Genomic DNA, 57,185 nt, shown 5'->3' with positions numbered 1-57,185 from the left:
CGGCAGCACTCAGTTGACCACTGACGGCCGGGTGCAATTGTCGCCACCAGAGGCTGGCCATGCCGCTGTAATCCGGCACATTGGCCCCAGTCGGCGCCCAGCGCCGTGCCGCCGGGCTGCGGTAGAACTCGACTAGGCCACCCAGCTTGGGCGCGGCGGCCAGCAGCGCCGGCGACTGCAGGTCCGAGTGGCGGATCGGCGTCAGGCCCACCAGGGTCTTGCGCAACGACACCGATTTCGACACCACGAACTGCGCATACAACCAGGCGGCCTGGCGCTGACGCAGCGGCGTAGCCTTGAGCAGGGTCCAGGCGCCGACATCCTGGTAGCCGGACTTCATCCCCTCACGCCAGTAGGCCCCACGCGGCGAAGGCGCAACCCGCCAGCGCGGCTCGCCCTGTTCATCCAGCATCGGCGAATCGGCGCGGGTGTAATCGGCGGTAAAGGCGGTGTACCAGAAAATCTGCTGGGCCACCTGCCCACGTGCGGCGACATTACCGGCCTGGGTGAAACTCATCTGCTGCGCCTCGGGCGGCGCGTAGCGTTTCAGCCAGTCGATGTATTGCTGCACGGCATACACCGCCGCCGGGCTGTCCAGCGCCCCGCCGCGCGCCATGCTGGCCCCAGCCGGGCGGCAATCCTCGACGCGAATACCCCAGTCATCCACCGGCAAGCCATTGGGCAGGCCCACATCCGCGACGCCGGCCATGCCCAGCCAGGCATCCGACAGGCGCCAGCCAAGCGAAGGGTCGAAACCGCCGTAATCCATATGGCCATACACACGTTGGCCATCGAGCTCGCGCACCTGCTCGCTGAAAAACGCGGCAATGTCCTCGTAGGCGCTCCAGTTCTGCGGCACATCCAGCTCATAGCCGTAGCGCTGGCGAAAGGCCTGGCGCAGCTCTGGCCGGGCGAACCAGTCCTGGCGATACCAATAGAGGTTGGCGAATTGCTGATCCGGCAGCTGATAGAGCTTGCCATCCGGCGCGGTGACGAAGGGCAGGCCGATAAAGTCCGCCAGGTCGAGGCTGGGCAGCGTCACGCTGGCCCCATCGCCGGCGATAAAGTCCGACAGCACCAGCACCTGGTTGTCGCGAAAGTGCTGGCCGAGCAGGTCGCTGTCGCTGATATAGGCGTCATACAGGGCCAGGCCGGTCTGCTGCTGGGTGCGCAGTTTGTTGACCACGTCGTCCTCGCCGCTGACCTCGTGGATCACCCGGATACCGGTGAGCTGGCTGAACAGCGGGGCCAGCACATTGGCCTCATACCAGTGGGTCGGAATGTGCTCGGCGATCACCCGCACCTGCACCCCCTGAAACGGCCGGGATGCCTCGACAAACCACTGCAGTTCGGCCTCTTGCGCACTCGGGCTGAGCGAGCTGGGCTGCAACTCGCGCAGGGCCTCATGCATCCCCGGTGCGGCGTAAACGGCAGCGCTGCAGAACCAGACAAGCCAGATCAGCACACGCATAACACCCCCTTGTTGTTGTGCCCTTCACTCTAGTGCACGGCCGGCCGTTAGGCGTACCGGCGACGCTGAAAAACCCGGGGCCTAGACTTACGTCCAATGGCCAGCAGCGCCATGCCGAACGAACATGCAGACTCTGAGAGCTGTAGAGCGCGCATATGAGCCCAGCGGACGCATTCGCCCAGGCCGGCAAGACCGCGGTGTTGCAGAACATCCACGGCACCATGGCGTTTCTGCAGAAATTCCCGCCGTTCAATCAAATGGACACGGCGCACCTGGCCTACCTGGTGGAGAACTGCCAGCTGCGCTTCTACAGCGCCGGCGAGACCATCATCAAGCCCAGCGATGGCCCGGTAGAGCACTTCTTTATCGTCAAACAGGGCCGCGTGCATGGCGAGCGGCCACACTCGGCGCGGCGCGGCACAGAAACCACCTTCGAGATCACCAGCGGCGAATGCTTCCCGCTGGCCGCGCTGATCGGCGAACGCGCCACCCGCACCGAACACCTGGCCGGTGAAGACACCTTCTGCCTGCTGCTGAACAAACCGGCGTTTATCAAGCTGTTCGCCCTCTCCAACCCGCTGCGCGACTTCGCCCTGCGCGGGGTCAGCAGCCTGCTCGATCAGGTCAACCAGCAGGTGCAGATGCGCGCGGTGGAAACCCTCGGCGCGCAGTATTCGCTGGACACTCGCCTGGGCCAGCTGGCGATGCGCCAGCCGATCAGCTGCGCACCGCAGACCCCGCTGCGCGATGCAGTCAAGCTGATGCACGAGCAGCAGGTCGGCAGCATCGTTATCGTCGATCCGGCCCTCAAGCCGCTGGGTATCTTTACCCTGCGCGACCTGCGCCGAGTGGTGGCCGCGGGCGGCGCGCTGGAACAGTCGATTGCCGAGCTGATGACCCAGGCACCCTTTTACCTGCCACCAGATGCCAGCGCCTTCGATGCGGCGATCGCCATGACCGAGCGGCATATCGCCCACGTCTGCCTGGTCGAACACGACCGCCTGTGCGGAGTGATTTCCGAGCGCGACCTGTTCAGCCTGCAACGGGTCGACCTGGTGCACCTGGCCCGTACCATTCGCCACGCCGGTCGGGTGGAAACCCTGGCGGCGCTGCGCAGCGACATTCGCCAGTTGGTCGACAGCATGCTGGCCCACGGTGCCAGTTCGACCCAGATCACCCACCTGATCACCCTGCTCAACGACCACTGCGTGTGTCGGGTGATCGAGCTGACCCTGGAAGACCTCGGTGACCCCGGCGTGCCCTTTACCTGGCTGTGTTTCGGCAGCGAGGGCCGCCGCGAGCAGACCCTGCACACCGATCAGGACAACGGCATTCTGTTCGACGCGCGCGACGCGGCCGAGGCCGCAGCCATCCGCGCACGCCTGCTGCCGCTGGCCCAGGAGATCAACCTGCGCCTGGCGCAATGCGGCTTCAGCCTGTGCAAGGGGCAGATCATGGCGGGCAACCCGGAGCTGTGCCTGTCGCGGCAGGAATGGGCCAAGCGCTTTAGCAGCTTCGTCTTCGAAGCCAGCCCTGAGAACCTGCTGAGTTCCAGCATCTACTTCGACCTGCGTGCGGTGTGGGGCGACAGCCACGGCTGCGAACAACTGCGCGCCGGGCTGCTTAGCCAGGTCGCCGATAATCGCCTGTTCCAGCGCATGCTGGCCGAGAACGCACTGCGCCAGCGCCCGCCGGTCGGGCTTTTCCGCGATTTCGTGGTGGCGCGCAAGGGCCGCGAGAAGGACACTCTGGACCTCAAGGTGCAGGGCCTGACGCCCTTCGTCGATGGCGCGCGCCTGCTCGCCCTGGCCCATGGCATCAGCGCCGTCGGCACCCTGGAACGCCTGCAGGCGCTGAGTCAGCTTGGTGTGATCGACGCTCAGGATGGCGCGGCCTACGCCGAGGCCTACCACTACATTCAGCAGGCGCGCCTGCAACAGCACCAGCTGCAAGCGCGCGGCGGCCTGCCCTATGCCAACCGGGTCGATCCCGACAGCCTCAATCATCTGGACCGGCGCATCCTGCGTGAATCCTTCCGCCAGGCGCAGCGCCTGCAGAGCAGCCTGGCCCTGAGGTATCAGTTATGAGCACCTTCGCCTGGCTGACCGGCCGTGGCCCGGCCCTGAGCCACAGCCAACTGCAGCGTCGCCGCCAGCTGCCAAGCGCCGCCGCCCTCAGCGAACAGCCGCTGAGCCGGCAACGTGTGGTGGTGCTGGACCTGGAAACCAGCGGCCTGGACATGAGGCGCGACCAGGTGCTGTCGATCGGTGCCGTGGTGATCGACAACGGCGCGATCGACCTTGGCCAGCAGTTCGAATGCACCCTGCAGCGTGAAGGCCATCAGGCCAGCGCCAGCACCCTGATCCACGGCATCGCCCCCAGTGCGATTGCCAACGGCGTCGAGCCGGCCGAAGCCTTGCTGGGCTTTATGCAGTTTCTCGGCGACAGCCCGCTGCTGGCCTGCCACGCCGGCTTCGACCAGCGCATGCTGGCCCGCGCACTCAAGCAGAGCCTGGGCTATCGCCTGCAGCATGCGTTCTTCGATGTCGCCGAACTGGCCCCGCTGCTCTGCCCGGAGGCCGCCATCCGCAACGGCGGCCTGGATCAATGGACCGACTACTTCGGCCTGCAGGTGCAGGAGCGCCACCACGCCAGCGCCGACGCCCTGGTCACCGCCGAGCTGGCGCTAATCCTGTTCAGCAAGGCGCGCCGGCAGCACCTCGACAGCCTGTATGCCATCGACCAACGCCTGCACGGCTGGCGACGTCGGCAGCAGGCGCACTCGCTGTAACCGGCGCAGCGCAACCCCTGTAGCACCCCGCCATTCGCCACTTTCTAGCCCAGGCCACGACGCACCGCCCATCGTCAGAGCGCACGGGTGGATTGCGGCGCATAGGGGCAGCCTGCCATCATATGCGAATAATTCTCGATTTGTTTCCTATCCACTCTTGCGAGGTCCGCGTGTCGGCCGGCGACTCCACCCACCAGCAACTTGTCAGCCTGTTCTATCGCGACCACCGCGATTGGCTGCTCGGCTGGCTGCGCAAAAGCCTGTACAGCCCGGAGCGCGCCGAAGACCTCAGCCAGGACACCTTCGTCCGCCTGCTCGGGCGCAGCGATCTGGATCAGGCCCGCGAACCCCGCGCGCTGCTGACCACCATCGCCAAGGGCCTGCTGATCGACCATTTCCGTCGCAGCGCCCTGGAGCGCGCCTACCTCGACGAACTCGGCCAACTGCCGCACGCCGTGCAGCCGAGCGCCGAGGAGCAGGCGCTGGCCCTGGACGCACTGCGAGAAATCGACCGCCTGCTCGGCCAGCTGTCGAGCAATGCCCGCGCGGCGTTCCTGCATAACCGCCTGGACGGCATGGGCCACGCGGAAATCGCCGAGCGCCTCGGCGTTTCGGTATCGCGCGTGCGCCAATACCTGGCCCAGGGCCTACGCCAGTGCTACATCGCCCTGTATGGGCAACCGTTATGAGCGCGGTATCGGCCAAGGTGCTGGATGCGGCCATCGAGTGGCAGCTGTGCCTCGACTCCGGAGCGGTCGGCGCCGAACAGCAGCACGCCTTCACCGAATGGCTGGCGGCACACCCCGAACATGCGCGGGTCTGGCAGCAACTCAACGGCCTCGACATCCGCCTCGCCTCCGCCGCCGCCCAGCCGGCACGCCAAGCATTGCTGCACAGTGCCCGCCGCAGTGGCGCACGGCGGTTCGCCGCTACCGCCCTGAGCCTGCTGCTGGCCGGCGGCGTGCTGCTCGGCCTGCTGGCGCAACAGCGGCCACTCGGCGACTACCTGGCCGATGCGCACACCGCGCGCGGCGAGCAGCGCGAACTGCAACTCAGTGACCGCAGCCGGGTGCGCCTGAACAGCGCCAGCGCCCTGGACATCAACTTCAGCGCCAGCGAGCGGCAGTTGCACCTGCGCAGTGGCGAAATCCTGGTGCAGACCGCCCCAGGCGACCCACGACCATTAGTCGTGGTCACCGAGCAAGGTCGCCTGCGCGCGCTCGGCACGCGCTTCCTGGTGCGCCGCGAAGGCGACAACACACGCCTGACGGTGCTGCAGTCGGCCGTGGCCGCCCACCCGGTAGAGGGTGCCAGCGAGCGCATTATCCAGGCCGGCGAGCAGGTGCTGATGCAGCGCCAGCACCTCGGCCAGGCCCAACCCGCCCCGCTGGGTGCCGAGGCCTGGAGCCACGGCATGCTGGTGGCCGACAACCTGCGTCTGGATGAACTGCTCGACGCGCTGGGTGAATACCGCAGCGGCTACCTGGGGCTCGACCCGAGCCTGGCCGAACTGCGCATCAGCGGCAGCTTCCCGCTGCATGACAGCGACACCGCCCTGGCCGCCCTACCGCCGAGCCTGCCGGTGCGTATCGAGCAGCTCGGCCCCTGGTGGACGCGGGTCGTACCCGCCGCGCAGTAAGCGTTGAATGGCGGAGCGACAGCCCTGCAGAAAATATTTTCAACCGGCCCTGTCACTTTTGCATTCTGCTTCGGCATCAGGTCATTGAGATACATTCCCGCTTAGGAGAGTTTCGTAATGACCCGCGCCCTGCCCCTGTTCCGCCCCGGTCTGCTGGCTGCTGCAATCACCCTCGCCAGCGTCTGCCCTATGGCCATGGCCGACACTTACAAACTGCCTGCCGCGCCACTGGCCAGCACCCTGACGCAGATCGCCAGCCAGGCCGGCATCGCCCTGAGCATCGACCCCAGCCTGACCGCCAACAAGCAATCGGCCCCGGTCGAAGGTGACTACAGCCCCCTCAGCGCCCTTAACCAGGCCCTGCGTGGCAGCGGCCTGCAACTGCAGCAGAACAGCGCTGGCAGCTACAGCCTGGCTCCGGCCGCGCAGGACGCCATGACTCTGCCGAGCACCAGCATCAACGCCAGCCAACTAGTGGATGGCGGTGCCGAAGTCGGCTACCGCAATGAAGCCGTGCAGAACGTCGGCGCGCTCGGCGGCATGAGCCTGCAGGACACGCCCTACTCGGTCAGCGTGGTGTCCAAGGAGCTGCTGCAGAATATCCAGGCCACCTCCACCGATGACGTGTTCAAGCTCAGCCCGGCCACCCAGTTCACCTCGCCGACCAGCGCCGGCTACGCCAGCGCCGTGAGCATGCGTGGCTTCAGCGGGGCCGGCAACCTGAGCATCGCCAACGATGGCCTGCGTTTCAGCACCGGCTACGACGGCGGCAACTACATCGAAGAGATGCAGCAGCTGGAAATCCTCACCGGTCTCAGCGGCTTTCTCTACGGCCCGGCCAATCCCGGCGGCCTGGTCAACTACGTGCTCAAGCGCCCGACCTACGAGCGCTACAACAGCGTGACCCTGGGTAATGCCGGTGGCGAGAACTACTACCTGCACGGTGACTTCGGCGGCCCGATCGACGACGCCGGGGTATTCGCCTACCGCGTCAACGTGCTGACCCAGGATGGCGAAACCGCCATCGACCTGCAGAAACGCCGCCGTGAAATGCTCAGCGTGGCGCTGGACTGGAACGTCAGCGACGACCTGCTGATCCAGTTCGATGCCTCGCACAAGAAGACCGAGAACCGCGGCCTGACCAGCTACTGGTATTTCGCCGACCAGGCCCGCCGCCCGGATGCCAAGGATCTCGACAACGACAAGTTGTACAGCCAGCGCTGGGCCTTCTCCGACAGCGAACATGATCGCATCGGCAGCCGCTTCAACTGGCGCCTGGACGACACCTTCACCCTGCGCGGCGCCCTGGCCTACAGCCAGTACACCGAGGAATACGCCTACACCGGCCCAACGGTTAACAGCCCGACGATGTGGGGCCCCGGAACGCCAGCAGGTCAGTACGAGCAGCCGCTGTATGCCTTTGCCCCGGTAGAAACCGAAGAAACCTCGGGCAACCTGTTTCTCGACGCAGAGTTCGCCACCGGCGGCATCCAGCACAAGACCACGCTGGGTTATCAGGGCAATGTCGCACGGGTGCGTAACTACACCGATGCCGGCGTCTACGGTCGCAACATCGGCATCAGCGTGCCCTTTAGCGAACAACCGCAGATCACCAAACCGGACTTTTCCGCCGACATCGGCCATGGCGACCAGCGCCTCGTTTCGCGCACCCAGTCAGACAACCTGCTGATCGGTGACGTGATCACCTTCAACGAGCAGTGGTCGAGCATCCTTGGCTTGACCCGCACCCGCATTGAGACCTGGAGCGCCGGGATCAATAACGCAGAGACGGAAAACTCTCCGAACGTCTCGCTGATCTACAAGCCACAACCCTGGCTGACCACCTATGCCAGCTATATCGAGGGTTTCCAGGCCGGCGGCCTGGCCCCCTGGAATGCCGTCAACGTCAACGAAACCATGGCTCCGCTGATCAGCGAGCAGTATGAAGTGGGCGTCAAGGCTACCGTCGGCGAAACCCTGCTGACCCTGGCCCTGTTCAATATCGACAAGCCCAATGCCTATATCAATGGTGCCGGCTACTACGTGCAGGAAGGTCGCCAGGAGAACAACGGCCTGGAGTTCGGCATCACCGGCAAGGTGCTGCCTGAGCTGACTCTGGTCGGTGGCGTGACCCTGCTTGACCCGCAGGTGAAAGATTCCGGCGCTGCCGCCAGCGAAGGGCAGAAGCCGACCAACGTCGCCTCCCAGCTGGCCAAGCTGTATGCCGAGTACGACATCAACGCCGTACCGGGCTTTGCCCTGACCGGTGGCACTTACTACACCGGCAAGCAGTACAGCGACGAGGCCAACCAGCACAGCCTGCCGTCCTTCACCACCTTCGATGCCGGCGCACGCTACCGCGCACAGCTGAGCAGCGACAACACCCTGACCCTGCGCACCAACGTCAGCAACCTGGCGAACAAGGAATACTGGCTGAGCAGCTACTACCTGGGCGCCCCGCGCACCCTGACCTTCTCCGCTCAGCTGGAATTCTGATCACAGCGCAGCACACCTACGCCGCCATATAGGGCGGCGTAGGCATTTCTGGATACGCCGATGAAAAGCACCACCATCCGCCGCTGGTCCACCGTGCATACCTGGACCAGCCTGATCTGCACCCTGTTTCTGTTGATGCTGGCCCTCACCGGGCTGCCATTGATCTTCCACCACGAGCTGGAACACCTGCTCGGTGAAGCGCCTGAGCTGCGTGAAATGCCGGCGAACACGCCGCACCTGACCCTGCAGCAACTGGTCGAAGCCGCCGAGCGCCATCGCCAGGGCGAGGTGATCCAGTACCTGGGCTACGACGAGGATGAACGCAATGGCGTGGTGGCGATTACCGCCGCCACCGCCGGTACCGAACCAAACTCCTCGCACACCTTTATGCTCGATGCCCGCAGTGGCGAAGCCGTGGCGATGCCGGCGGCTAACGGCGGCATCCTGATGGTCATCCTGCGTTTGCATGTGGATATGTTCGCCGAGCTGCCGGGCAAGCTGCTGCTGGCCTTTATGGGCCTGCTGTTTGTGGTCGCAATCATTTCCGGCGTGGTGCTCTACGCGCCGTTTATGCGCCGCCTGAAATTCGCCGAAGTGCGCCGGGAGAAATCCACCCGCACGCGCTGGCTCGACCTGCACAACCTGATCGGCATCGTCACCCTGACCTGGGCGCTGGTGGTGGGCGTGACCGGGGTGATCAGCGCCTGCGCCGACCTGCTGATCAGCGCCTGGCGCACCGAATCCCTCGCCGCGATGGTCGAACCGTACCGAGATGCGCCGCCGCTGACCCAGCGGGCACCGGCCAACCAGGTGCTGAATATCGCCGCCAAGGCCACGCCGGGTATGCAGCCGGACTTTATCGCCTTCCCCGGCACACGTTTCTCCAGCGAGCATCACTACAGCGTGTTTATGAAGGGCAATACCCACCTCACCGCGCACCTGTGGACGCCGGTGCTGATCGATGCGCGCAGTCTGGAGGTCACCGCCATCGGCCAGCGGCCCTGGTATATGGACGCGCTGTCGATGTCGCAGCCGCTGCATTTCGGCGACTACGGCGGCATGCCGATGAAAGTGCTCTGGGCGCTGCTGGATGTGCTGACCATCATCGTGCTCGGCAGCGGCCTGTACCTCTGGTGGGTACGCCGGCGCACCCCGGCCTCATCGCGTGAACGCGCGGAGGCGACAGCATGAACTGGCGTCAAGCGACCTTCCGCCTGCCGCTGCTGATCGGCCTGCTTAGCGCTATCGGCCTGCTCAGCGCCCTGCTCGGCGATGGCGGTTGGGATGCCATCGCCTGGCTTGGTCTAGGTCTGCCGGCCGCACTCGGCTGCTGGCCATTGTTGCGCCGCTAAGCCGCGCAACAGCTTCCTTCGACCCGCCCTGGCCGCGCAATGCGCCGGGACGTGGGGCCTACGACCTTGGTCTAGAACGCCCGTGCTTACGACTAAGGTCGTCTGTCACTCCTGGATGGTGGGCCTAGAGTAGGCTCACCACCCCAACGTCGGAGGACAACAATAATGCACGACGACAGCTACGCGCGGATTCAAGCGAATCCGCGCTTCCAGGCACTGGTCGCCAAGCGCGAACGCTTTGCCTGGACACTCTCAGCCATCATGCTCGGCCTGTACGTGGCCTTTATCCTGCTGATCGCCTTCGAGCCGCAATTGCTCGGCACGCGCATCAGTGCCGATTCACCGATTACCTGGGGTATTCCCATGGGCGTCGGTCTGATCCTCTCGGCCTTCGTGCTGACCGGTATCTACGTCAAACGCGCCAACGGCGAGTTCGACACCCTCAACCAGGCCGTCCTCGACGAGGTGCAGAAATGATCGCGCGCATTCTCACTGCCATCGGCCTGATGGCGCTGGCCCCCGCACTCTGGGCCGCCGGTGCACTGGAAGGCGATGTTCAACGCCAGCCGCTGAACACCTCGGCCATCGTGATGTTCCTCGCCTTCGTTGGCGCGACGCTGTACATCACCTACTGGGCGTCCAAGCGCAACACCTCGACGTCCGACTTCTACACCGCCGGCGGCAGCATCACCGGCTTCCAGAACGGCCTGGCGATTGCCGGTGACTACATGTCGGCGGCCTCGTTCCTGGGTATTTCCGCGCTGGTGTTCACCAGCGGCTATGACGGCCTGATCTACTCGATCGGCTTCCTGGTCGGCTGGCCGGTGATCCTGTTCCTGATCGCCGAACGCCTGCGCAACCTCGGCAAGTACACCTTCGCCGACGTCGCCTCCTACCGCCTCGGCCAGACGCAGATCCGCACCCTGTCCGCCAGCGGCTCGCTGGTGGTGGTGGCGTTCTACCTGATCGCGCAGATGGTCGGTGCCGGCAAGCTGATTCAGCTGCTGTTCGGCCTCGACTACCATATCGCAGTGATCCTGGTCGGCATCCTGATGGTGCTCTACGTGCTGTTCGGCGGCATGCTGGCGACCACCTGGGTACAGATCATCAAGGCCGTGCTGCTGCTCTCCGGCGCATCGTTTATGGCGCTGATGGTGATGAAACACGTCGACTTCGACTTCGCCCGGCTGTTCAGCGAAGCGATTGCCGTGCACCCCAAAGGCGAGGCGATCATGAGCCCCGGCGGCCTAGTGAAAGACCCGATCTCGGCGATTTCCCTCGGTCTGGCGCTGATGTTCGGTACCGCTGGCCTGCCGCACATCCTCATGCGCTTCTTCACCGTTTCGGATGCCAAGGAAGCGCGCAAGTCGGTGTTCTACGCCACTGGTTTTATCGGCTACTTCTACATCCTGACCTTTATCATCGGCTTCGGCGCGATCCTGCTGGTCAGCACCAATCCGGCCTTCAAGGACGCCAGCGGCCTGCTGCTGGGTGGCAACAACATGGCCGCGGTACACCTGGCCAACGCCGTCGGCGGCAGCCTGTTCCTCGGCTTTATCTCGGCCGTGGCCTTCGCCACCATCCTCGCGGTGGTGGCCGGCCTGACCCTGGCCGGTGCTTCGGCGGTGTCGCATGACCTGTATGCCAGCGTGTTCAAGAAGGGCAAAGCCAACGAGAAAGATGAGCTGCGCGTCTCGAAGATCACCACCGTGGCACTCGGCGTCCTGGCCATCGGCCTGGGCATCGCGTTCGAGAAGCAGAACATCGCCTTTATGGTCGGCCTGGCCTTCTCCATCGCTGCCAGCTGTAACTTCCCGGTGCTGATCCTCAGCATGTACTGGAAGAACCTCACGACCCGTGGCGCGATGATCGGCGGCTGGATGGGACTGATCACTGCCGTGACCCTGATGATCCTCGGCCCAACCGTTTGGGTGCAGGTGCTGGGCAACGCGCAGGCGATCTTCCCTTACGAGTACCCAGCACTGTTCTCGATGGCCATTGCCTTCTCCGGTATCTGGTTCTTCTCGGTCACTGACAAATCTGTGGCGGCCGGCGATGCCCGCGCCCGCTTTATCCCACAGTTCGTACGCTCGCAAACTGGCCTGGGTGCCAGCGGTGCCAGCGCCCACTAAACAGGGGTGATGCAACACAAAAAGGGCAGCCTCAGGGCTGCCCTTTTTTATTGGACGCAGTACGTGGTTCACTCCAGGCAAGCGTTTCTAAGATCATCAACATTCGCCCCCACTTCAGGAGCCAACAATGTCCAACCCGAGCATGACCCTGTTCTACTCCGCCACCTCGCCCTTCGTGCGCAAAGTCATGGTGCTGCTGCACGAGACTGGCCAGGTCGGCCGCGTACAGCTGCAAGAAGTGCAACTCAGCCCGACCAGCCCCAACAGCGCGGTGCTGCAGAACAACCCCGCCGGCAAAATTCCCGCCCTGCGCCTGGCCGACGGCTCGGTGCTGCACGACAGCCGGGTGATTCTCGACTACCTCGACCGCCAGCATGTCGGCGAGCCACTGATCCCGCATGACGGCCCCGCGCGCTGGCGGCGTCTGACCCTGGCCTCACTGGCCGATGCAGTGCTCGATGCCGCCGTACTGATCCGCTACGAAACCTTTCTGCGCCCCGAAGAAAAGCGCTGGGATCAATGGCAGGCCGCGCAGCAGGAAAAGATCGAACGCGCCCTGCAGCAGTTCGAGGATGAGGCCATAGCCGAACTGACCAGCCACTTCGATATCGCCGCCATCAGCCTGGCCTGCGCCCTCGGCTACCTCGACCTGCGCCAACCCGAGCTGAACTGGCGTGAACGCTACCCGCAACTGGCGCGCTGGTATGCCGATATCAGTGAGCGGCCGTCGATGCAGGCGACTGTACCGCCGGCCTGACCCGCACTTTGGTAGGAGCTTGGGCAAACAAGCGGGCAATCCGCCGCGCCAGCAGATGCCCGGCGCGCGACTCTTCGCGCAAGCCGATATGCCCGCTCATCGCACGTACCACAGGCGAAAAAAACCGGCGGCCAGCAGCAGGCCGATTTGCCCGAGCCCCGCACACAGGCTGAGAAAGGATTGCAGCGTGGCGTTCTGCGCCGCACTGCTCAGGCCGGTCAGTTCGTACCAGAAGCCTTGCGGCAGTTGCAGGCTAAGCAGCGCCAACGGCTTGCCGCTGAGTATCAGCGTATCGATCACGCCGAACTGACCACAAAACATCAAGCCCAACAGCACCAGCAACGCGACCGCCAGGCCGAGGGCGCTGCACGCGGCGAACTGCACCAGTAAACGCATCATGATTGGCTCTCCAAGGTGGGCGCAGCCGGGGCCGCGCCCGAGTTGATCAAAGGCTGCTGACCGGGCTGGCTTTACCCACACCGTACCAGTCGAGTTTGCGTGTCAGCACCATCACGCCGGTCAACACGCCGAACACCAGGATTGAGCCCATCAGCAGCGCGTAGTCCTCGGCGCTCAACAGGGCGAACAGCAAGCCATACAGCGCCGCCAGCAACAGGCCGAAGGCACCGCCACGCATGGCGCTGTGCAACACATGGCTGACGTAGAAGCCGATCAGCGCCACACAGGCCAGCGCCGAAATGCCGTAGGCGGTGGCGAAGCTCAGGTGCTCGGACAGCGACAGCAGCAACAGGTAAAACAGCGCCAGCGACATGCCCACCAGGGCGTATTGCACCGGGTGTACGGCCATGCGCTTGAGCACTTCGAAGAGGAAAAACACGGCGAAGGTCAGGCCGATAAACAGCAGCGCATATTTGATCGCCCGCTCGGTTTTCAGGTACTGGTCCACCGGGTCGACAAAGCTCACGCCGAAGTTGCGCGACGTCAGCCCCTCACAACTGTCCTTGGCCACACAGTCATGCAGCGCCTCTTCCAGGTTGGTGGCGAAGAAACTGGTCTGCCACTGCGCCTTGAAGCCTTGCGCCGATACCTCACGGCTGCTCGGCAGGTACTCGCCGACAAAGCTCGGGTGCGGCCAGCCGGAACTCAGCTCGACCCGGCTGTCGCGGCCCACCGGGGTAATGCTCAACTGCTCAGTGCCCTGCAGCTTGAGGTCGAAGGCGAACTCCAGCACCTGCCCACCCTGGCTATCCACGGCCGGCAACGGTGCATGCACGCCCGCGCCGAAGTACTCATCACCGCTACCGGGCGCAAAACCCAGGGTCGCGCCGTTGAAACGCAATTGCAGGTCATTGCTGATGCCGCGGATATCGCTGATGCCCACCGAGAGGAACGGCTTGTCGAAGTGGTACAGCCCCAGGTCATCACCCAAACCCAGGCGCGCCGGCAGCTTGAATGCGCCGCTGATCTGGTTATCGCTGCGGTACAGCAAGGCCTTGTAGATACCGCGTGCGCGCTCCTCGGTGCTGACCGTGCCATTGAGCACAAAACGCTCCGGCAGAAAGTACAGGCGGCCGCGGTACTGCTGCTCTTCCATATAACGCTCGCCGGTCTTCTCGTGGGTTTTCCACTCCTGCCAGACCTTGGTGTAGGGCAGCACCAGAATCGGCCCGGTGAGCTGCTGGCGGTAGCTGGAACTGCGCGCAATGTCCTGCAGCACCTCGGCGCGCTGGTACTGCCGCTCACTGACCAGCCCGCCAATCATCGACAGCGGAATCAACAACAACAGAATCAGCAAGGCGATAGCGCCCAACTTGAAACCCAGAATGCGGTTCATGGTGCAACTCTCCGATACGGTTTAGGTAGGCAGAGTCTGGGCGGGGCAAATGGAGGCTTTATGGAGGGACTGTGGAGAATGCGTGGAGGTACTGCGCAAACGTCTGCGCCGTGAATAGACAGTCATAAGGGAAATGCGTAGCGTGCCGCTGATCGCCCATTACGGATGACAGGCCATGACCCAGAACAGCCCCTACGCCACCCCGCAAGCCAGCGTCGCCGATCCAGAGTCGTTGGTATCCGACGAGCAGATTGCCGCGCTGCCGATCTCGGATAAATGGAAGCAGCGCTTTAGCACGATTCACCATGCCGGCGGTATCAAGATGCCGAAGTTCAAGCAGCTGCCTGCAGAAGAGCGGCGCAAGGCCTTCAGCTTCAATATCCTCGCGTTCCTCTTCGGGCCGATCTACTACGCCATCAAGGGCATGTGGAAAAAGGGCCTGAGCCTGTTTGTCGTCTGCGCGGCGGCCGTGATTGCCCTCGGCATCGGCCTGGACTACCTGGGCTACGGCAAGCTCGCCAATGCCCTGGGCTATGGCGTAGGCGCGGTATTCGCCGTGCGTGCCAATATCGATTACTACAAGAAGATGCTGCTTAACGATAACGGCTGGTGGTAGGGGCATGCGCAGTGAACACATTGGCACCTAACCCAAGGACGGCCTTATGAAAAAACTCCTGTTCCCGCTTCTCACCCTGCTGGCGTTTAGCGCCTACACGCTCTACGTGATGCTGCAGGCCGAGCAGTCGCTGCTGCAATTCGGTATGCAGTTGATGTCGCAGGCGGACACCGCCCAGGTGGTGATCGACCTGTATATCCTGGCCGCGCTGGCCTGCGTGTGGATGTACCGCGACGGCCGGGCGCGGGGCAAGTCGCTGGCCTATCTGCTGCCGTTCTGGGTGCTGACCGCGGTGTTCGTCTCGGTCGGACCCTTGCTGTACCTGGTGCTCAAGGCACTCAGCAAGGAAAGCCCGGCGTACGCCACAACAGCCACGCCTGAATAACCACACGGAGGTATCGATGAGCACCGCCAGCCTTCTCACCTCGCTGTTGCAGTACAAGACCTGGGCCAACCAGGAGCTATTCGCCGAGGTGCAGCGCCTCGATCCACACACCCAGCAGGCCGAGCTGCACGCCGCCCTGCGCATCCTCAACCATATCCATGTGGTCGAGCGGATCTTTGTCGCCAACCTGCAAGGCCTGGCGCACACCTACAACGCCACCAATACCACCGAGACGCCGACCCTGGCCGAACTGCAGCAGGCGGTGCAGGCCACCGACGCCTGGTACCTGGACTATGTGGCAGGGCTGAGTGCGCAGCAGCTGGAGGAGCGCCTGAACTTTCGCTTTGTCGATGGCGATGCCGGCTGCATGAGCCGCGCCGAGATGCTCGCGCATATCGTCACCCATGGTGGCTATCACCGTGGCGCGGTCGGGCGGATCATGGCGCAGCTGGCGCTCGCGCCGCCGCGGGACATCTACACCAGGTTTCTGCACCAGAGCGAACCGCAGCGCCGCCAGGCGGCGCGCTGACAGCCCAAGCGTCACTCGCCGCGAATGTACTGTTCCAGCTGCTGGATCAGGCTGGCCTGCTCGGCGATGGTGTGCTTGACCAGGTCGCCGATCGACAGCAGACCGATCAGCTCGCCCTCGGCAATGACCGGCAAATGGCGCAGATGGCGGTCGGTCATCAATTGCATGCAGTGCTGCGAGGTGTCGCGCAGGCCAACGGTGAGGACTTCGGCGGTCATGATCTCACTGATCAGGGTGCTGGAAGCGGAACGATCCAGCAGGGCGACCTTGCGCGCGTAGTCGCGCTCGCTGACGATCCCGACCAGGCGGCCCTTGTCCAATACCACCAATGCACCAATGCCCTTTTCCGCCAGCAGTTTGACCGCGTCCAGCACCGAGGTGTCGGGGCTGACGCTGTAGATCGCGGCGTGCGGCTTGGCTCTGAGTATCTCGGCGACTGTTTTCATGCAGGAGTTCCCGGTTGGCAATTAAGGGTGGCACGCAGTTCTCTTGGAGTAAGCGTAGTCGCCAATCTGCGCAATGAACCAGCACAGCGTGGACGAGGTTGGCAGCATTCAACCCAGCAAGGACTGCGCCAACCCATGGTTTAGTCCGCCACGTAGACAGGCACACGCAGGCAGGCTTCTACCCCGCCGTCGACGTTACCGATGCGCAGTTCGCCGCCATGCAGCTGCATCACTTCCTCGACGAAATTCAGCCCCAAACCGGTGCTCTTGCGACCACTGCCGGGGCGCGGCAGAGAGTAGAAGCGCTCGCTCAAACGCGCCAGGGCGTAGTCGGGAATCGGCTCGCCCTGGTTGAACAGGCGCAGCTCGACCCACGCGCCGGCGCGCGCCGCTGTGAACCGCAACAGGCCGCCGGGCGGGGTGAAATCCAGGGCATTATCCAGCAGGTTGGCCAGCGCCTGGCGCAATAGAAAGCGCTCGCCGCAGGCCGCCAGTTCGCCGCCAATCTGGTTATCCACCCGCAGACCCGCCGCCTCGATACGCGCCATTTGCGCCTGTAACAGCGACTCGACCAACGCCTGCACCGGCACCGCCACCCGCTCTTCCAGGCCCTGGCGCTGCTCGACCTGAGCCAGATGCAGCAGGCGTTCGATCAGCTGCTGCATGCGCGCACTTTCCTGCTCGATATTGGCGACGAAGCGCTGGCGTTGCTCACCCGGCATCTCGCCCTCGAGCAATTCCGCTGCGCCGCGAATCGCCGCCAGCGGGCTTTTCAGTTCATGGGTCAAGGTATGCACGTAGCGCTCGACATAGGCCTTGCCTTCCAGCTCGGTGCGCATGCGTTCGATAGCTTCGGCCAGTTGCGCCAGCTCGCCGCCGCGCACGCTGGGCAATTCGGCGCGCTGCCCGGCGCTGACCGCCTGGGCGTAGCGGGTCAATTTGCGCAGCGAGGCGCTAAGCCACCAGGACAGCAGCGCGCCGATCAACAGGCCGAGTACGATCAGACCGCCGCCGAGCCAGGCCAGGCGCTGTTCTGAACGCTCTATATAAGGCTGCAAGGTGCGATTGGGTTTAGCCACCGAGACCACACCGATAATCTGCGCGCCGTCCATAATCGGCGCGGCCACGTACATCACCGAGGAATCCGGGTCGCTCGGATCTTCCTTGGTCGAGCGCGCGCCGTACTCGCCGCGCAGGGTGCGCAGCACATCGTTCCAGCGTGAATAGTCCTGGCCCACCGCCGTGCCCGTGGAATCGAGCAAAACGATGCCTTTGGCGTCGGTGACATAGATGCGGTGGTTGACCTGGGTTTTCTTCACGCCCCAGATCTGCGCCTGCGGCTGGCGCTGGCCGTAGGCTTGCAGCACTTGCGGCAGACGGCTCTGTTGCAGGCGGCCGGCCTTGACCTCGTCACGCAGGATCTCGGCCAGCAGGTTGGCGGTGTCGACCAGGGTTTCCTCGGTGCTCTGACGCACGCCGGGGCGGATTTCGTCCATCACCGTGCTCAGCACAAACCAGCCGGCCAGGCCGACAAACAGGAAATACACCAAGAAGATGCGAATCCCCAGCGGCATCAGGCGTGCCTCGGCGAGTAGCTGTAACCGAGGCCGCGATGGGTCTGGATTGGCTCGGCGTCAGCGGCCACCTGGCGCAGCTTGGCGCGCAGGCTTTTGATATGGCTGTCGATGCTGCGCTCGTAGCCGGCGTCGGCGGCCACCCCTAGGCCATCGAGCAGCTGCTCGCGGGAGAACACCCGCTCGGGCTGCGCCAGCAGGCTTTGCAGCAGTCGGAATTCGTGGCGGGTCAGGCTCAGCAGCTGGCCGTGGTAGTGGATCTGCACCCGTTCGACATCCAGCTGGAACGGAGCGCTTGCAGAGCTGGCGGCAGGTGCTTCACGCGGGGCCATACGTTTGAGGATGGCCTTGACCCGCGCCGCCACTTCCCGCGGACTGAAGGGTTTGACCACGTAATCGTCGGCGCCGATTTCCAGGCCGACCACCCGATCGATTTCCTCACTGCGCGCGGTGAGGAAAATCACCGGCACCTCGGAAAAGCGCCGCAAGCGCTTGCACGCCTCGAAGCCGCTGATATCCGGCAGGCCAACATCGAGGATCAGCAGATCGGCGGGATTGGCCTGCTGTTCGGCCAGGGCCTGCTCGGCCAGACTGACCCAACGGGTGGTAAAGCCCTCGCTTTGCAGGGCGAAGATCAGGGTGTCGGCGATGGCGGCTTCGTCTTCGACAATCAGAATATGCGGCATGGGCGTCCTGCTCGTGGCAACTCGGCGAGGAGCCTGCGGCAGGCCGCTGCCAGCGTCAAGGCCGAGGCCTGCTCCTATAAACAGGCCGTAGCCTTAGAACCTTTTAAAGATCTCGCGAGCTAGAGTCCTGCAAGGCGCTACGTTAGTAACAGCCTCCGGCTGGTCAAAGCGGCGAGGAAGCGGAGTGTACTTTTGTACATGAGCATTCCGAGCCTGTTTTTAACGCCGCAGGGCCGACGCGCAGCAGATCGCCGGCAGACAATTAATCCAGTTTGAAGCGCGCGGTATTCTGCGCCAGCACCTGACTGCCCTGGCGCAGTTGTTCGGCGGCGTTGCTGACCGCCTGCGCACCTTCGAGCAAGGCACTGGCGGCCTGATCGACCTGCTGAATATTGCCGCTGACTTCATCGGCCGTGGCCGCCTGTTGCTCGGCGGCGGTGGCGATCTGCGCCAGGCGGTCGGTCACCAGTTGCACCGACTCGACAATGGCATTCAGGTCTTCACCCATGGCCAGCACGCTGCCGACATCACCTTCGGCCTGGCGCACGGCATCTTCCATCTGGGTCACCGACTGGCCGACTACGCGGTGCAGGTTGGCCACAGTTTCGGCAATTTCCGCCGTGGAGTTCTGCGTGCGCTGCGACAACGAACGCACCTCATCGGCGACCACAGCAAAGCCGCGGCCCTGATCGCCGGCGCGCGCCGCTTCGATAGCGGCGTTAAGCGCGAGCAAGTTGGTCTGCTCGGCGATGCCTTTGATTACGTCGACCACCCGGGTGATCTGTTCGGTCTGCGCGCGCAGCTGCTGCAAGGTGGTGGCGCTGTCACCCAGGCGGCTGCTGAGCTGACGCATGCTGGCACTGGTGCGGGCGCTGCGCTGGTTACTCTGTTCGGCAATCTCGCGGGTCTGCCCGGCTTCCACCGCGGCCTGTTCGCAGCTCTGCGCCACGCTTTGTGCGGTAGCGGCCATTTCGGTGGCGGCGGCGGCAATCTGGCTCATCTGCGCCTGTTGCTGCTCGACCGAGTGCAGGGCGTTTTGCGCCTCGCCGGTGAGCATCTGCACAGTGCCACCGAGCTGCTGGCTCTGCTGGTTGACCCCGAGCATAGAGTCACGCAGCTGGCCGACCGCGGTGTTGAGGGCAAAGGCGATGCTGGCCAGGTCATCCTTGCCGTGCACCTGCATGCGCACCCGCAGGTCGCCGTCGCGCAGGCCCTCGGCGGCCTGGATGATCCCCGCGGTGCTGCGGCGGATCGACGCGTTGAGGCAGAACAATACATACAGCGCGAGCAGGGTCAGCAGGCTGAACACGCCAATCACCTCAACCATCGCCAGCAGGGCCTTGCTCCGGTATTCGCCAAGGCTGGCACTGAACTGCTGGTACAGCGCCTGTTGCAAGCCAAGCAACTGGCCTTGCAGAACATCGGTGCGCTGCACGAACTGCTCAGGAGTCAGAGCCATGGGGCTGGCCTCGAACATGTCACGGTCGATGCCTGCGAGGAAACTCTCATAGCCTTGCAAGGCTTCGTCATAAGGCCCCTGCAGCTGACGCATGGCCCGTGGCGCTTCCAGCTTGAGGGTGGCCTGGGCCTTGAGCAGCTGGCTGCGCGACTCATCCAGGCTGCGGCGTAGATCGCGGATCAGCACCCGGCTCTGCAGAGTGAAATGCTGCGACACCACCGCGCCATAGCCCTGGCTGGCAAAGCTGCCCAGCTGTTCGAGCAAACGCGGCAGGGTGTAGGTCAGCTGCTCCATCATCAGGTAGGTGTCGAGCTGCGGGTCGAGGATCAGGCCGCTGTCGGTGGCCACCTGCTCGCGCAGGGCCAGCAGGCCCAACAGGGTCTTTTGGTAACGTTCGAGGGCGTCGGGCAAGGCCAGGTTGCCCAGGGCATCGACGTTCAAGCTGGCGCGGCCGCCGGCCAAGGTCTGCAAATGCTGACGGGCCTGCTCGCTGAGCAGCTCCGATTGCAGCGGTTGCTCCAGCACTTGCAACGCCGTATCGAGATCACCCGCGCGTTGCTGCAACAAGCCCTGGGCCGCTTTTTCCGTGCCCTTCCAGCGCGACAACAGGGTGCGCTGTTCAATCAGCGTCTGCTGCACGCCGGCCATGCCTTGCAGGGCCTGGATGCCTTCCAGTTCGTGATCAATGGAATTCAGTCGATCCATGTAATTGCTGCCGATCACCCACAGGGAAAATCCCAGCGGCAGGGCAAACAGCACGAACACCAGCTGAAACTTGCGTGCGAAGCTGAAACGTTCCAGCAGCCGCACACCCGGTTTGAGTACTCCAGTCATACACACCTCAACCTGTGAAGCGCACCAACTACAGGGGTGCGCCAAGGCAAAACTCCAAGCAAGAAGCACGCCTGCGCAGCGACTTCATTATCGGAACGTGTTCTTCAGCATAGATGAGTGAACCCGCGGCGGGCTTAACTGCACGCCAGCGCTCTAGCTCGCCAGGCCCGTCCAGAGTTCATCGACATGGCGAAAGCCCCAGGCTTCGGCGGATTCGCGCGCCACAATCTTGTCGCGCCCGACTAATTTGCTCAGATCGATGACTTCCTGCGCAATCGGGGTTTTCGACTTGGCCGAAAAGAACACCAGCACCTTGGGGGCCAGCAGCGAGGCACTCTGTTGTTCCAGCACCACGCCGATGCGCCCGCTTTCCAGGCGCACCAGTGAGCCGGTGGGGTAAATACCCACGGTTTTGACGAAGGCCTGGAACACCATCGGGTCGAAATGGCCTTTCCACTCAGCCATCTTGCGGATCGACTCGGCCGGGTCCCAGCCCGGTTTGTAGGGGCGGTTGGAGGTGATCGCGTCATACACATCGCACACCGCCCCCATGCGCGCGTAGAGACTGATCTGCTCACCGGCGAGGCGATGCGGGTAACCGCTGCCGTCGATCTTCTCGTGATGGTGCAGGCACACATCCAGCACCAGCGCGCTGACCTGCTTGCTCTGCAGCAACATGCGCGCGCCGGCTTCGGGGTGATCACGCACGGTGGCGAACTCGCTGTCGGTCAGCTTGCCCGGTTTGTTCAGCACGGCGTGGGCAATCGCCATCTTGCCGATGTCGTGCAGCAGCCCGGCCAGCCCGGCTTCGCGCACCTGCACAGCATCCAGGCCAAGCTGGCGCGCCAGGGCGATCATCAGCGCGCAGACCGCCACCGAGTGCATATAGGTGTATTCATCAGCGTTTTTCAGGCGCGCCAGGCTGATCAGTGCGTTGGGGTGACGCAGCACCGACTCGGCGATTTCCTCGACCAACTCGCCGGCCTGTTCGAACTGCAACGCCTGGCCCATGCGCGCGTCGCTAAACATGCTAATCACCGCGGCCTTGGAACGTGCGCAGAGCTTGGCCGCGCGCTGTACTTCATCCTCTAGGGACGCATTTAGCGTCGGCGGCTGGCTCTGTGCAGCGGCCAGCAGGCGTTGTTCGGCCCGTTCGGCGACCTCTTCGGTGCTGACACTGGGGATTCCCGCCGCCACATCCAGGCCGCGACCGACATCGATCCACAGCTCACTGATGCTGCTGGCGCGGATACGTTGCAGGTCCTTGTCGGTTTGCAGCAGGAACTTCGATTTCCAGAAAGGATGATCCATCCATGCACCACAGAACTCGTGGATATACATGCCGACGCGCAGGTCGGCCACAGCAATGCACTTCAACATGGACAGTTCTCAGATAAAGACCAGCACCGAGCGATGCTCAGATAAGCGTAGATGATCAACTCCCGCCAGGGTCATGACGCCGACCAGTTGCTGCTCATCGCGCATCGGCCGCGGCCAGTGGCTTGGAAGCCCTGGCACGACTATTTATCATGGCCGCACTCGCGCACCACAAGGAGCTGCCATGCGCCGTCTGCTGACCGGTTTGAGCGTCATAACCCTGCTGTTGCTCAACACGCTGATCCTGATCGGCCCGCTGCTGCTGATCGCCCTGGGCAAGTTCGTTCTGCCCGGCAAGGCGCTGAAGACCGCCAGTTCGCGCGGGGTGATGTGGGTGGCGGAAACCTGGGCCGAGCTCAACAAGCTGATCTTCGCCACGCTGCTGCCGGTGCGCTGGGACATTCGCGGCAACGCCGAGCTGCGCCAGAGCACCTCCTATCTGGTGATCAGCAATCACCAGTCGTGGGTCGATATTCCGGCACTGGTGCAGGCCTTCAACCGCAAGACGCCCTACTTCAAGTTCTTCCTCAAGCAGCAACTGATCTGGGTGCCCTTGCTTGGCCTGGCGTTCTGGGCGCTGGATTACCCCTTTATGCGCCGCTACTCCAAGGCGTTTCTGGCCAAGCACCCCGAACTCAAGGGCCAGGATCTGGAAATCACCAAGCGCGCCTGCGAGAAGTTCAAGGACCTGCCCGTCACCGTGGTCAATTACCTCGAAGGCACCCGCTGCACCCCGGCCAAGCAGGTGCAGCAAGGCTCGCCCTATCGCCATCTACTCAAACCCAAGGCCGGCGGCGTGGCCTTCGTCCTGGCGGCACTGGGCGAACAGCTGGACACCGTGCTGGACGTCACCCTGGTGTATCCGAGCACGCGAATTCCCGGCTTCTGGGAGCTGATCAGCGGCCAGGTGCGCGAGGTCATCGTCGATATCCAGACCCGCGAACTGGACCCGGCGCTGTGGCAGGGCGACTACGAGAACGACCCGGGATTCCGTCAGTTCGTGCAGGGCTGGGTGACGAAACTGTGGGAAGACAAGGATGCGCGGATCGCCGCCATTCGCGCCGAACAGCCCGCCTGAACCCGGGCCAGCGCAACCAGACGACTACTGCGGCAGCTCGCGGCGAATCATCCAGTGCTCCGGCGGCGGCATCAGGCGGCTGATATCGAACTGTTCCAGGCTGGCCTGGTCGAGCATCTCGATCAGCGGGCTGACCCGCCGGGCATGCGGGCGACCCTCCAGCGCCCGCACCGCCAGATCCACCGCGATGCGCGCCTGCAATACCGGTGAGTCGGTGGGCGCGGCGACAATAAAGCCATCGCGGATCTGCTCGACGATGCGCTCGGTGGTGTAGGTGGCCAGTACCCGCGCCTGGTAGTTCTGCCCCGAGGTCTGCACCAGCTGCGCGGCAAAACCGGCGGCTTCGGCATTGCCCAGGAGGAAGTCGAGGCGTGGATGCTGCCTGAGCAACTCGCGCACCAGTTGCGCCTGGCTGGCGCGATCCACCGGGGCATAGCCGCCGTGTTGCACGGTCATCGGTTTGCTCTGTTCGGCCTGGCGCAGCGCCTTTTCCGAATCCAGCACCCAGCCCGCGCCTTGCGGCCCAGGCAGCCAACCCAGGCTGAAGGGTCCGGGCGGGCGATGGGCATCGATATACGCCAGGGCGGCGCCGGTCATGTCAGCAAAATCCACGCTGGAGCTGGCACTCAAATCAGGACAGTCGATGCCGTTGACCAGGTCGATAACCGGCTTGCCCTGCTCGACCAGTTGGGCGATTGCCGGGCAGAGCGCCTGTGCATCGATTGCCGCAATCACATAAGCATCGGCGTTCAGCTGTTGGCAGTTGTGCAACTGGCGCAGCTGCACCTGTGGGTTTTCATAGCCACCGGCTTCATAGATACCCAGGCGCACGCCCTGCCGCGCGCCCTCCTCATCCAGCCCCCAGGCCACACCCCACCAATAGCGATCCTTGCCATGCGGCAACAACACGCAGATTCGCCAGGGTTTGGCCGCTTGCGCCAAAGGCTGGTACTGCTGCGATACCCCATCGGCCAGCACCTCCACGGGGTACCAGTCCGCGGCCCACGCCAGGCCGCTCAGCCAAAGCCAGCAGAGGGTGAAGCAGATCGCCCGCATAAGGTCCTGCCCTGGAACGTGCGCACTGAACAGCCGTGCCGTGCACTTACTGTAGCCACTTCTCAGGTGCTATTGACGGAGCAGAAACCGCGCACGCCCCTCGGCCGAGGAACCGCGCAGGCGGCTGCAGGCGGGCAAAGCAACTGCCCGCCTGCATACCTGAGGGCAATCAGGCCGCGCTAAACAGCTTGTGCGGGTCGATGACGAATTTCTTCGGCACCCCGGCATCGAACTCGCCGTAACCGCGCGGCGCGTCGTCCAGGCTGATCACCTGCACGCCGACCACTTCGGCGATGTTGATGCGGTCCCACATGATCGCCTGCATCAGTGCGCGGTTGTACTTCATCACCGGAGTCTGGCCGGTGTGGAAGCTGTGGGATTTGGCCCAGCCAAGGCCGAAGCGGATGCTCAGGCTGCCGATCTTTGCAGCGGCATCCACCGCACCCGGATCTTCGGTGACGTAGAGGCCGGGAATGCCGATCTTGCCGGCGACCCGCACCACCCCCATCAGCGAGTTGAGCACCGTGGCCGGCGCTTCGTGCTGCACGCCTGCGTGACCATGACCGCGAGCCTCGAAGCCCACCGCATCCACCGCGCAATCGACTTCCGGCTCGCCCAGCAGCGCGGCGATCTGCTCATGCAGCGGGGTGTCCTTGGACAGGTCGGCAATCTCGAAACCCACTGCCTTGGCATGGGCCAGACGCACCGGGTTAACGTCGCCGACAATCACCACCGCCGCGCCCAGCAGACGAGCAGAGGCGGCAGCGGCCAAACCGACCGGGCCGGCACCGGCGATATACACGGTACTGCCAGGACCGACACCGGCCGTTACGGCACCGTGATAACCGGTGGGCAGGATGTCGGACAGGCAGGTCAGGTCGCGGATTTTCTCCATGGCCTTGTCGCGGTCCGGCAGCTTGAGCAGGTTGAAGTCGGCGTACGGCACCATGGCGTACTCCGCCTGGCCACCGGTCCAGTCGCCCATATCGACGTAGCCGTAGGCACCGCCGGCACGCGCCGGGTTGACCGACAGGCAGACGCCGGTGTGCTGCTCTTTGCAGCTGCGGCAACGGCCGCAGGCGACGTTGAATGGCACCGAGACCAGATCGCCGATTTTCAGGTTCTCGACATCACGGCCCTTCTCAATCACCTCACCGGTGATTTCGTGGCCCAGTACCAGGCCGGTTTGCGCCGTGGTACGGCCGCGCACCATATGCTGGTCGGAGCCGCAGATATTGGTGGAGACCACACGCAGGATCACTGCGTGCTCGATCTTGCGACCGCGTGGGTCCTGCATTTTCGGATAGTCGATTTTCTGCACTTCGACCTTGCCAGCGCCGAGATAGACGACGCCACGATTACCAGACATACGTATTTCTCCTTTCTTGTTGTGAATACAAAGGCGCGGCCAACGGTCGCGCGGTCTTGTACTGGAGCTTGTGTCTGTTGCCGGGCGGGGCCGAGGACTGGGCAGTCGGTTAGCCCACCCGTAGCGGGGATTCAGCCGTTGCGGCTTATGCGTGCAGCACTACCGTGCGGCTGGCGTTGAGAAACACCCGCCGCTCAAGGTGGTAACCGATGGCTTTGGCCAGGGTCTGGCATTCGATATCGCGGCCCTTGGCGATCAGGTCTTCGGGGTAGTGGGCGTGATCCACCGACTCCACGCCCTGGGCGATGATCGGCCCCTCGTCGAGATCGTTGTTGATGTAGTGGGCGGTGGCTCCGACCAGCTTGACGCCCTTCTCATAGGCCTGGTGATAGGGCTTGGCCCCCTTGAAACCGGGCAGCAGCGAGTGGTGGATATTGATCGCCCAGCCATCCAGCTGGCGGCACAGCTCGGGCGACAGCACCTGCATATAGCGGGCGAGCACCACCAGTTCGGCACCGCTGTTCTCAATCACCTGCAGCACCTTACGCTCCTGCGCCGGCTTGTCATTCGGGTCGAGGGGGAAGTGGTAGTAGGGAATATCGTGCCAACGCGCCAGGGGTTCCAGATCCGGGTGATTGGACACCACCGCCACCACGTCCATGGCCAGGTGGCCGATGCGTTGGCGATAGAGCAGGTCGTTCAGGCAGTGGTCGGCCTTGCTGACCATCAGTACCACCTTGGCGCGGTAGCCCGGCGGGGTCAGCTCAACCTGCATGCCGAAGGCAGTCAAGCGTTCATCCAGGCCGGCGCGAAAGGCCTGCTCGTCGAAGTCGTCCGGCTGGCGGAATTCCACGCGGATAAAGAAGCGCGCCGACAGGCGATCATCGAAGGAGTGGTGTTCGGTGACGTAACAGCGCTGCTCGAACAGAAAGCGCGTCACCGCATCCACGGTGCCGAGCACGCTCGGGCAGTGGGCGGTGAGAATCCAGGTATCGGGGGTGCGGCTCATGATCGGGCCCTCGGTGGAACTCGTGGGGGGCTTTAGCCGCGAAAAGCAATCGCGGCTAAAGCCCCTCCCACAGGATGTTTGTTGCCTCAGGCCTTGATCGCCAAGCCATACTCGGCGCTGGCGTCCTGCAGCCACAGCCAGAAGTAATCCGAGAAGCTGCGGCGCACCAGCAGTTCCCAGGTGTCTTCGGCGGTATGGCGGATCACCAGTTGCGACTTGGCGAAGTGCGTACCCACCGCCTTGCCCACCGGGAAGTTGCTCGGGTGCACGTCGTAGCTGGTGGACTTCATCAGCACCTCACGCACCTTCGGCCCGCTCAGTTCCAGCAGGGTCTGCCCGCCGCTGACGTTGACGATCGAGATGTGCTGGCCATCCAGCGCTTCACGCAGCTTCTGCTCGACCGCGAACTCGCTACCGCTCGGCACAATCAGCAGCCACTCATCCGGCGCCAGCCATTGCAGCGAAGTGTCGCCAGTGGCCACCAGGGTCAGCGCCACTGGCAGTTCCAGGCCCAGGGCCTTGTGCACGCCGCCGGCAAACGCCGGGTCTTTGCCATCACCGCGCAGGGTCAGGTGGCCGAGCAGCTTCTTCTCACGCAGGGTCACCCCGGCCCTCGCAGCGCCCTTGCCTGCCAGTTGCTCAAGGCCGGCGTGGAACAGTGGCGATTCGGCATGCGCCGCATCCGGGCGTTGTGGGTAGACGTTGATCAAGTTAGACATTCTGGCGATCCCCTTTCGGGTCATAGAACACGGAGCTGACGATTTCGGCTTCGATCAGGCTGCCATCGGCCAGCGGCGCGAACACCCGCTCGCCGATGCGCTTGAGACCGCCCTTGACCACGCCCATGGCGAAGCTGTAACCGAGACTGGCGCTTATATAGCTGGAGGTGACGTGACCGACCATCTGCATCGGGATGGACTGTTTCGGGTCGAACACCAGTTGCGCGCCTTCCGGCAGCACGGTGTTGGGGTCGACGGGTTTGAGCCCGACCAGTTGCTTGCGGTCCTCGCGCAGACTGTCTTCGCGGTTCATGCCGCGCCAGCCGATCCACGAGAACGGCTTGGTCCGGCCCACACACCAGCCCATGTTGAGGTCGTCCGGGGTCACCGAGCCGTCGGTGTCCTGGCCGACGATGATGAAGCCCTTCTCCGCCCGCAGTACGTGCATGGTCTCGGTGCCGTAAGGTGTCAGGCCATGCTTCTTGCCGGCTTCGATGATTTTTTCCCACACGCCCAGGGCGTAGTCGGCCTGCACGTTGACTTCATAGCTCAGCTCGCCGGTAAAGGAGATGCGGAACACCCGCGCCGGTACGCCGCCAACCTTGCCTTCCTGCCAGGTCATAAACGGGAAGCCTTCCTTGTCCAGGTCGATGTCGGTGACCTCGGCCAGCAGCTTGCGGCTGTTGGGGCCGGACAGGGTCATGGTCGCCCAGTGGTCGGTGACCGAGGTGAAGTACACCTTCAGTTCCGGCCACTCGGTCTGGTGGTAGATCTCCAGCCACTCCATCACCCGGGCGGCGCCGCCGGTGGTGGTGGTCATCAGGAAGTGGTTGTCGGCCAGGCAGGCGGTTACGCCGTCGTCGAAGACCATGCCGTCCTCCTTGCACATCAGGCCGTAGCGCGCCTTGCCCACATCCAGTTTGGTCCAGGCGTTGCTGTAGACGCGGTTGAGAAACTCGCGGGCATCCGGGCCTTGAATATCGATCTTGCCCAGCGTCGAGGCATCCAGAATGCCGACCGCGTTACGCACGGCCAGGCACTCGCGGGCCACGGCGGCGTGCAGGTCCTCACCGGCCTTGGGGAAATACCAGGGGCGCTTCCACTGACCCACGTCCTCGAACTCGGCACCGTTTTGCAGGTGCCAGCTGTGCATCGCGGTGTAGCGCTTGGGCTCGAACAGCGCGCCGCAATGACGGCCCGCCACCGCGCCGAAGGTTACCGGGGTGTAGTTCGGGCGGAACATGGTGGTGCCCATCTGCGGGATGCTGATGCCCAGCGAACGGGCGGCAATCGCCAGACCGTTGATATTGCCCAGCTTGCCCTGATCGGTGCCGAAGCCCAGCGCGGTGTAGCGCTTGACGTGCTCGACCGACTCGAAGCCTTCGCGGGTGGCCAGCTCGATACCAGCAGCGGTAACGTCGTTCTGCAAGTCGACAAACTGCTTGGGCGCACGCGCCGTCGGTTTGTCGTGCGGCACCTGGAACAGCGCTAGGGAAGGCTCTTCCATGCGTACTGCCACCTGCGGCAGGCTGGCGGAAACCGCCTTGAAGCCAGCTTCGGCAGCCGCCGAGACACCGGCCTCGAAACCATCGGCCAGGGCATCCCCCAGACCGAATACGCCATTCACCGCACCAGCGCACAGGCGCTTCTGGAAGCCGCCCTCGCCTGGCAAGAAGGCCAGAATATCTTCACGCCAGGTCGGCCGGCCGCCCAGGTGCGAGGCCAGGTGCACCACCGGGCTGTAGCCGCCGGAGCTGACGATCAAATCGCAATCGAGTACCTCGCCGGGGCTGCTGACTTTATGGCTGTGCACATCGATGGCGCAGATGCGTGCAGCGGTCACCCGCTTGCTGCCAGCGGCTTCCACCACGGCGCTGCCGGTAAGGATGCGCACGCCACGCTTGCGCGCTTCTTCCACCCAGCTACCGCGCGGGTTGCTGCGCGCATCGGCGACGGCCACCACCTGCAAGCCGGCGTCGAGCCAGTCGAGCACCACGCGGTAGGCGTAATCGTTGTTGGTCGACAGCACCAGCTGCTTGCCCGGCGCCACGCCATAACGGCGCACGTAGGTGGACACCGCATCGGCGAGCATATTGCCCGGCACGTCGTTGTTGGCGTACACCAGCGGCCGCTCGTGGGCACCGGTGGCCAGCACCACACGCTTGGCGCGGACGCGGTGCATCCGCTGACGGACCATACCCATCGGCGCGATCTCGCCGAGGTGATCGGTCAGGCGCTGGTGAATGGTGAGGAAGTTGTGGTCGTGGTAACCGTTGACCGTGGAGCGCGGCAGCAAGGTGACTTCAGGCATGCCAGACAGCTCGGCGAGCACCTGCGCGGCCCATTCGGCAGCCGGTTTACCGTCGAGGGTTTCGCGGGTGCTAAGCAGGCTACCGCCGAACTCTTCCTGCTCATCGGCCAGGATCACCCGCGCACCGCTGCGCGCGGCGGCCAGAGCTGCGGCCAGGCCAGCCGGGCCGGCACCGACCACCAGCACGTCGCAGTGCTGGTTCATATAGTCGTAGCTGTCCGGGTCCACGGCGGTCGGCGCACGACCCAGGCCTGCGGCCTTGCGGATGTATTTTTCGTAGGTCAGCCAGAGGTTCTGCGGGTACATAAAGGTCTTGTAGTAGAACCCCGGCGGCATCATCTTGCCGCCGACCTTGCCGAGAATGCCCATCAGGTCGGTGTTTACGCTCGGCCAGCCATTGGTGCTGCTGGCGACCAGGCCGGCATACAGCGCCTGTTGAGTGGCGCGCACGTTGGGGATCTGCGCCGCTTCGGTGCTGCCGATCTGCAGCACGGCGTTCGGCTCTTCGGCGCCAGCGGCAACAATGCCGCGCGGCCGCGAGTACTTGAAGCTACGGCCGACGATGTCCACACCGTTGGCCAGCAAGGCGGCGGCCAGGGTGTCACCGGCAAAGCCTTCATAGTTCTGCCCGTTGAAGCTGAATGTCAGGGGCTGGCTGCGATCGACGCGGCCGCCAGTAGCAAGACGATTGACCTGGCTCATGCCGTTACTCCTTGGTCGATGGCCTTTTTCTCGGCAGTTCCGGCAGCGGTGACGCTGGGCTTCTCGCCGATCTTGTAGGTTTCGAGAATTTCGTAGGTCACCGTGTGACGGGTGGCGTTGAAGTACTTGCGGCAACCGGCCGAATGCACCCACAGCTCGTGGTGAATGCCGCGCGGGTTATCGCGGAAGAACAGGTACTCGCCCCACTCGGCATCAGTGCAGGCGGCCGGGTCCAGCGGGCGCGGAATATGCGCCTGGCCCTTGGCGTGGAATTCCTCTTCGGAGCGCAGTTCGCCGCAGTGAGGGCAGAAGATATGCAACATGGGAAAGCCCTCTTAGTGAGCCACGGCAGCAGCGCCGTGCTCGTCGATCAGTGCGCCGGTGTGGAAACGGTCCATGGAGAACGGCTTGGCCAGCGGGTGCATTTCGCCCTTGGCCAGGCTCGCGGCGAACACATGGCCCGAACCCGGGGTAGCCTTGAAGCCGCCGGTGCCCCAACCGCAGTTGAAGAACAGGTTGGGCACCGGGGTTTTGGAAATGATCGGGCAAGCGTCCGGCGAGGTGTCGACGATGCCGCCCCACTGACGGTTCATGCGTACCCGCGAAAGCACCGGGAACATTTCGACGATGGCTTGCAGGGTGTGTTCGATGGTGCCGTAGGAGCCGCGCTGGCCGTAGCCGTTGTAACCGTCGATACCGGCACCGATGACCAGATCGCCTTTGTCCGACTGGCTGATATAGCCATGCACGGCGTTGGACATGATCACGCTGTCGATAATCGGCTTGATCGGCTCGGACACCAGCGCCTGCAGCGGATGGGATTCCAACGGCAGACGGAAGCCGGCTAGGCCAGCCATATGCCCGGAGTTACCGGCCGTGACCACGCCGACGCGCTTGCCGCCGATAAAGCCCTTGTTGGTTTCCACGCCGATGCATACGCCGTTTTCCTTACGGAAACCGATCACTTCAGTCTGCTGCAGCAGATCCACGCCCAGGGCATCGGCGGCGCGGGCATAGCCCCAGGCCACGGCATCGTGGCGAGCCACGCCACCACGGCGCTGCACGGTGGAGCCCATCACCGGGTAGCGGGTGTTCTTGCTGCAATCCAGGTACGGAATCTCTTCGGCCACCTGCTTGGCATCCAGCAGTTCGCCATCCACGCCATTGAGGCGGTTGGCGCTGACGCGGCGCTCGGAGTCGCGCATGTCCTGCAGGGTGTGGCAGAGGTTGTAGACGCCGCGCTGGCTGAACATGACGTTGTAGTTGAGGTCCTGGGACAGGCCTTCCCACAGCTTCATCGCGTGCTCATACAGGTGCGCCGACTCATCCCACAGGTAGTTGGAACGCACAATGGTGGTGTTGCGCGCGGTGTTGCCGCCGCCCAGCCAGCCCTTCTCGATCACCGCGACGTTCTTCACGCCGAACTGTTTCGCCAGGTAATAGGCCGTGGCCAGACCGTGGCCGCCACCGCCGACGATGATCACGTCGTACACCGGCTTGGGCGTCGGGTTGCGCCACATGCGCTGCCAGTTTTCGTGGTGGCTGAAAGCGTGCTTGAACAGGCCGAAGCCGGAATAACGTTGCATAAAGGTGCTCCCTAAGTTGAAGCCTGGGATGAATCATCGAGCGGGATGAAGTGCAAGGCGGCCGGAGCGCAGCAAGCAAGACATACCTGTAGGTAGGCGCAGCTTGCGAGCACCGGGCAACGCAGCAATTCGCCCGCGCAGATATTCATCAGCGGTAGACCGGGTAATCAGCGCATAGCCCTGCCGCCAGAGTCGCCACCTGCGCCTCGACATCGGCATCGCCCAGGTGGTCGAGGATGTTGCAGATCCACCCGGCCAGCTCGATGCTCTGCGCTTCCTTAAGGCCTCGGGTGGTGATGGCCGGGGTACCGATACGCAGGCCCGAGGTAACGAACGGCGACTGCGGGTCATTCGGCACGGCGTTCTTGTTGACCGTGATCCCGGCGCGCCCCAGGGCCGCATCGGCGTCTTTGCCGGTCAGGCCCTGACGGATCAGGCTGACCAGGAACAGGTGGTTGTCGGTGCCGCCGGAGACCACGTCGTAGCCGCGCTCGATAAACACCTTGGCCATGGCCTGGGCGTTGTTGATCACCTGCTGCTGGTAGGTTTTGAAGCCCGGTTCCATGGCTTCCTTGAAGCACACCGCTTTGGCCGCGATCACATGCATCAACGGGCCGCCCTGGGCACCGGGGAATACTGCCGAATTGAGTTTCTTCTCGATCTCGGCATTGGCGCGAGCCAGGATCAAGCCACCACGCGGACCACGCAGGGTCTTGTGGGTGGTGGTGGTGACCACGTCGGCGAAGGGAATCGGGTTGGGGTACAGACCGGCGGCGACCAGGCCGGCGACGTGGGCCATATCGACAAACAGCAGCGCGCCCACCTTGTCGGCGATGGCGCGGAAACGTGGGAAATCCAGAGTCTTCGAGTAGGCGGAGAAGCCGGCGACAATCATCTTCGGCTGACACTCGACGGCCAGGCGCTCGACTTCGTCGTAATCGATCAACCCGGTGGTGGTGTCGATGCCGTATTGCACGGCGTTGTACAGCTTGCCCGAGGACGACACCTTGGCCCCGTGGGTCAGGTGACCGCCGTGGGCCAGGCTCATGCCGAGAATGGTATCGCCGGCATTGATCAGCGCCAGGTACACCGCACTGTTGGCCGACGAGCCGGAGTGCGGCTGGACGTTGGCGTAATCGGCACCGAACAGCGCCTTGGCACGATCGATGGCCAACTGCTCGACCACGTCGACATGCTCGCAACCGCCGTAATAACGCTTGCCCGGATAGCCTTCGGCGTACTTGTTGGTCAGGCCGCTGCCCTGGGCTTCCATGACCCGCTGGCTGGTGTAGTTTTCCGAAGCGATCAGCTCGATATGGTGCTCCTGACGGCTTTCCTCGGCGTTGATCGCGCTGAGCAATTCGTCGTCGTAGCCTTGAATCTGGTCGTTCTTGCTGAACATCGCTGATCTCCTGCGCCGTCTTGATATGGCGCATCTGTGTCGGAAGCGGGCTGAGCCCTTGTGAGCCGATGGTATGACTGGCCCTGATCGGTCAGATGCCTAGGCACGCCACGGGGGATTGCGTTTGCGACATGCGCGCGTCGCAATTGCGCAGGCCGGTAGACGACAGCGCGTTGTGGCTTCGCCTGCATGGCAGAGGATGTCGCCATTGCGCCTGCACGCGGATGTGACCGCAGATACAGTTAAGGCATCGTCTAGAACGACGTCCGTAGACAAGGAACGCCCCCATGCCCGATCTCTCGCAACAATTCGCCAGCGACAACTACTCCGGCATCTGCCCGGAAGCCTGGGCCGCCATGGCCGAAGCCAACCAGGGCCACCAGCGTGCCTACGGCGATGACGAGTGGACAGCGCGCGCTGCCGACCACTTCCGCCGCCTGTTTGAAACCGACTGCGAAGTGTTTTTCGCCTTCAACGGCACGGCGGCCAACTCCCTGGCCCTGGCGTCGTTGTGCCAGAGCTACCACAGCGTGATCTGCTCGGAGACCGCCCACGTCGAAACCGACGAGTGCGGCGCGCCGGAGTTTTTCTCCAACGGCTCCAAATTGCTGCTGGCCAAGACCGAGAACGGCAAGCTGACCCCAGAGGCGATCCGCGAGATCGCCCTCAAGCGTCAGGACATTCACTACCCCAAGCCACGCGTGGTCACCCTGACTCAGGCCACGGAAGTCGGCACCGTCTACAGCCCCGATGAAGTGCGGGCGATCAGCGCGGTGTGCCGTGAACTGGGCCTGCACCTGCATATGGACGGCGCGCGCTTCTCCAACGCCTGCGCCTTTCTCGGCTGCAGTCCGGCCGAACTGACCTGGAAGGCCGGCGTGGATGTGCTGTGTTTTGGCGGCACCAAGAACGGCATGGCCGTGGGTGAGGCGATCCTGTTCTTCAACAAGGAGCTGGCGGAAGACTTCGACTACCGCTGCAAGCAGGCTGGCCAGCTGGCCTCGAAGATGCGCTACCTGTCCGCGCCCTGGGTCGGCATTCTGCAAAACGATGCCTGGCTGAAATACGCCCAGCACGCCAACCACTGCGCGCGCCTGCTGGCCGAGCTGGTCGACGATATTCCGGGGGTCAGCCTGATGTTCCCGGTGCAGGCCAACGGTGTGTTTTTGCAGATGTCGGAGCCGGCGCTGGAAACCCTGCGCGGCCGGGGCTGGCGTTTCTACACCTTTATCGGAGCCGGCGGCGCACGCTTTATGTGCTCCTGGGACACCGACGAAGCGCGGGTGCGCCAGCTGGCGGGGGATATTCGCCAGGCGATGACAGCAACGAACTAGAGCCTGCGCTTAATGCAGCAGCGCTTTAGCGCGGCACCAATGCGGGAAGTAATGTGCGCGAGATGGCCTCGCGCACGTTCGGCAGCAAACTCGCGCTGCCACCGAGCAGCTCCTCCACCAGCCGCCGCAACGCCAGCGCGCGCTCCTGGCTCAGACCGCTGACGGCCAGCTCGCAGGCCTGCTCGGCCGTCACCCCGGACGGAATCGACAGGCCCAGCGCCACCAGGCGTTCGCGTAGATCCTCCTGATCGATCAGGTCGGCGTGCATCATGGTCAGCTCCTCCTGTGGTGACGCGCTAGCGCAGCACGCCTTCTTCCAATAACAGCTTGAAGATAGCCTCGGCACCGGCCTGTGGCGATACATCCTTAAGCACCTGCCCTCCGCCGCCGGACGCTTTAGCCGTGGCGGCCTTCATCCGTTCGGCGCCGGTCTTGGCCTTGATCACCTTAAGGCGTTTGGGTCGGGGTTTGGCCGGTTGTAGCTGGGCGCTAGCAAACAGCGGGTCGTCGACAAGCTCAACCTCTTCGGCCGTCAACAGGCCCCGACGGGCCGGGCCGAAGGCGCTCTGCCGCGCGATGGGCGCGGCGTTATCGACACTGGCGACAAACGGCAAACGCACCTGCAAGCGCCGGCGCTGGCCGCGCGGCAGGGCTTGCAGCACCTGAGCCACGCCATTGCTGACCTGCTCCACCGCCGCCAGCCCGACCACCAGCGGCCAGCCGAGCTGTTCCGCCAGCAGATAAGGCAGCATGCCGGAGCCTTCGCCGGTTTCCGCCTGACTACCGGTCAGCACCAGCTGCGCGCTGGAGTCGGCCAGGTAGTCGGCCAGTACTGGCAGCGCATCGCTGTGCGCCGGCTGTTCAAGAATCTTGATCTGCTTAAGGCCCATGCCCAGATAAGCCCGCAGCGCTTCCTGCTGCGGATCGCCGGCGTGCAGCACCTGTAGGCGTTCGCCGGCCAGGCGCAGACCCAGCTCCACCGCGCGGGCATCCTGCTCGGCGCGACGGGCGCGGCCAGAGGTGGGGTGGGCACCGATAGAAACCAAGGTGATGACGTTCAAATTATTAGGCTGCATCGCGTGCACCTCCCTGCCGATGGGCGGCGACCCGTTCGATCAGCGCCTGCAGAATCGCAGCGGATTCACCGATCACCGAGAGGTCGGCACGCTTGATCATGTCGCAAGTCGGGTCGAGGTTGATCGCCACCACCTTGTCGCAGGCACCGATGCCTTGCAGATGCTGGATCGCCCCGCTAATACCCACGGCCACATAGACCCGCGCGGTGACCCAGATGCCGGACGCGCCGACCTGACGCTCACGGCCCATAAAGCCATCGTCCACCGCCACCCGCGAAGCGCCTTCGGTTGCCCCCAGCGCAGCGGCGGCCTGATGGAATAGCGCCCAGTCCTTCACGCCGTTGCCACCAGACAGAATAAATTCGGCCTCGGCCATGGGGATCTGCGCGGGGTCGACCGCCACCGCGCCCAAATCCTGAATACGTGGCAAGTGGCTAACCAGCGCTTCGCTGAGCGCCAGCGGGCGCACTTCATGACGGGTTTCGCTGACCGGCTCGGCGCATTCCACCGCTGCCAGGATCAGGCGTGGAGCTTGTTGCACCAGGTCTTCCCGACCGGCACCCGCACGCCCACTGGCCATACCATCCGCCACCTGCCAGACCCGCGTCGCCGGGCGTTCGCCGAGCTTGGCGGCCAGACGCCGGCCCAGCTCTCCGCCACCGCTGCGGCTGTCGGGCAACAACCAGTGACGCGGTGTCAGTTGCCTTTCTACTGCGCCGAGGGCCAGCACCCGCGCTTCCGGGGCGTAGCCGTCGAAAGCGTCATCGGCGAACTGCAACAGGCGGTCAACGCCGTTGCAGTCGAAGGCGCTTTCCTTGTGTTCACCAAAGATCACCGCCACCACCGCGCCATCGCTACCAGCGAGTTTGTGCGCCAAGCCGAGCAGGTCCTTGTCGTGGGCGCTCAGGCGGCCACCGACCATATCCGGCACCACGGCGATATAAAACGCTGGTTGCTCGATTATCCGCAGCGGCAACTGCACCACGGCACTGGCTGTGCTGCGCTTCTGGCTGCCGCCCTGCTGAGTGCCGGAGCGGTCGATGCGTTTAAGGCCATTGGGGCCGATAAAACCGACTGCATGCGGGTTCTTGCGCAGCACCCCGGCGACGCTAAGCCAGCTGGCCACGGCCGGTTGCGCGGCGGCATGCAGCGGGTGCAGGCGGTTACGGGCGATCCATTCGGCCCGTGGATCACGGCGGATCAGGTCGCTCATGGGCTTACCTCGGCTAGCTCACGGGGGGCCGGTACGGGTTTCTTGGCCTCGACCTCGCCCTCGATCAGTACATCGGCCACCAGTTCGGCAATATCCTTGACCTCCGGGCGCGGGCCGACCACGCCTTCGAGCATCGCCGTGCATTGCGGGCAGCCCACGGCGACCAGCTCAGCGGCGGTCTCCTTGATATCGAGCATGCGCATATCGGGGATACGCTGCTTACCGGGGATATCGGTGATCGGCGCACCGCCGCCACCGCCGCAGCAGCGGGAGCGGAAGCCGGAACGCTGCATCTCTTTTACGTCGATGCCGATGGCCTTGAGCACTGCGCGCGGCGCTTCGTACTCGCCGTTGTAACGACCCAGGTAGCACGGGTCGTGATAGGTGACCGAGCCGCCCTTGTGTTGGCCCAGGTTGAGTTTCTGACCGGTGATCAGTTCATCCATATAAGTGCTGTGGTGCAGCACTTGGTAGCGGCCACCCAGCTCGCCGTATTCGTTTTTCAGCACGTGGAAGCTGTGCGGGTCGCAGGTGACGATGCGCTTGAACTGGTACCTGGCCAGGGTGGCGATATTGCGCTTGGCCAGCAGCTGGAAGGTTGCTTCATCGCCCAGGCGGCGGGCCACGTCGCCACTGTCGCGCTCCTCCAGGCCGAGCACGGCGAAGTCGACCTTGGCGGCTTTCAGCACTTTGACAAAGGCGCGCAGGGTGCGCTGATTGCGCATATCGAAGGCGCCATCGCCGACCCAGAACAGCACATCGACCTGCTGTTTATCGCTGAGCAGCGGCAGGTTGAGGTCCGCCGCCCAGTTCAGCCTGCCGCCGGGGGCAAAGCCGCCGGGGTTGTCGGTGGCGATCAGGTTGTCCAGCACCTCGGCGCCCTTGTTCGGCGTCGCGCCTTTTTCCAGGGTTAGATGGCGGCGCATATCGACGATGGCATCGACGTGCTCAATCATCATCGGGCATTCCTCGACGCAGGCGCGGCAGGTGGTGCACGACCACAGCGTTTCGGCATCGACCAGGGCTTTGCCGTTGAGGTTGACGATAGGCAGGTGCGGGCCGCCGCTATGTTCACCCAGCGGCTTACCCTTGCCGTCAAGGGATAGGTACGGCGAGCCGGCGAATTTGGCATCGGTGCCGCCCGCCAGGCCGACCACCATGTCCTGAATCAGCTTCTTCGGGTTTAGCGGCTGGCCGGCGGCGAAGGCCGGACAAGCCGCCTCGCACTTGCCGCACTGCACGCAGGCATCGAAGCCAAGCAGCTGGTTCCAGGTGAAATCTGTGGGTTTCTCCACGCCCAGCGGGGCTTTCGGGTCATCCAGATTCAAGGCTTTGAGGCCGGTCGAGCGACCGCCAGCGAAGCGGTCGCTACGACGGTGCCAGGCCAGGTGCAGGGCACCGGCGAAGGCGTGCTTCATCGGCCCACCCCAGGTCATACCGAAGAACAGCTCGGACACGCCCCAGGCCACGCCAACCGTCAGCAACAGCGCCAGCACCCAGCCACCGAAGTCAGCCGGCAGAATCCCAGCAACAGGCAGCGTGACGATAAAGAAGCTGACGGCAAACATCAGCAGGCTTTTCGGCAGGCGCATCCACGGGCCTTTCGACAACCGCGACGGCGGATCGAGGCGACGCTTGGCGACAAATAGCGCGCCGACAAACATCAGCACGCAGGCCGCCAGCAGGGCGAAGCCAAGAATGCGGTTATGCAGGCCGAAGCCGTGCACCAGGATCGCCAGCACGGCCGCCAGGACAAAGCCGCCAGCCGTAGCCACGTGCGTGTTGGCAATATATTTGTCGCGAGCCACCACATGGTGCAGATCGACCATATAGCGCCGCGGCATGGCCAGCAGCCCGCCCAGCCAGTCGACCTGGCTGGGGCGGCCGCGCCGCCACATCAAAAAGCGCTTCGCCGCGCCAAGTACCGCAAGGGCCAGGGCGGTGAAGAGCAGGATGGGGAGTAGGGTGTTTAACATCGAGGACATCCTCAATCCCGAAGGTGGGGCTGGTGGGAGGGGCTTTAGCCGCGATGCTTTTAACCTTGTCGCGGCTAAAGCCCCTCCCACACCGGTTCAGCGTTTAGGTCAGAAGTCTTTGCACAACCGCAGCGCGTCGTAGATCGCCGCGTGGGTGTTGCGCTGGGCTACGCAGTCGCCGATACGGAACAGCAGATAGCCGTCACCCTTTTCAGCTAAACAAGGCTGCGGCTGGATCGCGAACAGCGCTTCGACGTCAATCTGGCCCTTGTTGCGCGAGCCGTCCTTGAGTGCGTAGTAGAGGCTTTCGTCCGGGCGCACGCCGTTCTCCACCACCACCTGGTCGACCACCCGTTCCTCTTTCGCGCCGGTGTATTCGTTCTCCAGCACCGCCACCAGCTTGTCGCCTTCGCGGTAGACCTTTTCCAGCATCAGGTCGCCGGTCATGATCACTTCCTTGGGGTACAGGCTGCGGTAATAGGTCGGGAAGCTGGTGCCGCCAATGGCCACGCCCGGCTTGATGTCGTCGGTGACGATCTCCACCTTCGCGCCCTTCTCGGCGATAAAGTCGGCCACCGACATGCCGGTAAATTCGCAAATGGTGTCGTAAACCAGCACGTTGCTGCCTGGGGCGACCGTGCCGTCGAGGATGTCCCAACTGCTCACCACCAGGCCTTCGGCCGCGCCCCAGTGCTCGTTCTGCTCGAGGAACGGATGGCCGCCGTTGGCCAGCACCACGATATCCGGGCGCAGGTCCATGATGCTGGCCTCATCCGCGCCAGTGCCCAGGCGCAGGTCGATAGCCAGGCGCGCCAGTTCCAGCTGGAACCAGCGGGTGATGCCGGCCATCTGGTCACGCTGCGGAGCCTTGGCGGCCAGGCTGATCTGCCCGCCGAGGCTGTCTTTCTTCTCGAACAGGGTCACGTCGTGGCCACGTTCGGCGGCAACCCGCGCGGCTTCCATCCCAGCCGGGCCACCACCAACGATCACCACCTTGCGCTTCGGCCCGCTGGTTTTTTCGATGATATGCGGCACGCCCATATATTCGCGGCTGGTGGCGGCGTTCTGGATACAGAGTACGTCCAGGCCCTGGTACTGGCGGTCGATGCAGTAGTTGGCACCGACGCACTGCTTGATCTGGTCAACCTGGCCCATCTTGATCTTGGCGATCAGGTGCGGGTCGGCGATGTGCGCGCGGGTCATGCCGACCATGTCGACATAGCCGCCTTCGAGGATGCGCGTGGCCTGGTTCGGGTCCTTGATGTTCTGTGCGTGCAGCACCGGCACCTTGACCACTTCCTTGATCCCGGCGGCCAAATGCAGGAACGGCTCCGGCGGGTAGCTCATATTCGGGATGACGTTGGCCAGGGTGTTGTGGGTGTCGCAACCCGAGCCCACCACACCGAGAAAGTCGAGCATGCCGGTGGCGTCGTAATAGGCGGCGATCTGTTTCATGTCCTCATGGGACAGGCCGTCCGGGTGGAACTCGTCACCGCAGATACGCATGCCCACGCAGAAGTCCGGGCCCACCTCGGCACGCACGGCCTTCAGCACTTCCAGGCCGAACTTCATCCGGCCCTCGAAGGTGCCGCCCCACTCGTCGGTGCGCTTGTTGACGCGTGGCGACCAGAACTGGTCGATCATATGTTGATGCACGGCGGACAGCTCGACGCCGTCCAGGCCGCCTTCTTTGGCGCGGCGCGCGGCGCTGGCGTAGTTGCCGATCACCCGCCAGATTTCCTCGACCTCGATGGTCTTGCAGGTGGCGCGGTGTACCGGCTCGCGGATGCCCGACGGCGACATCAGGGTCGGCCAGTGGAAACCGTCCCAGCGCGAGCGGCGGCCCATATGGGTAATCTGGATCATGATCTTCGCGCCATGCTTGTGCATGGCGTCGGCCAGGTTCTGGAAGTGCGGGATGATCCGGTCGGTGGCCAGATTGACCGAGCTCCACCACTGCTGCGGGCTGTCGATGGCCACCACCGAGGAACCGCCGCAGATCGCCAGGCCGATACCGCCCTTGGCCTTCTCTTCGTAATACTTGATATAGCGCTCGGTGGTCATGCCGCCGTCGGTGGCGTACACCTCGGCGTGCGCGGTGCTGAGCACGCGGTTGCGGATGGTCAGCTTGCCGATCTGAATCGGCTGGAACATTGCCTCGAAAGCCATGGTCGGTGCTCCGCCTTACAGAGGTTTGACAGTGAACAGGCCATCGTCGTGGCCTGCTTCGGAGCCGCCATAGACCTGCTCGGCCACGGTGCGCAAGGTGCTGCCCTGAGCCTGGAGAATCTGGTCCATGGCCCCGGCAAACCAGCCGGTGAACATGTAGTCGACCTTGCGCCCGCACTTGCCGTAGACGTAGACAAAGGCCGAGTGTTTGAGCTTCACCGACGCGGTGCCAGCAGCCAGATCAATGGCTTCGATCTCGAACAGTCCCCAGCCGCGCTGCGACAGGCGCTTCATATAGTGCTCGAACACCGCCACGCCAGACAGGCCATGGCACTCAGCCTCCTTCTCGCACCAGTGCCAGGCGGATTTGTAGCCGGCCTTGTAGAGAATCTCGGCATAGGCATCAGCGCCCAATACTTCCTCGATACCGATATGGTTGTTGACGAAGAAATGCCGCGGCACATAGAGCATCGGCAAGGCGTCGGTGGTCCAGACGCCGGTTTCGTCGTCGACCTGAATCGGCATTTCGGGTGCGTGGGTGGCCATATGTTCAGTGCTCCAGAATTCGGTTGTGCTGTTGCTTGATGGGTATCGCTGCACTCAACCCATCCTACGAAGGTGTTTGGCGCGCTTTGCGTAGGTATTGATCACTCGCCCCAAACATCCCTGAGGACGTTTACCCAGTTCTCGCCCATGATCTTGCGCACCACGCGCTCGGAGTGGCCGCGCTTGAGCAGGGTTTCGGTGAGGTTGGGGAATTCACCCACAGTGCGGATGCCCAGCGGGTTGATGATCTTGCCGAAGCTGGTCAGGCGGCGGGCGTAGCCCTTGTCGTGGGTCAGATACTCGAAGAAGTCCTGACCGTGGCCCTGGGTGAAGTCGGTGCCTATGCCGATGGCGTCTTCGCCAACGAGATTCATCACGTACTCGATGGCTTCGGCGTAGTCGTCGATAGTCGAGTCGATGCCCTTGGCCAGGAACGGCGCGAACATGGTCACGCCGACAAAGCCGCCGTGGTCGGCGATAAATTTCAGCTCTTCGTCAGACTTGTTGCGCGGATGCTCTTTCAGTCCGGACGGCAGGCAGTGGGAGTAGCAGACCGGCTTTTTCGATTCGAGGATCACTTCTTCGGAAGTCTTCGAACCCACATGAGAGAGGTCGCACATAATGCCGACGCGGTTCATCTCGGCAACGATCTCGCGGCCGAAGCCGGACAGTCCGCCGTCGCGCTCGTAGCAGCCGGTGCCGACCAGGTTCTGGGTGTTGTAGCACAGCTGCACGATGCCCACGCCGAGCTGCTTAAACACTTCCACGTAACCCAATTGGTCCTCGAACGCATGGGCGTTCTGGAAGCCGAAGAGGATGCCGGTCTTGCCCTGCTCTTTAGCCTTACGGATGTCGGCGGTGGTGCGCACCGGCATCACCAGGTCACTGTTGTCGCGGATCAGCTGCTGACTGGCAACTATGTTATTGACCGTGGCCTGAAAGCCTTCCCACACCGACACGGTGCAGTTGGCTGCCGTCAGGCCACCCTTGCGCATGTCCTCGAACAGTTCGCGGTTCCACTTGGCGATGATCAGCCCGTCAATAACGATGCTGTCGGCGTGCAATTCGGCTGGGCTCATCAGGCAGTCCCCTTTTTAGCTGTGTCGCCAAACCCGTTGTTGGCGCTTTGGACTGAGCATATCCCTGGGGGCTGAGGCGACCCGGTGCAAAAACGACCGGGGTATTGCCGAAAGCGTCAAAGCCGGGTCGCAGGCAGATATGCGCCGGCAGGCCGTGGCCGGCCCAATAAAAAAAGCCCCTGCACGGAGTGTCCGGCAGAGGCCAAGGTGACCCTTGAGGAGGGTCTCAGTGTGTTGCAGCGGGGGTTTGCCTGCGGCGGGCAGCCAGCAGACCGTAAAGGGTCAGGCCGAGCAGCAACCACAGACCAAGGGACATAAGCCTTACTCCGCGCCGACCTGGCGCAAGTAAGGCGCAGGCGCCGCGCCGAGGTTGTTGAGCACGCGCTCGCTGTACCAGTCGATAAAGTTGACCACGCCGAACTCATAGGTCTTCGAGTACGGGCCGGGCTGGTAGGCGGTGGAGTTGATGCCGCGCTGGTTCTCTTCGGCCAGACGACGGTCCTGGTCGTTGGTGGCGTCCCACACCTGGCGCAGGCGCGCCACGTCGTAGTCGACGCCTTCCACCGCATCCTTGTGCACCAGCCATTTGGTGGTGACCATGGTTTCCTGGGCGCTGATCGGCCAGACGGTGAAGACGATCAGGTGATCGCCCATGCAGTGGTTCCACGAATGCGGCAGATGGAGGATGCGCATCGAGCCCAGGTCCGGGTCGGTGATGCGGCCCATCAGCTTGTTGCAGCCCGGTTTGCCGTCCATGGTCATCGACACGGTGCCCTTGAGCAGCGGCATGCGCACGATACGGTTACGCAGGCCGAAGCTGGCGTGGGCGTAGGGAATCTTGTCGCGGTCCCAGCGGGTAGTGCATTCGTTCACTTGGTCCTTGAACGCCTGGGTGGCACGCGGGTCGGTGACGTCATCCCACTCCAGCAGGGTATTTAGCAGCTCCGGGTGCGAACCGTTGCAGTGGTAGCACTCGCGGTTGTTCTCGATCACCAGCTTCCAGTTGGCTTTCTCCATCAAGGTGGTTTGCACCGCCACCTTGGTGTTTTCCATGTCGTAGGGCTCCATGTAGTGAGCCAGGGTGCTGAGGAAGTCGTCGATCGCCGGCGGGTTCTCCGCCAGGGAGATAAAGATGTAGCCGCCCGCCACCTTGCAGTTGACCGGCTTGAGGCTGTAGTCCTTGAGGTCGAAATCAGCACCCATTTCGGTGCCGGCAAACAGCAGGCGACCGTCCAGTTCGTAGGTCCACTGGTGGTAGTGGCAGACCAGTTTGGCCACCTTGCCCTTGTCGCTGGTGCACAGCCGCGAGCCGCGGTGGCGGCAGACGTTGTGGAAGGCATGCACCACGCCATCGGCACCGCGGATCACCATGATCGGGTTGTCGCCAATCTGCAGGGTGAGGTAGTTGCCCTTGGTCGGGATCTCGCAGGTCATGCCGGCGATCAGCCATTCCTTGTGGAAGATCTCCTGCATATCGATCTTGAACAGGCGCTCGTCGTTATAGAACGGCTGCGGCAGCGAGAAGGTGCGCTCGCGGGTTTGCAGCATCTCGGCGGTGGCCTTGCGTGCGGGTTCCAGCGGATCGCCCAGGCTCAGGGTGGAAGTGACGTCCATCGGTAACTCCTCAATGGCGACTCGCTCGGCGAGTTGCCGCAATAAAGTGACTAATCGGTAACACGCAAGGTGGCGTCATTGCCCCGTTCTGCGCCTGCCGATGGCGTCTGGATGAAAGAGGAATTCGCTCGTGACCTTTTGCTTCGGCTGGCTGCGAGTGTGGCGCTGAGCGGGGGCGAAACCTTGTCTATGGGCGACATGCTCACATCCGTTTCCGACGCGGCAAACCAAGGCCTGCGCGGCAGGTCGCGATAAGCATGTAAATGTCGCTGGCAGATAAATGAGCGCGCCGGCCAGTACGCACAATCGCCCCATACAAGGCCGATGTCCGGCCGCGCGGAGAGACGTCCATGACGACGAACGACTTCCTCAACCCGGTTACCACCCAGACCTGGAGCAACGGTCGGCATATGGTGCGCTGCGTCAACGTCATCCAGGAGACCTGGGACGTGCGCACCTTCTGCTTTATGGCCGATCAGCCGGTGCTGTACTTCTTCAAGCCGGGGCAGTTCGTCACCCTGGAGCTGGAGATCGACGGCCAGCCAGTGATGCGCTCCTACACCATTTCCAGCTCGCCTTCGGTGCCCTACAGCTTCTCCATCACCATCAAGCGCGTGCCGGGCGGCAAGGTCTCCAACTGGCTGCATGACAACCTCAATGAAGGCGACGAGCTGCCAGTGCATGGCCCGGTCGGGCTGTTCAACGCCATCGACTTTCCCGCCGACAAGGTGCTCTACCTCAGCGGCGGCGTCGGCATTACCCCGGTGATGTCGATGGCGCGCTGGTTCTACGACACCAATGCGAATATCGACATGGTTTTCGTGCACAGCGCGCGCTCACCGAAGGACATCATCTACCACCGCGAGCTGGAACATATGGCCGCGCGGATCAACAACTTCAGCCTGCATGTGATCTGTGAAAAACACGGCCTGGGCGAGGCCTGGGCCGGTTATCGCGGCTACCTCAACCAGAAGATGCTGGAGCTGATTGCCCCGGATTACCTGGAGCGGGAAATCTTCTGCTGCGGCCCGACGCCCTATATGAATGCGGTCAAGCGCCTGCTCGAAGCCAACCACTACGACATGAGCCGCTACCACGAAGAGTCCTTCGGCGCGACGCCGCCGGAAGTGCGCGCCGAGGTCAAGGAGCTCGCTGCCGAAGCCGCCGATGCCCCGGCCGTACCCGCCGCCGAGCAGCACCAGGTGGCGTTCACCAGCACTGGCAAGAGCATCCGCGTCGACCCAGGCGAAACCGTGCACGCGGCGGCCGCCAAGCTCGGCCTGCATATCCCCAAAGCCTGCGGCATGGGCATCTGCGGCACCTGCAAGGTGATGAAGACGGCCGGCGAAGTGAGCATGGAACACAACGGTGGGATCACCGACGAAGACGTGGCCGAGGGCTATATCCTGTCGTGCTGCAGCGTGCCGCAGGGGGATGTGGCGATCGAGTACTAAGAACCGCGTATCGACCACAGCGCACACAACAAAACGCCGCACTCGCCTTCAAGGCCGGTGCGGCGTTTTTGTTTAAGCGGCACATGCTGGCTTTTGTAGGGTGGATGACGCTTTATCCATCCACCAACCCTGCGCACGCTATCGCGGGCAAGCCCGCTCCTACAGGTTATTCAGCGCGACTTAGAACTTGTTTACGATCTCGCGAGCTAGAGCCAGACAAGGCGCTACGTAGTAACAGCCTCCGGCTGGTCAAAACGCCGAGGAAGCGGAGTTTACTGGCTGTAAATGAGCATTCCGAGGCTGTTTTTAACGCTGGATGGCCGACGCGCAGCAGATCGTAAGCAGGTTCTTAGAGCCGGACACTGGCAAAGGTCGACTCCCCCTGAGCGCGGGTCAGCGCCGCCATGGCCGAGGATGGCGATGGCCGCATCAGGTCTTCCGGCATCGGCAGCAACGCCACTACATTGCCGCCCTGCTGGCCGGCGCGCTCGTCACGCGGCGGGATGCCGAAGTATTCGCGGTAGCACTTGGAGAAGTGCGGCGTGGAGACGAAACCGCAGACCGAGGCCACTTCGATAATCGACATGCTGGTCTGCTTGAGCAGCTGGCGCGCGCGAATCAGCCGCAGCTTGAGGTAGTAGCGCGACGGCGAGCAGTGCAGGTACTTCTGGAACAGGCGCTCCAGCTGACGCCGCGACACATCGACATACAGCGCCAGCTGATCGAGGTCGATCGGCTCTTCCAGGTTGGCTTCCATCAGCGCAACGATTTCCTGCAGCTTCGGCTGGTTGGTGCCGAGCATATGCTTGAGCGGCACGCGCTGGTGATCCTGCTCGTTACGGATGCGCTCGTAGATAAACATCTCGGAAATCGCCGCCGCCAGCTCGCGGCCATGCTCGCGGCCGATCACGTGCAGCATCATGTCCATCGGCGCAGTACCGCCGGAGCTGGTGTGGCGGTTGCGGTCAATCGAGAACAGGCGGGTGCTGACGCCCGCGCGGGGGAAGGCTTCCTGCATCGAGGCCAGGCATTCCCAGTGCACGCTGCAATCGAAGCCATCGAGCAGCCCTGCCTTGGCCAGCGCCCAGCTGCCGGTGCACACCGCGCCCAGTTGCGCACCATGGCGCGCCTGGCTTTGCAGCCACTGCACATGCTCACGGGTGACGCTGTGCTGAATGTCCACACCGCCGCAGACCACCACCGCATCCAGGCGCGGCGCAGTCACCAGGCTGGCGTCCGGGGTGATCTGCAGGCCATCGCTGGCGCATACCGGCAGGCCGCTCTGGCTGAGGGTGTGCCAGCGGTACAACTCCTTGCCCGACAGCTGGTTGGCCATGCGCAGCGGCTCAACGGCAGATGCCAGGGAAATCAGGGTGAAGTTGTCGAGCAGGAGAAAGCCGATGGACTGCGGCGCACGGCTCTGGGGTTGTGCCCCTTGAGTGAACTGTGACATCAGGTAAACCCTCACGCGAAGCAAAGCACGGTGGTGAGCCCCTCTGTAGGGTGGCTCTTCTTATGGTTCTGGGACTGCACAACGCCAGATCGACAGCCAGTACAACGCAAAGGCCGTGCCTAAATTGATTGGCTGTTCAATTAAAAATACGTGGACTAGCCCAGCACTAGTGGCGCTAAGCGTTGGCAGGAGCGACAGAAGTATTCTGATTACGACCGCAAACGCCCGATCGGCGGGCGCTTGAGCATTTCGGTAGCACTGCAGGGCAAGTGCGTTGTCACCCCGCTACGCAGGGTAAAAACGCCGCGGTAACGGACCAACGGTCAGGCCCTATTCAGCAGCGTTGCGCTGCCCTTTTCCACAGAGCCGAACAGCTGCGCACCACAATCGTGCACAGTTGCCTGAGCGTGCGCCTCAACACTCGACGGCGCTGACCGCCAACCCGCCGCGCGAGGTTTCCTTGTACTTGTCATGCATATCCGCGCCGGTGTCGCGCATCGTGCGGATCACCCGGTCCAGCGAGATAAAGTGCTGGCCGTCCCCCCGCAAGGCCATCTGCGCGGCGTTGATCGCTTTCACTGCGGCAATCGCGTTGCGCTCGATGCACGGCACCTGCACCAGACCGCCAACCGGGTCACAGGTCAGGCCGAGGTTATGTTCCAGGCCGATTTCCGCGGCGTTCTCCACCTGCTCGGGCGTCGCGCCGAGAATCTCCGCCAGCCCCGCCGCCGCCATGGCGCAGGCCGAACCGACCTCACCCTGACAGCCGACCTCGGCACCGGAAATGGACGCGTTCTTCTTGCACAGAATGCCAATGGCCGCCGCTGCCAGCAGGTAGTCGACGACATTGGCTTCGCTGACCGCCGGGCTGAAGCGCACAAAGTAATGCAGCACCGCCGGGATGATCCCCGCCGCGCCATTGGTCGGCGCGGTCACCATGCGCCCGCCGGCGGCGTTTTCCTCGTTGACCGCCAGGGCGAACAGGTTGACCCACTCCATGCCGCTCAGAGTCGAACCGATGACATTGGGCTTGCTCATTTCCTGCAGGCTGCGGTGCAGCTTGGCGGCGCGGCGCTTCACATTCAGCCCGCCGGGCAAAATTCCCTCGTGCTGCAAGCCCTGCTCGACGCACTCGCGCATGGCCTGCCACAGGCGCATCAGGCCGCTGCGAATTTCCGCCTCGCTGCGCCAGGCCTTCTCATTCGCCATCATCAGTTCGGAGACGCGCAGGCCGTGCTCCTTGCACAGCTGCAACAGCTGCTCGGCGCTGTTGAAGTCGTAGGGTAATACGGTGTGGTCCTGATCCAGCTGGCCGCTGGCAGCCTGCTCGGCATCCACCACGAAGCCGCCGCCCACCGAGTAATAGGTGTTTTCGTGCAGCAGACTGCCATCAACGGCAAAGGCGCTGAGGGTCATGGCGTTGGGGTGATAGGGCAGGTTTTCATCCAGCAGCAGCATGTCGCGCTGCCAGTCGAAGGCGATGCTGACGCGCCCGCCAAGCTGCAACTGGCCGCTGGCCAATAATTCAGCGATACGTGGTTCGATGCTGCTGGGGTCGACCTGATCAGGCCACTCGCCCATCAGCCCCATGATCACCGCGCGGTCGCTACCGTGGCCGACACCGGTGGCCGACAGCGAACCGTACAGCCGCACCTGCAACCGCGCCGTGCGCTCCAGCAAACGCCGCTCGGCCAACGCGCCGCTAAACAACGCCGCCGCACGCATCGGCCCGACGGTATGCGAACTGGACGGGCCTATGCCGATCTTGAACAGGTCAAACACGCTGATAGCCACAACACTCTCCTGCACGATTGCTACATGCAGGCATGATCAGGATTTCCCCACGCCGCCGTCGCCCCACACCGACCCGCCCATGCCTAAATCCGCCAGCGCCGCAGGCGAACGCGAGTTGTGCGACAGCGCGCAGTTTCCAGCGCCGCGGCAGCAATTCACGACAGCAACGTTCTAGTTGCGACTTCACGCATAGGCAGCGGAGGAAATCTGTCGGCATGATCGCCGCGCCCATGGACCGGCCAGCCGCTGCTCGCCCCGTGGCCGACGTGCCTACACAGGTGCGCCTTGTCACCGTAATCGGGAGAGGCTTGATGAAACTAAATAGAGGCTGGCTGCTAGCCGCCGCCCTGAGCACACCGTTGCTGGCCCAGGCTGCAGAGCCGGCGCAGTGCGGACTGATTCGCTTCGCCGATGTCGGCTGGACCGATATCACCGTGACCACCGCCGTCACGCGCCAGGTGCTCAGCGAGCTGGGTTACCGCACCCAGGTCAAGCGCCTGTCCGTGCCGGACACCTACAAGGCCATGCAGGACGGCAAGATCGACGTGTTCCTCGGCAACTGGATGCCGAGCATGGAAAACGACATCAAACCCTACGCCGCCAACGGCTCGGTAAAGACCCTCGGTGCCAACCTCGAAGGTGCCAAATACACCCTGGCGGTGAATCAGGCCGCCTATGACGGCGGCGTGAAGAACTTCGCCGATCTTGCGCGCTTCAGCAAAGAACTGGGCGGCAAGGTGTACGGTATCGAACCGGGCAACGACGGCAACAAACTGATCCAGTCGATGATCGACAAGAACGCCTTCGGCCTGGCCGGTTTCAGCCTGGTGGAGTCCAGCGAGAACGGCATGCTGGCCCAGGTCAAACGCGCCGAACACCTCAAGCAGTGGGCGGTATTTCTCGGCTGGGCGCCACACCCGATGAACAACCAGCTGCAGATGCATTACCTGGACGGTGGCGATGAATTCTTCGGCCCCAACTACGGCGGCGCAACGGTGTACACCAACGTGCGCGCCGGCCTGACCGAGCAGTGCCCGAACGTCACCCAGCTGCTGCAGAACCTGCGTTTCAGCCTGGAGATGGAAAGCTACCTGATGGGCGCGATCCTCAATAAGAACACCAACCCGCGGCGCGAGGCCAAAGCCTGGCTGAAGGCCAATCCGCAGGCATTGGCCAGCTGGCTGCAAGGGGTCACCCAACGCGACGGACTGCCGGCAAAGGCTGCCGCGAGCCTGGCGGCGAATGACTGATTCTGAGTTTTTTTCGATATCGCCACAGCCCGCTGGTCATCGCTCCTGTGGCCGAGTCAGCGGCTGCAAACCACGGCCGGCGCGGCTTTCAGCCTTGGCCAAGGGGCGGAAAAGTCTGTTATGGTTTTTTTAGTCAAACGCTATGTCGCCGCGCAACACGTCAGAGTCGCAAACCGACAATTGCGCCAGGCCGAAGACTATATCGTTGAGTCAGCCGATTTCGTCGCTCTCGCCGCCCAAGGCGGTGAGAGACCGGGAGCCCACAGCCCCGGACCGAAGAATAGATAAGCGCTGGCTCACCACGCGATGGGTGCCAGCCCAACAAGAAATTTCGGATGTACGCGCGCCTCGGGTCGAGGTGTGTAAAACCCAAGGATGGGACTTCGTAACACTGCCAGAGGGTTTGGAACGCGGTTTGCAACACGGCACAGCAAGGTTGACTCGACAGCACGCCCCTAGAGCGTCCATTGCCCACAAGGCAACTGGAGCGTTGCAGCGGTTGTGCCTGAGCAGCCTGAATGTGTTGCGCGGCAAGGCACAGTCCCGACCCCGGAACCCAGTAAACCCATACAGGCAAGAACAGTCGGCACCACCGTACGTACGCCAGCGGGCGTAGGCGCGTTTGCGCAGCACTGATCTGGATGTCTACTGAAGGGGAATCATCCCATGCAGTCTGGAAAAATCGTCGTCGAAGACCTCTACAAGGTGTTCGGCGCAGATCCACAAGAAGCCATCGACCTGCTCAAGCAGGGCTGGAGCAAGGAACGGATTCTTGCGGAGAAAGGCGCGGTTATCGGCGTCAGCGGCGTGTCGTTCAGCGTCGAGGAAGGTGAAATTTTCGTGCTGATGGGCCTCTCCGGCTCCGGCAAATCCACCCTGATCCGCCTGATCAACCGCCTGGTTGAACCCAGCGGCGGCAACGTCTACATCGACGGCCAGAACGTCGCCAAGATGCCCAAGGCAGAACTGATCGACCTGCGCCGCCGCGACATGAGCATGGTCTTCCAGTCCTTCGCCCTAATGCCTTCGCGCAGCGTGCTGGACAACGCCGCCTTTGGCCTGGAAGTGGCCGGCAAGAGCAAGAAGGTGCGCGAAGAGCGCGCCATGCAGGTACTCAAGCAGGTCGGCCTGGACACCTTTGCGCACAAGATGCCGCATGAACTGTCCGGCGGCATGCAGCAACGCGTCGGCCTGGCCCGCGCCCTGGCAGTCGACCCGTCAATGATCATCATGGACGAGGCGTTTTCCGCCCTCGACCCGCTCAAGCGCCGCGAGATGCAGGACGTGCTGCTGGAGCTGCAGAAGACCGACCGGCGCACCATCATCTTCGTTTCCCACGACATCGAAGAGGCCATGCGCATCGGCACCCGCATCGGCATCATGGAAGGCGGCAAACTGGTGCAGGTCGGCACTCCACAGGAGCTGATCGACAACCCCGCCAACGATTACGTGCGCAACTTCTTCAACACCGTCGACACCAACCGCTACCTCACCGCCGGCCAGCTGATGGCCGACAGCGTGCCGATCTACGTGCACAACGGCAAAGCGCCGGATGCGCAGAAGGTCTGCCAGGAGTTGCAGGCGCTGGACAAGCACTACGCCTTTATCGTCGACGAGCAGCACAGCTTCCAGGGCTCCATCAGCCTGGAGCGGATCGCCCTGCTGGTCGAAGGCGGCGGCACCTGCGGCCTCGATCAGCAGGTGCTCAAGTCAATCCAGCCGATCCCCGAAAACCTGCCGCTGGACCAGGTGATTGAACGCCTGGTGGACAACGAAGGGCCGATCCCGGTGGTCGACAGCAATGGCCGCTACAGCGGTGCCATCAGCAAAGGTCGCCTGCTGACCCGCCTGCAGGGAGAGTTCCATGAGTGAGAAAAAACTCGACCTGGGCAGCTGGGTCAACGACGTGGTGCAGCACCTGCTGGACAACTACAGCGATGGCTTCGACAGCGTCGGCGCGGTGGTCAACGGCTTCTCAGAAGGCATCGAGTGGCTGCTGATGCTGCCACCGGCCTGGCTGCTGATCGCCATCTTCGTCGCCCTCGGGCTGTGGCGCATCAGCTACAAGTTCGCCATCTTCACCGCCATCTCCTTCGTCCTGATCGTGCTCACCGGTTTCTGGGAACAGACGGTGGTAACCCTCGGCCTGACCTTCTCCGCCACCCTGATCAGCCTGTTGCTGGGCATTCCCCTGGGCATCTGGGCGGCGCGCAGCGAGCGGGTGGCGACCATCATCCGGCCGATTCTCGACTTTATGCAGACCATGCCGGCGTTCGTTTACCTGATTCCCGCGGCCATGCTGTTCGGCCTCGGCCGCGTGCCGGGGATCATCGCCACGGTGATCTTCGCCATGCCGCCGGCGGTGCGCCTGACCAACCTGGGCATCCGCCAGGTCAACAAGGAAATCATCGAAGCCGGTCAATCCTTCGGCTGCACCCCACGCCAGCTGCTGCTCAAGGTGCAACTGCCGAACGCCATGCCGTCGATCATGGCCGGGGTCAACCAGACCATCATGATGGCCCTGTCGATGGTGATCATCGCCTCGATGGTCGGTGCCGGCGGCTTGGGCAACGACGTACTGGCGAGCATCCAGCGCCTGGACATCGGCCTAGGCTTCGAAAGCGGCATGGCCGTGGTGTTGCTGGCGATCATCCTCGACCGCATCACCGAGAGTTTCGGTACTCCGCAGACCAGCAAACGCCGCAGTCTGTTCGCCTGGTTCGGCGGCAAACTTCAACGTCAGTAAGTCTTACCTTCGATCAACACAGGGAGTCGCAGATGAAAACGATAAAAACGCTCGCAGGTGTCGGCCTGCTCTCCGTGGCCATGCTGCAAAGCGCTTGGGCGCAGGAGCCTGAGAGTTGCAAGATGGTGCGCTTCGCCGAAATTGGCTGGGCCGACATCGCCGCCACCACCGGCGTGGCCATGACCCTCAGCGAAGGACTGGGCTACCAGACCCGCAAGATCATGGCCTCCGTCCCCATCGCCTTTACCGGGGTGAAAAGCGGCCAGATCGACGTATTCCTCGGTTACTGGGCACCCTCGATGGATGCGGTGATCGAGCCCTTCACCAAGAACAACGGCGTCAAAGTGCTACCCAAGGCCAACCTGGAAGGGGCCAAGTACACCCTGGCCGTACCGACCTACGCCGCCGAAGCCGGGCTGAAAAGCTTTGCCGACATCGCCAAGTTCAAGGACCAGCTGAACGGCAAGATCTTCGGCATCGAGCCGGGTAACGATGGCAACCTGCTGATCGACAAGATGATCAAGGGCAACCAGTTCGACCTCGGCGAATTCAAGATGGTCGAGTCCAGCGAAGCCGGCATGCTGGTGCAACTGCAGCGCGCGGTGAAAAAGAAAGAGCCGGCGGTATTCCTCGGCTGGGCCCCGCACCCGATGAACACCCAGTTCGACATCACCTACCTGGAAGGTGGCGATGACGTATTCGGCCCGGACTTCGGTGCCGCCAAGGTCTACACCGTGGTACCGCCGGATTACCAGGAGCGCTGCGCCAACGTCGGCAAGCTGCTGGATAACCTGCAGTTCACCGTAGAAATCGAAAGCCAGCTGATGGAAAAGGTTCTGGAGAAAGAGAACCCGACCGAAGTGGCGAAGAACTGGATCAAAGCCAACCCGGCAATCCTCGACCAGTGGCTGGCCGGCGTGACCACTTACGACGGCCAGGACGGTGTTGCAGCAGTGAAGAAACACCTCGGCATGTAAGCCAAACACCGCGCCGCCCCAGTGACCTGCGGGCGGCACGCTTAGCTGACTCATCTACTTAGCAACCACACCTGCGAGGTCATACGGCCATCGCCTGGTTTGCTGCACCCGCGATTTACCTCGCGGTGCCGGCTGCTACACACAACCGGCCAGGATGACCGAGACGCGACACCCGCCTGTTTACCCAGCTAGGCCCGCAAGAAGAACGCGCCAGTAACTTACTGAACTGCCACTCTCACTGACGGAGCACACCCTATGCGCAACCTGAAGAACCTCTGCCTGCAAAGCCTCGGCGTCGCCGCCCTGGCACTCGGCATGAGCACCGCCATGGCGGCTGACAAGCCCACCCTGAAACTCGGCTACGTCAACGGCTGGGACGACAGCGTCGCCGCCACCTTCGTTGCCGGGGAAATCCTCCAGAGCAAACTCGGCTACGGCGTTGAGCTCAAACCCGTAGAGCCGGCCATCATGTGGCAAGGCGTAGCCCGTGGCGACCTCGACGCCACCCTCTCCGCCTGGCTGCCCGCCACCCACGGCGAATACTTTGAAAAACTCAAAGACAAGGTCGAAGTGCTCGGCACCAACTACGCCGGCGCAAAAATCGGCCTGATCGTGCCCGACTACGTCGCCGCCAAAACCATTGCCGACCTCAACACCTACAGCAAAGAGTTCGACGGCAAAATTACCGGCATCGACGCCGGCGCCGGCGTAATGCGCCGCGCCGAAGAAGCGATCAAGGAATACGCCCTTACCGACATCAAACTGATGCCAAGCTCCGGCCCGGCCATGGCCACTGCCCTGACCCGCGCCGAGAAGAACAAGGAAGCCATCGTTGTCACCGGCTGGATCCCGCACTGGATGTTCGCCAAATGGAACCTGCGCTTCCTCGAAGACCCGAAAAAAGTCTTCGGCGATGACGAACACGTCGACACCGTCGCCAACCCCAGCATCAACAGCAAAGCCCCAGAAGCCGCTGCCTTCCTGAAGAAATTCTCCTGGAGCGGTGAAGAAGTCGGTGCCGTGATGCTCGCCATCCGCGACGGCGCCAAACCGGAAGACGCCGCCAAATACTGGATCAGCAAAAACCCAGAGCGCGTCGCCGAGTGGCTTAAATAAGCCAAGGCTGCATCTCACTATATAAGCGGGCTACGGCCCGCTTTTTTGTGGACGCGAAATCACCTCAGCCGAATGTTCTAGACACTGGGATGCGGGGCTGGATAGGGTTGGGGCATGGTGGTTAGGTGACAGGTATGGGCGTCGCCTACTCCGGCCTTGTTCTGCTTACTCGCGACATAAAGAGTGGGATATAGATGGATTGCAGCAGACCGGGCCGCGTTACACGATAGGTAAGGGCGGCATTAGGCATGTCGCATAGTTAACTGCTAGCTGTAATCTAGGAGCCAAAAAAATGCTTTACATCGGAAGTTTTCTTGCGTTCTTTATAGGTGTAGCCCATTCATTCTTGGGCGAGAAATACATACTCATCCGACTGTTTCGTAGAGAAGATTTACCGAAGTTACTTGGCAGCGATTGGTTTACTAAAAGAGTGCTACGTTTTGCCTGGCACTTAACAACTATAGCTTGGTGGGGTTTCGCCTCTATCATGTACTTACTGAGTAATCCCAGCGAAAAACTCAAACAGGAAATACTTCTCGTAACTGCTGCGGTATTTTTATTGAGCGGTCTATTTTCTGCCGGCTTCACTAAAGGCAAGCATTTTTCTTGGGCCGTGTTCTGGGCAATATCAGCGGTGTGTTTTTACAGCGCGACAAACAGCTAGCTAGGCATTCACCGAGTAGAAAATCAAACTCGTAAAACAAAGCATCCACGATTAAATCGAAAGCGTAGATCCTATTTCGCGCCGCAATTAGATAGAACCATCTCCTACGCAACCAGCCAGCAACGGCAGATGAAATATCAAGAAAATTAAATCTCAACAAACTTTACACCTCTAGACTGCTCGGTAATTTACAGGCAAAAATAGAGTAGAGAGCGAATCACAAGAGGGCACTAGAGAGCTAAAGTGGAGAACACCTTTTTAAGCTATCAGCACATAACAATGGTACTCAAAGCGCTCACTTTTTCGCCATAACCTGCATTGACTAAAAACCCGCCACATGTATCAAACAAAATACGTAAAGTCATATTATTTAACAGCTTACGATTTGAGTAGCAATCTATGAACCGCCGCAAAAAGATAAAACAACTATTAGAAGCTCACGCCAAAAAGGCCAACGCCAAACTGGCACCCAAGAAAAAATCCACCTATATCAGCAAAGCCGATCGCTTAAAACTGGCCTCTGAAACCAGCCAAGACCCAATCACTTCTTCCGCGCCAACGGGGTCGGATGTAATCACTCCAACCAAAAACGCTCCACAGCCATAAATCCAATAAGTCGAGAGGGACTACAAGGAAGAACGCTCATATGCCAGGCCAATACCCAAACAGAATCAAGCAACTGCCCTTATTCGATGGCCGCTTTGACGCCTACAAGCTTGAGGCGAAAGACTGCACCGTTCTATTTGCCTCATACCCTGCCGGCACATCCATCCCGCCGCACAGCCATGACACCGATAACCATGGCGTGATTACGCGCGGCGAATTGATCCTGAGCATGAATAACCAAACCATCAGGGTTGGCGTCGGCGAGTGGTATCACGTACCTGCAAACGTTGAGCACTCGGCTTTATTTGAGGTCGAGACCGATGAGGTTGAATTTTGGTTTGTGTAAGACATGACAAACCCTTGGATAACCTGCCACCTTTTGTGTAGACCACCATGCAAGCAAAGTTTCGCGCCGACGTACTGCATAACCGTAACAACGCACAGATTATTGAGCGCTGGGATGCGCTGAATCTCGTGGATGGCTGGCTAGTCGCCGGCTGCCTGTTTCAGACGGTGTGGAATGTGCTTTCCGGGCAGCCACCGGAGA

The 57,185-nt window shown here is 62.9% G+C and carries 52 protein-coding genes (2 of these 52 only partly in view); 25 read left to right on the top strand and 27 right to left on the bottom strand.

Features of this window, described 5'->3' with window-relative positions:
- Positions 1-1,471, bottom strand: the 5' portion of a protein-coding gene (locus WBK23_RS17165) for an ABC transporter substrate-binding protein (protein ID WP_424485141.1). Its footprint begins 209 nt before the window's first position; 1,471 of the gene's 1,680 nt are visible here — the first part of the coding sequence; its start codon is at positions 1,469-1,471; its stop codon lies beyond the left edge, outside the window.
- Between the two features lie 155 nt (positions 1,472-1,626).
- On the opposite strand from WBK23_RS17165, the gene WBK23_RS17160 reads away from it, so the two are divergent.
- The 10 genes from WBK23_RS17160 to WBK23_RS17115 all read left to right on the top strand — a co-directional run bounded on the left by WBK23_RS17160 (position 1,627) and on the right by WBK23_RS17115 (position 12,638).
- A complete protein-coding gene (locus tag WBK23_RS17160) occupies positions 1,627-3,558 on the top strand; it encodes a putative nucleotidyltransferase substrate binding domain-containing protein (RefSeq protein WP_424485140.1) in 1,932 nt (643 codons plus the stop codon).
- Positions 3,555-4,262 carry a 3'-5' exonuclease gene (locus WBK23_RS17155; RefSeq protein ID WP_424485139.1) on the top strand — a complete coding sequence of 236 codons (708 nt, stop codon included), beginning with the start codon at positions 3,555-3,557 and terminating at the stop codon, positions 4,260-4,262. The genes WBK23_RS17160 and WBK23_RS17155 overlap by 4 nt, the downstream gene beginning before the upstream one ends.
- 170 nt (positions 4,263-4,432) lie before the next feature.
- On the top strand, positions 4,433-4,951 hold the full coding sequence (locus WBK23_RS17150) for an RNA polymerase sigma factor (RefSeq protein ID WP_424485138.1): 519 nt from the start codon (positions 4,433-4,435) through the stop codon (positions 4,949-4,951).
- Positions 4,948-5,901, top strand: coding sequence for a FecR domain-containing protein (locus WBK23_RS17145; RefSeq protein ID WP_424485137.1), 954 nt, complete (start codon positions 4,948-4,950; stop codon positions 5,899-5,901). The genes WBK23_RS17150 and WBK23_RS17145 overlap by 4 nt, the downstream gene beginning before the upstream one ends.
- Positions 5,902-6,018: 117 nt before the next feature.
- Positions 6,019-8,397: a TonB-dependent siderophore receptor gene (locus WBK23_RS17140; protein ID WP_424485136.1), complete on the top strand. Its 2,379-nt coding sequence runs from the start codon at positions 6,019-6,021 to the stop codon at positions 8,395-8,397.
- 60 nt (positions 8,398-8,457) lie between these two features.
- Positions 8,458-9,588 carry a PepSY-associated TM helix domain-containing protein gene (locus WBK23_RS17135; RefSeq protein ID WP_424485135.1) on the top strand — a complete coding sequence of 377 codons (1,131 nt, stop codon included), beginning with the start codon at positions 8,458-8,460 and terminating at the stop codon, positions 9,586-9,588.
- Entirely contained in the window at positions 9,585-9,749 is a 165-nt protein-coding gene (locus WBK23_RS17130; protein ID WP_424485134.1) for a hypothetical protein, read from the top strand. Before WBK23_RS17135 ends, WBK23_RS17130 begins: the two co-directional genes overlap by 4 nt.
- 165 nt (positions 9,750-9,914) lie before the next feature.
- Complete coding sequence (locus WBK23_RS17125) at positions 9,915-10,226, top strand: DUF485 domain-containing protein (protein WP_424485133.1); 312 nt, start codon at positions 9,915-9,917, stop codon at positions 10,224-10,226.
- Entirely contained in the window at positions 10,223-11,881 is a 1,659-nt protein-coding gene (locus tag WBK23_RS17120; RefSeq protein WP_424485132.1) for a cation acetate symporter, read from the top strand. Before WBK23_RS17125 ends, WBK23_RS17120 begins: the two co-directional genes overlap by 4 nt.
- Before the next feature lie 127 nt (positions 11,882-12,008).
- Positions 12,009-12,638 (top strand): glutathione S-transferase, encoded by a 630-nt coding sequence (locus WBK23_RS17115; RefSeq protein ID WP_424485131.1) that lies wholly within the window; start codon positions 12,009-12,011, stop codon positions 12,636-12,638.
- Between the two features lie 96 nt (positions 12,639-12,734).
- Here WBK23_RS17115 and WBK23_RS17110 read toward each other — a convergent pair whose 3' ends face one another.
- Positions 12,735-13,037 (bottom strand): hypothetical protein, encoded by a 303-nt coding sequence (locus tag WBK23_RS17110; RefSeq protein ID WP_424485130.1) that lies wholly within the window; start codon positions 13,035-13,037, stop codon positions 12,735-12,737.
- 46 nt (positions 13,038-13,083) lie between these two features.
- Positions 13,084-14,433, bottom strand: coding sequence for a cell envelope integrity protein CreD (gene creD / locus WBK23_RS17105; RefSeq protein ID WP_424485129.1), 1,350 nt, complete (start codon positions 14,431-14,433; stop codon positions 13,084-13,086).
- Between the two features lie 175 nt (positions 14,434-14,608).
- Here creD and WBK23_RS17100 point away from each other — a divergent pair, with 175 nt between their 5' ends.
- From WBK23_RS17100 to WBK23_RS17090, 3 genes are read left to right on the top strand one after another with little or no spacing between them, the layout of a single operon-like run.
- Entirely contained in the window at positions 14,609-15,049 is a 441-nt protein-coding gene (locus WBK23_RS17100) for a DUF2628 domain-containing protein (RefSeq protein ID WP_424485128.1), read from the top strand.
- Positions 15,050-15,095: 46 nt separating this feature from the next.
- Positions 15,096-15,434, top strand: a complete 339-nt coding sequence (locus WBK23_RS17095) for a DUF2834 domain-containing protein (RefSeq protein ID WP_424485127.1) — start codon at positions 15,096-15,098, stop codon at positions 15,432-15,434.
- 16 nt (positions 15,435-15,450) lie between these two features.
- On the top strand, positions 15,451-15,963 hold the full coding sequence (locus WBK23_RS17090; RefSeq protein WP_424485126.1) for a DinB family protein: 513 nt from the start codon (positions 15,451-15,453) through the stop codon (positions 15,961-15,963).
- Positions 15,964-15,974: 11 nt separating this feature from the next.
- Here the strand turns inward: WBK23_RS17090 and WBK23_RS17085 are convergent, their stop codons facing one another.
- The 6 genes from WBK23_RS17085 to WBK23_RS17060 form a co-directional block, all read right to left on the bottom strand.
- Positions 15,975-16,409: a CBS domain-containing protein gene (locus WBK23_RS17085; RefSeq protein WP_424485125.1), complete on the bottom strand. Its 435-nt coding sequence runs from the start codon at positions 16,407-16,409 to the stop codon at positions 15,975-15,977.
- 140 nt (positions 16,410-16,549) lie between these two features.
- On the bottom strand, positions 16,550-17,983 hold the full coding sequence (creC, locus tag WBK23_RS17080; RefSeq protein WP_424485124.1) for a two-component system sensor histidine kinase CreC: 1,434 nt from the start codon (positions 17,981-17,983) through the stop codon (positions 16,550-16,552).
- Positions 17,983-18,669 carry a two-component system response regulator CreB gene (creB, locus tag WBK23_RS17075; protein ID WP_424485123.1) on the bottom strand — a complete coding sequence of 229 codons (687 nt, stop codon included), beginning with the start codon at positions 18,667-18,669 and terminating at the stop codon, positions 17,983-17,985. Before creB ends, creC begins: the two co-directional genes overlap by 1 nt.
- 262 nt (positions 18,670-18,931) lie before the next feature.
- Positions 18,932-19,522, bottom strand: a complete 591-nt coding sequence (locus WBK23_RS17070; protein WP_424485249.1) for a methyl-accepting chemotaxis protein — start codon at positions 19,520-19,522, stop codon at positions 18,932-18,934.
- 1,593 nt (positions 19,523-21,115) lie between these two features.
- Positions 21,116-22,342 carry an HD-GYP domain-containing protein gene (locus WBK23_RS17065; protein ID WP_424485122.1) on the bottom strand — a complete coding sequence of 409 codons (1,227 nt, stop codon included), beginning with the start codon at positions 22,340-22,342 and terminating at the stop codon, positions 21,116-21,118.
- 9 nt (positions 22,343-22,351) lie between these two features.
- Positions 22,352-22,480: a hypothetical protein gene (locus WBK23_RS17060; RefSeq protein ID WP_424485121.1), complete on the bottom strand. Its 129-nt coding sequence runs from the start codon at positions 22,478-22,480 to the stop codon at positions 22,352-22,354.
- Positions 22,481-22,523: 43 nt separating this feature from the next.
- Between WBK23_RS17060 and WBK23_RS17055 the strand changes: the two genes are divergently transcribed.
- Entirely contained in the window at positions 22,524-23,417 is an 894-nt protein-coding gene (locus WBK23_RS17055) for an acyltransferase (protein ID WP_424485120.1), read from the top strand.
- A gap of 24 nt (positions 23,418-23,441) precedes the next feature.
- Here WBK23_RS17055 and torT read toward each other — a convergent pair whose 3' ends face one another.
- The 8 genes from torT to glyA form a co-directional block, all read right to left on the bottom strand.
- Positions 23,442-24,473 (bottom strand): TMAO reductase system periplasmic protein TorT, encoded by a 1,032-nt coding sequence (torT, locus tag WBK23_RS17050; RefSeq protein WP_424485119.1) that lies wholly within the window; start codon positions 24,471-24,473, stop codon positions 23,442-23,444.
- A 169-nt stretch (positions 24,474-24,642) separates the two neighbouring features.
- Positions 24,643-25,842 (bottom strand): formaldehyde dehydrogenase, glutathione-independent, encoded by a 1,200-nt coding sequence (fdhA, locus tag WBK23_RS17045; protein WP_424485118.1) that lies wholly within the window; start codon positions 25,840-25,842, stop codon positions 24,643-24,645.
- 145 nt (positions 25,843-25,987) lie between these two features.
- Positions 25,988-26,851, bottom strand: coding sequence for a formyltetrahydrofolate deformylase (gene purU / locus WBK23_RS17040; RefSeq protein WP_424485117.1), 864 nt, complete (start codon positions 26,849-26,851; stop codon positions 25,988-25,990).
- Between the two features lie 86 nt (positions 26,852-26,937).
- The gene (locus WBK23_RS17035; protein ID WP_424485116.1) at positions 26,938-27,570 is read right to left on the bottom strand and encodes a sarcosine oxidase subunit gamma; all 633 of its coding nucleotides are present in this window, start codon (positions 27,568-27,570) and stop codon (positions 26,938-26,940) included.
- Positions 27,563-30,583 carry a sarcosine oxidase subunit alpha gene (locus tag WBK23_RS17030; protein ID WP_424485115.1) on the bottom strand — a complete coding sequence of 1,007 codons (3,021 nt, stop codon included), beginning with the start codon at positions 30,581-30,583 and terminating at the stop codon, positions 27,563-27,565. Before WBK23_RS17030 ends, WBK23_RS17035 begins: the two co-directional genes overlap by 8 nt.
- Positions 30,580-30,906, bottom strand: a complete 327-nt coding sequence (locus tag WBK23_RS17025) for a sarcosine oxidase subunit delta (RefSeq protein ID WP_090379269.1) — start codon at positions 30,904-30,906, stop codon at positions 30,580-30,582. The genes WBK23_RS17030 and WBK23_RS17025 overlap by 4 nt, the downstream gene beginning before the upstream one ends.
- A gap of 12 nt (positions 30,907-30,918) precedes the next feature.
- Complete coding sequence (locus tag WBK23_RS17020; protein WP_424485114.1) at positions 30,919-32,169, bottom strand: sarcosine oxidase subunit beta family protein; 1,251 nt, start codon at positions 32,167-32,169, stop codon at positions 30,919-30,921.
- A 148-nt stretch (positions 32,170-32,317) separates the two neighbouring features.
- Positions 32,318-33,571, bottom strand: a complete 1,254-nt coding sequence (gene glyA, locus WBK23_RS17015) for a serine hydroxymethyltransferase (protein WP_424485113.1) — start codon at positions 33,569-33,571, stop codon at positions 32,318-32,320.
- A 287-nt stretch (positions 33,572-33,858) separates the two neighbouring features.
- Here glyA and WBK23_RS17010 point away from each other — a divergent pair, with 287 nt between their 5' ends.
- Positions 33,859-34,905, top strand: coding sequence for a low specificity L-threonine aldolase (locus tag WBK23_RS17010; RefSeq protein WP_424485112.1), 1,047 nt, complete (start codon positions 33,859-33,861; stop codon positions 34,903-34,905).
- A gap of 25 nt (positions 34,906-34,930) precedes the next feature.
- On the opposite strand, the gene WBK23_RS17005 is transcribed toward WBK23_RS17010, so the two are convergent.
- The 8 genes from WBK23_RS17005 to gbcA all read right to left on the bottom strand — a co-directional run bounded on the left by WBK23_RS17005 (position 34,931) and on the right by gbcA (position 44,578).
- Positions 34,931-35,176 carry a hypothetical protein gene (locus WBK23_RS17005; RefSeq protein WP_424485111.1) on the bottom strand — a complete coding sequence of 82 codons (246 nt, stop codon included), beginning with the start codon at positions 35,174-35,176 and terminating at the stop codon, positions 34,931-34,933.
- Positions 35,177-35,201: 25 nt separating this feature from the next.
- Complete coding sequence (locus WBK23_RS17000) at positions 35,202-35,981, bottom strand: electron transfer flavoprotein subunit beta (RefSeq protein WP_424485110.1); 780 nt, start codon at positions 35,979-35,981, stop codon at positions 35,202-35,204.
- On the bottom strand, positions 35,971-37,194 hold the full coding sequence (locus WBK23_RS16995; protein WP_424485109.1) for an electron transfer flavoprotein subunit alpha/FixB family protein: 1,224 nt from the start codon (positions 37,192-37,194) through the stop codon (positions 35,971-35,973). The genes WBK23_RS17000 and WBK23_RS16995 overlap by 11 nt, the downstream gene beginning before the upstream one ends.
- Entirely contained in the window at positions 37,191-39,170 is a 1,980-nt protein-coding gene (gene dgcB / locus WBK23_RS16990) for a dimethylglycine demethylation protein DgcB (RefSeq protein ID WP_424485108.1), read from the bottom strand. The genes WBK23_RS16995 and dgcB overlap by 4 nt, the downstream gene beginning before the upstream one ends.
- A 108-nt stretch (positions 39,171-39,278) precedes the next feature.
- The gene (dgcA, locus tag WBK23_RS16985) at positions 39,279-41,339 is read right to left on the bottom strand and encodes a dimethylglycine demethylation protein DgcA (RefSeq protein WP_424485107.1); all 2,061 of its coding nucleotides are present in this window, start codon (positions 41,337-41,339) and stop codon (positions 39,279-39,281) included.
- 15 nt (positions 41,340-41,354) lie between these two features.
- Positions 41,355-41,885 (bottom strand): DUF5943 domain-containing protein, encoded by a 531-nt coding sequence (locus WBK23_RS16980; protein WP_424485106.1) that lies wholly within the window; start codon positions 41,883-41,885, stop codon positions 41,355-41,357.
- 101 nt (positions 41,886-41,986) lie between these two features.
- Complete coding sequence (locus tag WBK23_RS16975) at positions 41,987-42,964, bottom strand: dipeptidase (RefSeq protein ID WP_424485105.1); 978 nt, start codon at positions 42,962-42,964, stop codon at positions 41,987-41,989.
- Positions 42,965-43,285: 321 nt separating this feature from the next.
- On the bottom strand, positions 43,286-44,578 hold the full coding sequence (gbcA, locus tag WBK23_RS16970) for a glycine-betaine demethylase subunit GbcA (RefSeq protein WP_424485104.1): 1,293 nt from the start codon (positions 44,576-44,578) through the stop codon (positions 43,286-43,288).
- Between the two features lie 350 nt (positions 44,579-44,928).
- On the opposite strand from gbcA, the gene gbcB reads away from it, so the two are divergent.
- The gene (gene gbcB / locus WBK23_RS16965) at positions 44,929-46,032 is read left to right on the top strand and encodes a glycine-betaine demethylase subunit GbcB (protein WP_424485103.1); all 1,104 of its coding nucleotides are present in this window, start codon (positions 44,929-44,931) and stop codon (positions 46,030-46,032) included.
- A 349-nt stretch (positions 46,033-46,381) separates the two neighbouring features.
- Here the strand turns inward: gbcB and WBK23_RS16960 are convergent, their stop codons facing one another.
- Both WBK23_RS16960 and WBK23_RS16955 read right to left on the bottom strand, forming a co-directional pair.
- Positions 46,382-47,485, bottom strand: coding sequence for a GlxA family transcriptional regulator (locus WBK23_RS16960; RefSeq protein WP_424485102.1), 1,104 nt, complete (start codon positions 47,483-47,485; stop codon positions 46,382-46,384).
- A 414-nt stretch (positions 47,486-47,899) separates the two neighbouring features.
- Positions 47,900-49,279 (bottom strand): L-serine ammonia-lyase, encoded by a 1,380-nt coding sequence (locus WBK23_RS16955; protein ID WP_424485101.1) that lies wholly within the window; start codon positions 49,277-49,279, stop codon positions 47,900-47,902.
- Positions 49,280-49,590: 311 nt separating this feature from the next.
- On the opposite strand from WBK23_RS16955, the gene WBK23_RS16950 reads away from it, so the two are divergent.
- The 9 genes from WBK23_RS16950 to WBK23_RS16910 form a co-directional block, all read left to right on the top strand.
- On the top strand, positions 49,591-50,529 hold the full coding sequence (locus WBK23_RS16950) for a choline ABC transporter substrate-binding protein (protein ID WP_424485100.1): 939 nt from the start codon (positions 49,591-49,593) through the stop codon (positions 50,527-50,529).
- 666 nt (positions 50,530-51,195) lie between these two features.
- Positions 51,196-52,401, top strand: coding sequence for a quaternary amine ABC transporter ATP-binding protein (locus WBK23_RS16945; RefSeq protein ID WP_424485099.1), 1,206 nt, complete (start codon positions 51,196-51,198; stop codon positions 52,399-52,401).
- The gene (locus WBK23_RS16940) at positions 52,394-53,275 is read left to right on the top strand and encodes an ABC transporter permease (protein WP_424485098.1); all 882 of its coding nucleotides are present in this window, start codon (positions 52,394-52,396) and stop codon (positions 53,273-53,275) included. The genes WBK23_RS16945 and WBK23_RS16940 overlap by 8 nt, the downstream gene beginning before the upstream one ends.
- Positions 53,276-53,307: 32 nt before the next feature.
- A complete protein-coding gene (locus tag WBK23_RS16935) occupies positions 53,308-54,252 on the top strand; it encodes a choline ABC transporter substrate-binding protein (protein WP_424485097.1) in 945 nt (314 codons plus the stop codon).
- A 255-nt stretch (positions 54,253-54,507) separates the two neighbouring features.
- Entirely contained in the window at positions 54,508-55,368 is an 861-nt protein-coding gene (locus WBK23_RS16930; protein ID WP_424485096.1) for a glycine betaine ABC transporter substrate-binding protein, read from the top strand.
- A gap of 292 nt (positions 55,369-55,660) precedes the next feature.
- Entirely contained in the window at positions 55,661-56,032 is a 372-nt protein-coding gene (locus tag WBK23_RS16925; protein ID WP_424485095.1) for a hypothetical protein, read from the top strand.
- A gap of 399 nt (positions 56,033-56,431) precedes the next feature.
- Positions 56,432-56,638: a DUF2986 domain-containing protein gene (locus WBK23_RS16920; protein WP_424485094.1), complete on the top strand. Its 207-nt coding sequence runs from the start codon at positions 56,432-56,434 to the stop codon at positions 56,636-56,638.
- A gap of 40 nt (positions 56,639-56,678) precedes the next feature.
- The gene (locus tag WBK23_RS16915; protein WP_424485093.1) at positions 56,679-56,984 is read left to right on the top strand and encodes a cupin domain-containing protein; all 306 of its coding nucleotides are present in this window, start codon (positions 56,679-56,681) and stop codon (positions 56,982-56,984) included.
- A gap of 47 nt (positions 56,985-57,031) precedes the next feature.
- On the top strand, positions 57,032-57,185 hold the start of the coding sequence (locus tag WBK23_RS16910) for a nucleotidyltransferase family protein (protein ID WP_424485092.1). 422 nt of this gene lie beyond the right edge of the window; only the first 154 of its 576 coding nucleotides appear in the window; it begins with the start codon at positions 57,032-57,034; its stop codon lies off the right edge, out of view.

Source organism: Pseudomonas sp. (assembly GCF_049653025.1).
Taxonomy (GTDB): domain Bacteria; phylum Pseudomonadota; class Gammaproteobacteria; order Pseudomonadales; family Pseudomonadaceae; genus Aquipseudomonas.
Note: the sequence above shows the minus strand (reverse complement) of the source record. Positions and strands in the feature narration are given on the sequence as shown.

Coding starts and splice junctions, on each gene's coding strand:
- WBK23_RS17160 (WP_424485140.1), top strand. CDS start 1,627: ATGAGCCCAGCGGACGCATTCGCCCAGGCCGGCAAGACCGCGGTGTTG.
- WBK23_RS17155 (WP_424485139.1), top strand. CDS start 3,555: ATGAGCACCTTCGCCTGGCTGACCGGCCGTGGCCCGGCCCTGAGCCAC.
- WBK23_RS17145 (WP_424485137.1), top strand. CDS start 4,948: ATGAGCGCGGTATCGGCCAAGGTGCTGGATGCGGCCATCGAGTGGCAG.
- WBK23_RS17140 (WP_424485136.1), top strand. CDS start 6,019: ATGACCCGCGCCCTGCCCCTGTTCCGCCCCGGTCTGCTGGCTGCTGCA.
- WBK23_RS17135 (WP_424485135.1), top strand. CDS start 8,458: ATGAAAAGCACCACCATCCGCCGCTGGTCCACCGTGCATACCTGGACC.
- WBK23_RS17130 (WP_424485134.1), top strand. CDS start 9,585: ATGAACTGGCGTCAAGCGACCTTCCGCCTGCCGCTGCTGATCGGCCTG.
- WBK23_RS17125 (WP_424485133.1), top strand. CDS start 9,915: ATGCACGACGACAGCTACGCGCGGATTCAAGCGAATCCGCGCTTCCAG.
- WBK23_RS17120 (WP_424485132.1), top strand. CDS start 10,223: ATGATCGCGCGCATTCTCACTGCCATCGGCCTGATGGCGCTGGCCCCC.
- WBK23_RS17115 (WP_424485131.1), top strand. CDS start 12,009: ATGTCCAACCCGAGCATGACCCTGTTCTACTCCGCCACCTCGCCCTTC.
- WBK23_RS17110 (WP_424485130.1), bottom strand. CDS start 13,037: ATGATGCGTTTACTGGTGCAGTTCGCCGCGTGCAGCGCCCTCGGCCTG.
- creD (WP_424485129.1), bottom strand. CDS start 14,433: ATGAACCGCATTCTGGGTTTCAAGTTGGGCGCTATCGCCTTGCTGATT.
- WBK23_RS17100 (WP_424485128.1), top strand. CDS start 14,609: ATGACCCAGAACAGCCCCTACGCCACCCCGCAAGCCAGCGTCGCCGAT.
- WBK23_RS17095 (WP_424485127.1), top strand. CDS start 15,096: ATGAAAAAACTCCTGTTCCCGCTTCTCACCCTGCTGGCGTTTAGCGCC.
- WBK23_RS17090 (WP_424485126.1), top strand. CDS start 15,451: ATGAGCACCGCCAGCCTTCTCACCTCGCTGTTGCAGTACAAGACCTGG.
- WBK23_RS17085 (WP_424485125.1), bottom strand. CDS start 16,409: ATGAAAACAGTCGCCGAGATACTCAGAGCCAAGCCGCACGCCGCGATC.
- creC (WP_424485124.1), bottom strand. CDS start 17,983: ATGCCGCTGGGGATTCGCATCTTCTTGGTGTATTTCCTGTTTGTCGGC.
- creB (WP_424485123.1), bottom strand. CDS start 18,669: ATGCCGCATATTCTGATTGTCGAAGACGAAGCCGCCATCGCCGACACC.
- WBK23_RS17070 (WP_424485249.1), bottom strand. CDS start 19,522: ATGCGTCAGCTCAGCAGCCGCCTGGGTGACAGCGCCACCACCTTGCAG.
- WBK23_RS17065 (WP_424485122.1), bottom strand. CDS start 22,342: ATGTTGAAGTGCATTGCTGTGGCCGACCTGCGCGTCGGCATGTATATC.
- WBK23_RS17055 (WP_424485120.1), top strand. CDS start 22,524: ATGCGCCGTCTGCTGACCGGTTTGAGCGTCATAACCCTGCTGTTGCTC.
- torT (WP_424485119.1), bottom strand. CDS start 24,473: ATGCGGGCGATCTGCTTCACCCTCTGCTGGCTTTGGCTGAGCGGCCTG.
- fdhA (WP_424485118.1), bottom strand. CDS start 25,842: ATGTCTGGTAATCGTGGCGTCGTCTATCTCGGCGCTGGCAAGGTCGAA.
- purU (WP_424485117.1), bottom strand. CDS start 26,851: ATGAGCCGCACCCCCGATACCTGGATTCTCACCGCCCACTGCCCGAGC.
- WBK23_RS17035 (WP_424485116.1), bottom strand. CDS start 27,570: ATGTCTAACTTGATCAACGTCTACCCACAACGCCCGGATGCGGCGCAT.
- WBK23_RS17030 (WP_424485115.1), bottom strand. CDS start 30,583: ATGAGCCAGGTCAATCGTCTTGCTACTGGCGGCCGCGTCGATCGCAGC.
- WBK23_RS17025 (WP_090379269.1), bottom strand. CDS start 30,906: ATGTTGCATATCTTCTGCCCTCACTGCGGCGAACTGCGCTCCGAAGAG.
- WBK23_RS17020 (WP_424485114.1), bottom strand. CDS start 32,169: ATGCAACGTTATTCCGGCTTCGGCCTGTTCAAGCACGCTTTCAGCCAC.
- glyA (WP_424485113.1), bottom strand. CDS start 33,571: ATGTTCAGCAAGAACGACCAGATTCAAGGCTACGACGACGAATTGCTC.
- WBK23_RS17010 (WP_424485112.1), top strand. CDS start 33,859: ATGCCCGATCTCTCGCAACAATTCGCCAGCGACAACTACTCCGGCATC.
- WBK23_RS17005 (WP_424485111.1), bottom strand. CDS start 35,176: ATGATGCACGCCGACCTGATCGATCAGGAGGATCTACGCGAACGCCTG.
- WBK23_RS17000 (WP_424485110.1), bottom strand. CDS start 35,981: ATGCAGCCTAATAATTTGAACGTCATCACCTTGGTTTCTATCGGTGCC.
- WBK23_RS16995 (WP_424485109.1), bottom strand. CDS start 37,194: ATGAGCGACCTGATCCGCCGTGATCCACGGGCCGAATGGATCGCCCGT.
- dgcB (WP_424485108.1), bottom strand. CDS start 39,170: ATGTTAAACACCCTACTCCCCATCCTGCTCTTCACCGCCCTGGCCCTT.
- dgcA (WP_424485107.1), bottom strand. CDS start 41,339: ATGGCTTTCGAGGCAATGTTCCAGCCGATTCAGATCGGCAAGCTGACC.
- WBK23_RS16980 (WP_424485106.1), bottom strand. CDS start 41,885: ATGGCCACCCACGCACCCGAAATGCCGATTCAGGTCGACGACGAAACC.
- WBK23_RS16975 (WP_424485105.1), bottom strand. CDS start 42,964: ATGAGCCCAGCCGAATTGCACGCCGACAGCATCGTTATTGACGGGCTG.
- gbcA (WP_424485104.1), bottom strand. CDS start 44,578: ATGGACGTCACTTCCACCCTGAGCCTGGGCGATCCGCTGGAACCCGCA.
- gbcB (WP_424485103.1), top strand. CDS start 44,929: ATGACGACGAACGACTTCCTCAACCCGGTTACCACCCAGACCTGGAGC.
- WBK23_RS16960 (WP_424485102.1), bottom strand. CDS start 47,485: ATGTCACAGTTCACTCAAGGGGCACAACCCCAGAGCCGTGCGCCGCAG.
- WBK23_RS16950 (WP_424485100.1), top strand. CDS start 49,591: ATGAAACTAAATAGAGGCTGGCTGCTAGCCGCCGCCCTGAGCACACCG.
- WBK23_RS16945 (WP_424485099.1), top strand. CDS start 51,196: ATGCAGTCTGGAAAAATCGTCGTCGAAGACCTCTACAAGGTGTTCGGC.
- WBK23_RS16940 (WP_424485098.1), top strand. CDS start 52,394: ATGAGTGAGAAAAAACTCGACCTGGGCAGCTGGGTCAACGACGTGGTG.
- WBK23_RS16935 (WP_424485097.1), top strand. CDS start 53,308: ATGAAAACGATAAAAACGCTCGCAGGTGTCGGCCTGCTCTCCGTGGCC.
- WBK23_RS16930 (WP_424485096.1), top strand. CDS start 54,508: ATGCGCAACCTGAAGAACCTCTGCCTGCAAAGCCTCGGCGTCGCCGCC.
- WBK23_RS16925 (WP_424485095.1), top strand. CDS start 55,661: ATGCTTTACATCGGAAGTTTTCTTGCGTTCTTTATAGGTGTAGCCCAT.
- WBK23_RS16920 (WP_424485094.1), top strand. CDS start 56,432: ATGAACCGCCGCAAAAAGATAAAACAACTATTAGAAGCTCACGCCAAA.
- WBK23_RS16915 (WP_424485093.1), top strand. CDS start 56,679: ATGCCAGGCCAATACCCAAACAGAATCAAGCAACTGCCCTTATTCGAT.